This is a genomic window from Timaviella obliquedivisa GSE-PSE-MK23-08B, assembly GCA_019358855.1.
GTDB lineage: Bacteria > Cyanobacteriota > Cyanobacteriia > Elainellales > Elainellaceae > Timaviella > Timaviella obliquedivisa.
Genome location: JAHHII010000003.1, coordinates 1 through 57,326, shown reverse-complemented (window position 1 = coordinate 57,326; position 57,326 = coordinate 1). Strand labels below are relative to the sequence as shown.

57 protein-coding genes and 1 CRISPR repeat array (1 of these 58 running past the window's edge) are annotated in these 57,326 nt (G+C 47.4%); of the genes, 28 read left to right on the top strand and 29 right to left on the bottom strand.

Annotated features, from left to right (window positions below; translation table 11 throughout):
* The 6 genes from KME11_06180 to KME11_06155 form a co-directional block, all read left to right on the top strand.
* Positions 1-285: the 3' portion of a PIN domain-containing protein gene (locus KME11_06180; GenBank protein ID MBW4514797.1), read on the top strand. The gene continues 21 nt to the left of window position 1, outside the view; the window shows 285 of its 306 coding nt (coding positions 22-306); its start codon lies beyond the left edge, outside the window; its stop codon occupies positions 283-285.
* On the top strand, positions 206-1,060 hold the full coding sequence (locus tag KME11_06175) for a type III-B CRISPR module RAMP protein Cmr4 (protein MBW4514796.1): 855 nt from the start codon (positions 206-208) through the stop codon (positions 1,058-1,060). Before KME11_06180 ends, KME11_06175 begins: the two co-directional genes overlap by 80 nt.
* Positions 1,057-1,503 (top strand): hypothetical protein, encoded by a 447-nt coding sequence (locus KME11_06170; GenBank protein ID MBW4514795.1) that lies wholly within the window; start codon positions 1,057-1,059, stop codon positions 1,501-1,503. Before KME11_06175 ends, KME11_06170 begins: the two co-directional genes overlap by 4 nt.
* Complete coding sequence (locus KME11_06165) at positions 1,500-3,161, top strand: hypothetical protein (GenBank protein MBW4514794.1); 1,662 nt, start codon at positions 1,500-1,502, stop codon at positions 3,159-3,161. The genes KME11_06170 and KME11_06165 overlap by 4 nt, the downstream gene beginning before the upstream one ends.
* Positions 3,162-3,468: 307 nt before the next feature.
* Positions 3,469-4,373: direct repeats of the CRISPR family, unit length 36 nt; unit sequence GTTGCACCGATCGTTTGCGATCGGATTAGTTGGAAA.
* A 141-nt stretch (positions 4,374-4,514) separates the two neighbouring features.
* On the top strand, positions 4,515-4,784 hold the full coding sequence (locus KME11_06160; protein MBW4514793.1) for a hypothetical protein: 270 nt from the start codon (positions 4,515-4,517) through the stop codon (positions 4,782-4,784).
* A gap of 143 nt (positions 4,785-4,927) precedes the next feature.
* Positions 4,928-5,206, top strand: coding sequence for a hypothetical protein (locus tag KME11_06155; GenBank protein ID MBW4514792.1), 279 nt, complete (start codon positions 4,928-4,930; stop codon positions 5,204-5,206).
* A 258-nt stretch (positions 5,207-5,464) separates the two neighbouring features.
* Here KME11_06155 and KME11_06150 read toward each other — a convergent pair whose 3' ends face one another.
* Positions 5,465-5,686 carry a hypothetical protein gene (locus KME11_06150; protein MBW4514791.1) on the bottom strand — a complete coding sequence of 74 codons (222 nt, stop codon included), beginning with the start codon at positions 5,684-5,686 and terminating at the stop codon, positions 5,465-5,467.
* 312 nt (positions 5,687-5,998) lie between these two features.
* Here KME11_06150 and KME11_06145 point away from each other — a divergent pair, with 312 nt between their 5' ends.
* The gene (locus KME11_06145; GenBank protein ID MBW4514790.1) at positions 5,999-6,535 is read left to right on the top strand and encodes a DNA starvation/stationary phase protection protein; all 537 of its coding nucleotides are present in this window, start codon (positions 5,999-6,001) and stop codon (positions 6,533-6,535) included.
* Positions 6,536-6,591: 56 nt separating this feature from the next.
* On the opposite strand, the gene KME11_06140 is transcribed toward KME11_06145, so the two are convergent.
* The 5 genes from KME11_06140 to KME11_06120 form a co-directional block, all read right to left on the bottom strand.
* Positions 6,592-6,906: a hypothetical protein gene (locus tag KME11_06140; protein ID MBW4514789.1), complete on the bottom strand. Its 315-nt coding sequence runs from the start codon at positions 6,904-6,906 to the stop codon at positions 6,592-6,594.
* Between the two features lie 17 nt (positions 6,907-6,923).
* A complete protein-coding gene (locus KME11_06135; GenBank protein ID MBW4514788.1) occupies positions 6,924-7,691 on the bottom strand; it encodes an alpha/beta hydrolase in 768 nt (255 codons plus the stop codon).
* A gap of 51 nt (positions 7,692-7,742) precedes the next feature.
* A complete protein-coding gene (locus tag KME11_06130) occupies positions 7,743-8,315 on the bottom strand; it encodes a transcriptional repressor (GenBank protein ID MBW4514787.1) in 573 nt (190 codons plus the stop codon).
* A 99-nt stretch (positions 8,316-8,414) separates the two neighbouring features.
* Positions 8,415-9,443 carry a chlorophyll a/b binding light-harvesting protein gene (locus KME11_06125; GenBank protein ID MBW4514786.1) on the bottom strand — a complete coding sequence of 343 codons (1,029 nt, stop codon included), beginning with the start codon at positions 9,441-9,443 and terminating at the stop codon, positions 8,415-8,417.
* 515 nt (positions 9,444-9,958) lie between these two features.
* Positions 9,959-10,372, bottom strand: a complete 414-nt coding sequence (locus KME11_06120; GenBank protein ID MBW4514785.1) for a VOC family protein — start codon at positions 10,370-10,372, stop codon at positions 9,959-9,961.
* Positions 10,373-10,461: 89 nt separating this feature from the next.
* Between KME11_06120 and KME11_06115 the strand changes: the two genes are divergently transcribed.
* Complete coding sequence (locus tag KME11_06115; GenBank protein MBW4514784.1) at positions 10,462-10,791, top strand: metalloregulator ArsR/SmtB family transcription factor; 330 nt, start codon at positions 10,462-10,464, stop codon at positions 10,789-10,791.
* On the opposite strand, the gene KME11_06110 is transcribed toward KME11_06115, so the two are convergent.
* Both KME11_06110 and KME11_06105 read right to left on the bottom strand, forming a co-directional pair.
* Complete coding sequence (locus KME11_06110; GenBank protein MBW4514783.1) at positions 10,788-11,462, bottom strand: response regulator transcription factor; 675 nt, start codon at positions 11,460-11,462, stop codon at positions 10,788-10,790. The genes KME11_06115 and KME11_06110 overlap by 4 nt on opposite strands.
* A 31-nt stretch (positions 11,463-11,493) precedes the next feature.
* Positions 11,494-12,900 carry a HAMP domain-containing histidine kinase gene (locus tag KME11_06105; GenBank protein ID MBW4514782.1) on the bottom strand — a complete coding sequence of 469 codons (1,407 nt, stop codon included), beginning with the start codon at positions 12,898-12,900 and terminating at the stop codon, positions 11,494-11,496.
* 199 nt (positions 12,901-13,099) lie between these two features.
* Between KME11_06105 and KME11_06100 the strand changes: the two genes are divergently transcribed.
* The 4 genes from KME11_06100 (at position 13,100) to KME11_06085 (ending at position 17,019) form a co-directional block, all read left to right on the top strand.
* Entirely contained in the window at positions 13,100-13,738 is a 639-nt protein-coding gene (locus KME11_06100) for a hypothetical protein (GenBank protein MBW4514781.1), read from the top strand.
* Positions 13,739-13,758: 20 nt separating this feature from the next.
* On the top strand, positions 13,759-14,709 hold the full coding sequence (locus KME11_06095) for a pentapeptide repeat-containing protein (GenBank protein MBW4514780.1): 951 nt from the start codon (positions 13,759-13,761) through the stop codon (positions 14,707-14,709).
* A gap of 76 nt (positions 14,710-14,785) precedes the next feature.
* Positions 14,786-15,265, top strand: coding sequence for a DUF732 domain-containing protein (locus KME11_06090; GenBank protein ID MBW4514779.1), 480 nt, complete (start codon positions 14,786-14,788; stop codon positions 15,263-15,265).
* Positions 15,266-15,444: 179 nt separating this feature from the next.
* Positions 15,445-17,019, top strand: a complete 1,575-nt coding sequence (locus KME11_06085) for an alpha-amylase family protein (protein ID MBW4514778.1) — start codon at positions 15,445-15,447, stop codon at positions 17,017-17,019.
* 30 nt (positions 17,020-17,049) lie between these two features.
* On the opposite strand, the gene KME11_06080 is transcribed toward KME11_06085, so the two are convergent.
* On the bottom strand, positions 17,050-18,099 hold the full coding sequence (locus tag KME11_06080) for a fructose-bisphosphate aldolase class I (GenBank protein ID MBW4514777.1): 1,050 nt from the start codon (positions 18,097-18,099) through the stop codon (positions 17,050-17,052).
* A 322-nt stretch (positions 18,100-18,421) separates the two neighbouring features.
* Between KME11_06080 and topA the strand changes: the two genes are divergently transcribed.
* Both topA and KME11_06070 read left to right on the top strand, forming a co-directional pair.
* Entirely contained in the window at positions 18,422-20,611 is a 2,190-nt protein-coding gene (topA, locus tag KME11_06075) for a type I DNA topoisomerase (GenBank protein MBW4514776.1), read from the top strand.
* Between the two features lie 152 nt (positions 20,612-20,763).
* Complete coding sequence (locus KME11_06070; protein MBW4514775.1) at positions 20,764-21,027, top strand: hypothetical protein; 264 nt, start codon at positions 20,764-20,766, stop codon at positions 21,025-21,027.
* Positions 21,028-21,050: 23 nt separating this feature from the next.
* Here the strand turns inward: KME11_06070 and KME11_06065 are convergent, their stop codons facing one another.
* A complete protein-coding gene (locus tag KME11_06065) occupies positions 21,051-21,842 on the bottom strand; it encodes a transglutaminase family protein (protein MBW4514774.1) in 792 nt (263 codons plus the stop codon).
* Between the two features lie 391 nt (positions 21,843-22,233).
* On the opposite strand from KME11_06065, the gene KME11_06060 reads away from it, so the two are divergent.
* Positions 22,234-22,971 (top strand): sterol desaturase family protein, encoded by a 738-nt coding sequence (locus KME11_06060; GenBank protein ID MBW4514773.1) that lies wholly within the window; start codon positions 22,234-22,236, stop codon positions 22,969-22,971.
* A gap of 262 nt (positions 22,972-23,233) precedes the next feature.
* A complete protein-coding gene (locus tag KME11_06055; protein ID MBW4514772.1) occupies positions 23,234-25,588 on the top strand; it encodes a PhoD-like phosphatase in 2,355 nt (784 codons plus the stop codon).
* On the opposite strand, the gene KME11_06050 is transcribed toward KME11_06055, so the two are convergent.
* The 6 genes from KME11_06050 to hemW all read right to left on the bottom strand — a co-directional run bounded on the left by KME11_06050 (position 25,500) and on the right by hemW (position 31,698).
* A complete protein-coding gene (locus KME11_06050) occupies positions 25,500-26,300 on the bottom strand; it encodes an ABC-2 family transporter protein (protein ID MBW4514771.1) in 801 nt (266 codons plus the stop codon). The two genes, KME11_06055 and KME11_06050, sit on opposite strands and share 89 nt — an antisense overlap.
* Entirely contained in the window at positions 26,297-27,286 is a 990-nt protein-coding gene (locus KME11_06045; protein MBW4514770.1) for an ATP-binding cassette domain-containing protein, read from the bottom strand. The genes KME11_06050 and KME11_06045 overlap by 4 nt, the downstream gene beginning before the upstream one ends.
* A gap of 41 nt (positions 27,287-27,327) precedes the next feature.
* Positions 27,328-28,395 carry an LOG family protein gene (locus tag KME11_06040; protein MBW4514769.1) on the bottom strand — a complete coding sequence of 356 codons (1,068 nt, stop codon included), beginning with the start codon at positions 28,393-28,395 and terminating at the stop codon, positions 27,328-27,330.
* A gap of 154 nt (positions 28,396-28,549) precedes the next feature.
* Positions 28,550-28,873, bottom strand: a complete 324-nt coding sequence (gene trxA, locus KME11_06035) for a thioredoxin (protein MBW4514768.1) — start codon at positions 28,871-28,873, stop codon at positions 28,550-28,552.
* A 389-nt stretch (positions 28,874-29,262) separates the two neighbouring features.
* Positions 29,263-30,426 (bottom strand): GuaB3 family IMP dehydrogenase-related protein, encoded by a 1,164-nt coding sequence (locus tag KME11_06030; protein MBW4514767.1) that lies wholly within the window; start codon positions 30,424-30,426, stop codon positions 29,263-29,265.
* A gap of 72 nt (positions 30,427-30,498) precedes the next feature.
* Positions 30,499-31,698, bottom strand: coding sequence for a radical SAM family heme chaperone HemW (gene hemW, locus KME11_06025; protein MBW4514766.1), 1,200 nt, complete (start codon positions 31,696-31,698; stop codon positions 30,499-30,501).
* Positions 31,699-31,835: 137 nt separating this feature from the next.
* Here hemW and KME11_06020 point away from each other — a divergent pair, with 137 nt between their 5' ends.
* The 3 genes from KME11_06020 to KME11_06010 all read left to right on the top strand — a co-directional run bounded on the left by KME11_06020 (position 31,836) and on the right by KME11_06010 (position 33,378).
* Positions 31,836-32,915, top strand: a complete 1,080-nt coding sequence (locus KME11_06020) for a PIN/TRAM domain-containing protein (protein ID MBW4514765.1) — start codon at positions 31,836-31,838, stop codon at positions 32,913-32,915.
* 65 nt (positions 32,916-32,980) lie between these two features.
* The gene (locus KME11_06015) at positions 32,981-33,163 is read left to right on the top strand and encodes a hypothetical protein (protein ID MBW4514764.1); all 183 of its coding nucleotides are present in this window, start codon (positions 32,981-32,983) and stop codon (positions 33,161-33,163) included.
* A 77-nt stretch (positions 33,164-33,240) separates the two neighbouring features.
* A complete protein-coding gene (locus KME11_06010; GenBank protein ID MBW4514763.1) occupies positions 33,241-33,378 on the top strand; it encodes a photosystem II reaction center protein K in 138 nt (45 codons plus the stop codon).
* A gap of 71 nt (positions 33,379-33,449) precedes the next feature.
* Here the strand turns inward: KME11_06010 and KME11_06005 are convergent, their stop codons facing one another.
* The 4 genes from KME11_06005 to KME11_05990 all read right to left on the bottom strand — a co-directional run bounded on the left by KME11_06005 (position 33,450) and on the right by KME11_05990 (position 37,052).
* Positions 33,450-34,436 carry a hypothetical protein gene (locus tag KME11_06005; protein MBW4514762.1) on the bottom strand — a complete coding sequence of 329 codons (987 nt, stop codon included), beginning with the start codon at positions 34,434-34,436 and terminating at the stop codon, positions 33,450-33,452.
* Positions 34,437-34,545: 109 nt separating this feature from the next.
* The gene (locus KME11_06000; GenBank protein MBW4514761.1) at positions 34,546-35,247 is read right to left on the bottom strand and encodes a hypothetical protein; all 702 of its coding nucleotides are present in this window, start codon (positions 35,245-35,247) and stop codon (positions 34,546-34,548) included.
* Between the two features lie 35 nt (positions 35,248-35,282).
* A complete protein-coding gene (locus KME11_05995) occupies positions 35,283-35,738 on the bottom strand; it encodes a hypothetical protein (GenBank protein ID MBW4514760.1) in 456 nt (151 codons plus the stop codon).
* A 15-nt stretch (positions 35,739-35,753) separates the two neighbouring features.
* Positions 35,754-37,052: a hypothetical protein gene (locus tag KME11_05990; protein ID MBW4514759.1), complete on the bottom strand. Its 1,299-nt coding sequence runs from the start codon at positions 37,050-37,052 to the stop codon at positions 35,754-35,756.
* Between the two features lie 306 nt (positions 37,053-37,358).
* On the opposite strand from KME11_05990, the gene KME11_05985 reads away from it, so the two are divergent.
* The 5 genes from KME11_05985 (at position 37,359) to KME11_05965 (ending at position 42,966) form a co-directional block, all read left to right on the top strand.
* Positions 37,359-38,381 (top strand): lysozyme, encoded by a 1,023-nt coding sequence (locus tag KME11_05985; GenBank protein ID MBW4514758.1) that lies wholly within the window; start codon positions 37,359-37,361, stop codon positions 38,379-38,381.
* 145 nt (positions 38,382-38,526) lie between these two features.
* Positions 38,527-39,765, top strand: coding sequence for a response regulator (locus tag KME11_05980; protein MBW4514757.1), 1,239 nt, complete (start codon positions 38,527-38,529; stop codon positions 39,763-39,765).
* A gap of 60 nt (positions 39,766-39,825) precedes the next feature.
* Positions 39,826-41,154, top strand: a complete 1,329-nt coding sequence (locus KME11_05975; GenBank protein MBW4514756.1) for an Hpt domain-containing protein — start codon at positions 39,826-39,828, stop codon at positions 41,152-41,154.
* Positions 41,155-41,380: 226 nt separating this feature from the next.
* Complete coding sequence (locus KME11_05970; GenBank protein ID MBW4514755.1) at positions 41,381-41,821, top strand: peroxiredoxin; 441 nt, start codon at positions 41,381-41,383, stop codon at positions 41,819-41,821.
* 161 nt (positions 41,822-41,982) lie between these two features.
* Complete coding sequence (locus KME11_05965; protein ID MBW4514754.1) at positions 41,983-42,966, top strand: NAD-dependent epimerase; 984 nt, start codon at positions 41,983-41,985, stop codon at positions 42,964-42,966.
* Positions 42,967-43,016: 50 nt separating this feature from the next.
* Here KME11_05965 and KME11_05960 read toward each other — a convergent pair whose 3' ends face one another.
* The 4 genes from KME11_05960 to KME11_05945 all read right to left on the bottom strand — a co-directional run bounded on the left by KME11_05960 (position 43,017) and on the right by KME11_05945 (position 49,211).
* The gene (locus KME11_05960) at positions 43,017-43,511 is read right to left on the bottom strand and encodes a GNAT family N-acetyltransferase (GenBank protein ID MBW4514753.1); all 495 of its coding nucleotides are present in this window, start codon (positions 43,509-43,511) and stop codon (positions 43,017-43,019) included.
* A gap of 42 nt (positions 43,512-43,553) precedes the next feature.
* Entirely contained in the window at positions 43,554-45,728 is a 2,175-nt protein-coding gene (locus tag KME11_05955) for a chromosome segregation ATPase (GenBank protein MBW4514752.1), read from the bottom strand.
* Between the two features lie 208 nt (positions 45,729-45,936).
* Positions 45,937-46,752, bottom strand: coding sequence for a hypothetical protein (locus KME11_05950; GenBank protein ID MBW4514751.1), 816 nt, complete (start codon positions 46,750-46,752; stop codon positions 45,937-45,939).
* Entirely contained in the window at positions 46,752-49,211 is a 2,460-nt protein-coding gene (locus KME11_05945; protein MBW4514750.1) for an HAD-IC family P-type ATPase, read from the bottom strand. Before KME11_05945 ends, KME11_05950 begins: the two co-directional genes overlap by 1 nt.
* Positions 49,212-49,366: 155 nt before the next feature.
* Between KME11_05945 and pyrR the strand changes: the two genes are divergently transcribed.
* A complete protein-coding gene (gene pyrR, locus KME11_05940; protein MBW4514749.1) occupies positions 49,367-49,906 on the top strand; it encodes a bifunctional pyr operon transcriptional regulator/uracil phosphoribosyltransferase PyrR in 540 nt (179 codons plus the stop codon).
* Here pyrR and KME11_05935 read toward each other — a convergent pair.
* Positions 49,903-50,277: a hypothetical protein gene (locus tag KME11_05935; protein ID MBW4514748.1), complete on the bottom strand. Its 375-nt coding sequence runs from the start codon at positions 50,275-50,277 to the stop codon at positions 49,903-49,905. The genes pyrR and KME11_05935 overlap by 4 nt on opposite strands.
* Positions 50,278-50,491: 214 nt before the next feature.
* Between KME11_05935 and fni the strand changes: the two genes are divergently transcribed.
* Both fni and sppA read left to right on the top strand, forming a co-directional pair.
* Positions 50,492-51,529: a type 2 isopentenyl-diphosphate Delta-isomerase gene (fni, locus tag KME11_05930; GenBank protein MBW4514747.1), complete on the top strand. Its 1,038-nt coding sequence runs from the start codon at positions 50,492-50,494 to the stop codon at positions 51,527-51,529.
* Positions 51,530-51,674: 145 nt separating this feature from the next.
* Positions 51,675-53,480: a signal peptide peptidase SppA gene (sppA, locus tag KME11_05925; GenBank protein MBW4514746.1), complete on the top strand. Its 1,806-nt coding sequence runs from the start codon at positions 51,675-51,677 to the stop codon at positions 53,478-53,480.
* A 198-nt stretch (positions 53,481-53,678) separates the two neighbouring features.
* Here the strand turns inward: sppA and KME11_05920 are convergent, their stop codons facing one another.
* Entirely contained in the window at positions 53,679-54,167 is a 489-nt protein-coding gene (locus KME11_05920; protein MBW4514745.1) for a hypothetical protein, read from the bottom strand.
* A 372-nt stretch (positions 54,168-54,539) separates the two neighbouring features.
* Between KME11_05920 and KME11_05915 the strand changes: the two genes are divergently transcribed.
* The gene (locus tag KME11_05915; GenBank protein MBW4514744.1) at positions 54,540-55,862 is read left to right on the top strand and encodes a homoserine dehydrogenase; all 1,323 of its coding nucleotides are present in this window, start codon (positions 54,540-54,542) and stop codon (positions 55,860-55,862) included.
* 45 nt (positions 55,863-55,907) lie between these two features.
* Here KME11_05915 and KME11_05910 read toward each other — a convergent pair whose 3' ends face one another.
* From KME11_05910 to KME11_05900, 3 genes are all read right to left on the bottom strand, one after another.
* Positions 55,908-56,546, bottom strand: a complete 639-nt coding sequence (locus tag KME11_05910; protein MBW4514743.1) for a Uma2 family endonuclease — start codon at positions 56,544-56,546, stop codon at positions 55,908-55,910.
* A gap of 237 nt (positions 56,547-56,783) precedes the next feature.
* Positions 56,784-57,170 carry a hypothetical protein gene (locus KME11_05905; GenBank protein MBW4514742.1) on the bottom strand — a complete coding sequence of 129 codons (387 nt, stop codon included), beginning with the start codon at positions 57,168-57,170 and terminating at the stop codon, positions 56,784-56,786.
* Between the two features lie 66 nt (positions 57,171-57,236).
* A partial coding sequence (locus KME11_05900; GenBank protein ID MBW4514741.1) for a transposase occupies positions 57,237-57,326 on the bottom strand: 90 nt, incomplete at its 5' end.

Sequence of the window (57,326 nt, the reverse complement as noted above, 5' to 3'; positions counted from 1 at the left end):
GACACTAATCTCTGGGTTTACTTGTATAGTCAAAACCCAGCCATCAAGACTCAACGCGTTGAAGAGATTATCAGAAGCGATCGCCCCAGAATCCAGATCAGCACTCAAACGTTAGGCGAACTCTTTCATGTCCTGGTTCGCAAAAAACTTCTTTCCCAAACCGCCTACAACCTAGAATTCAAAGCCCTCCAGAATCCAAGCCACCATGTACAAAAAAGCTTATGGCATCATCGAAACGCTTGCTCCGCTCCATGTGGGGGCAAGTGCAGGCGAGGAAACAGGTAATCTCAACCTGATTTTTAGGGATCAGTTTACGCAAACAGGAATCATTCCGGGTAGCTCAATTCGCGGACGGTTTCGGGCAGATATGCGGCAAGCGCACGCAGACTTTGGCTACTGGTATGGCAAAGATGCCGTTTCGGGCGAACCGAACAGTACTAGCGAGGGTATCGTCAAGTTTGAATATGCGTCTCTGCTCTGGATTCCGGTGTACTGCCCTAACCAGCCTGTGGTGCGAGTCTCTTGCCCCACCTGGCTGAAGCGCTATCAACGAATGTTAGATAAACCTAAGCATATATTTAAACCTCGGAGTTACTTCGGCAAAAAATCTAGCCGCACTCTATTTTTCAATCTTGGCTTTTTTCACCTGGGCGACGAAGATAAGGGCTTAAAAGATTACATGCCGACAGAGATCAATGATGCAAATGAGCATTTGCTGATGGTAGTCGATGATACCGAAATCGCCATGATTCACGATATGGCACTTTATCGCCAGAGCCGTGTTTCTTTGGATGAGGATCAAAAGATTGCTAAGGGCAAGGCGTTTTTTAATATGGAGGCATTGCCAGAAGGCTCGGTGATGATTTTCCCGATCGCACTTCGCAAGGAGTATAACAAGCAGCCTGTTGAATGGCAGCAGTTTATCGAAGCGGCGCAGTTGCAAGAGAGCAAGGAACTCTATTTCGGTGGGTTAGAATCGGTGGGTTTTGGGCGAACCCAAGTCACATTGAACGCGTTACCAGAAGTCGCTAAAACAGCATCAGGAGAACAAGAAAGATGACTCAAGTAACACCGAATCAGCAATCAACTGGATGGAAGCCTTATAAGCTGGATCACAATGCCCAAAAACTGGTGATTGAACGCCGTGATTTAGAAAATGTTCTCAACGAGTCTCACAAAATGAGAATGTCTGTTGCCTACGGATTAGAACGATTTTGGGGAGAGCATTTGCGCTTAATGCGAGACAGTAAGGATCGGCAAAAGGGTGAATATTGGAAGGCGGTTTGGCAAGCGCTGCATGATGTTTTGCATGAAGCTGGATTTAGTTTACCTAATGATCCGGTTAAGCATAATGAAACTGCCAAGATTGAAGCAATGGCAGAAAAAATTTGGAAAATGCCGATGGAAGATCAGCGGGCTGCATTGATGGTGCTGACTCAGCTTTGTGATGCGTTGGTGTGGTGGACGCAACGCTATAAGAAAAAGAATGGAGAGGGAGAATGAATGCTTTTGCCGCCGCGTTCAAAAAAGCTGGGGTAATTCAAGAACCACCGCCGTCTGTTCAGTCTGTGGATAATATCCTGAAGAGGATTCCGATGATGTATCGCGCTCAGGTTTCGGGGCGCTGTAGTCTGCAATTTGCTGGAAATAATCAGGATTTAGACGATTGGACTGAGGAGTGGACTTATAAAAATAAGCAGGGCGAAGCCTGTTACCAACATAAAACTCGTCCGATCGGGTTAGATAAAGCTGTCTATCGGGTGCAGGTTGAGTTTCCGTTTCGGTTGTTTAGCAACTGTGGACAGGATAGTATTGCTCGTCCTGTAATTGGGAAGAATGGTATTCCGTTATTGCCGGGAAGCAGCGTGAAAGGTTTGTTTAAGCGGGCTTGCAATGATCGGCAAAAGCTGAAATATTGCGGTAATGCTGACCAGCCGGGAGAATTACGGTTTTTAGGGGCTTATCCAGTAGGAAACTGGGCGAAGCGAATTGTGGATGTCGTGCATCCTCAGCAAGCTAGGCAGCTAGGTTCATCGGAGAGGCAAACTTCGGCAAATGCGATTATCAGCTTTTATCGTCCGTTGATGATGTTTGAGTTTAGCTGTGCTAAGCCGGATGTGGACTGGAATGAGGTGCGTCGGATTTTGACTGCGGCATTGCAGCGAGGCGTGGGCGGCAAAACGAGCAATGGCTATGGGATGGGTGGTAATCTTGCAGGGCAGCCGACGATTACGCCTGCTTTTCCGGTTAGTCTTTTGCTGTCGGGTGTTGGGGTCAGTTCTCAGTTGCGTAATAATGTGCCAGAGTTTCGTCCTAATTTGTTTAAGGCGAGTTTGAGAGGGCATGTGAGCCGATTGCTGGCGGGGGTTTGTGCTGAAGAACATCGGGTTACTAGCGGTGTGAATGCTTTGTTTGGGGATCAAAAAGCTGAAAGTGCAGTGCGGTTGATTTGGCAGTCGAGGTCGGAAGAGTTTGATACGCATGGGCAAAACCCGACTTATAAAACGGAGGGTATTTTATATTTGGATGCACCAGAGGACGATCGCCTTTTCATAAAACAAGTTCTTAAGTTTGCTTTCGTGATGGGCGGGTTTGGGAAGTCGTGGCGACGGGTTTGGCATGGAGAGTTTTTGCCAGACTATCATTCGCGAAAGTTTGCGATTGGTTGTCATTGGACTTCTAAAGAGATGGATGACATCTTGACAGTGGAGCAGTTGAAGACGTTCTTAAATCAGTTGCACAAAAGCTGTTGCGATCGCCTTAATGTTCGTGTTCCTCAGTCGCTTAAGTGGCGAGAGTCGTGGCATCCTGAGCGTGTTGCAGTTTATGCCAAGTTGACGCAGCAGTCTGAGGTGATTCGGTTATTTCATGATGAATCATTTAAGACAACGCCTGCGATTGGGGGTAAAAATCCTGGTGATACTCGACCTCGATTTGTGAGTTCGGTGTGGCATCGGATGTTGCCTGTGGAGAATCAGTTTTTAGAAATTGTGACGGTGTTTCATGGCGATCGCACGCCCTGGAGTCATCAGCAAGAGGGCTGTCAACTTCTGAAATTTGTTCAAGAGTTGGAAGGTAAGGACTTTAATCTAGCTTGGGGAAACGCGCCTAAAAACGTGCCGAGAGTTGTTAAGGTTGCAGATCCAAAAAGGAAACGATAATGATTGAAAAGGAGGAGAGTCACGAAATGTCTACTAAAAGAAAATCGCCTATTCAGCCCTTAAATGCAGGCGATTAGCTCCGTGGGTGCTTCTGCCCTAAGGGAGAGATTCGGGAGTTTGCGCGGATCTCTAGCGATCGCCCAAACCCCTATCCTTTTGTAATCATCCGCGTATCTTGTGGAATCAGGGTTTCAGGGATTTAGGCGTTTTTTATTGATAATGAGGAGGGCTTATTGACCCATGAAAATGAGGTTCGCGCAAATTGGGGCTAGAATATGGATGACGAGCGGTTTCTAGGAAGCCGCAGTTTGCACCGATCGTTTGCGATCGGATTAGTTGGAAACTTGATAAGTTAACTCTCGATTTATTAATTGTAATCGTTGCACCGATCGTTTGCGATCGGATTAGTTGGAAACTGGAAAGAGCTTGAGGGATCTCCAAACTCCGAAGTTGCACCGATCGTTTGCGATCGGATTAGTTGGAAACTTAGTATCGCTCCGACTACATTTTTTGTCAACACGTTGCACCGATCGTTTGCGATCGGATTAGTTGGAAACAAAAACTGCCCTAAACTCTGAACGCAAAGCACGGGTTGCACCGATCGTTTGCGATCGGATTAGTTGGAAACCTTGACGATAAGCCTCAACAAATCTTTTGACTACTGGTTGCACCGATCGTTTGCGATCGGATTAGTTGGAAACTTAGACCAGGGGCTTAAGCAAGATGCTCAGCAGGTTGCACCGATCGTTTGCGATCGGATTAGTTGGAAACTTGTCCCATAGTTCTAAATCATTCCTTTAATCATCTGTTGCACCGATCGTTTGCGATCGGATTAGTTGGAAACTGCAACTGCTAACAGCGTTTGAGGCGCTGATGAGCAGTTGCACCGATCGTTTGCGATCGGATTAGTTGGAAACCGTGGAAGCCAGATCGTTACCGAAAACAACAGCCTGGTTGCACCGATCGTTTGCGATCGGATTAGTTGGAAATTCATGCCAAGAGGCGATCGGCAACTATCGCCAACTCGTTGCACCGATCGTTTGCGATCGGATTAGTTGGAAAAGTATCATCGTCAATACTTCGCTCAACCGCCTCCAGTTGTACCGATCGTTTGCGATCGGATTAGTTGGAAACTCGGCACGATTAGTCCTGCCCTCTCCAAGTATTGCAATCGAGTTGCACCGATCGTTTGCGATCGGTGTAACCGGAAATGAGTGAAATGAGCCGATCGCCTGGGCTGAAGTTGTGGTTGCCCCGATCGGTTATGATCGGATTAGTTAAAAACGGCATCCATAGACTAACTAACCAGGACTACAGCACTAGATAAAACTTCAGTCAGGGTGAGGAAATATCATGTTTACGATAGAGCTAGACCCAGAAACAGTGGGATATCTCAGTGAGATCTTGAAACAGGAGAATACTACGCCTGAAGCACTGATTAAAAACTTACTGCATCAGCGTTTAATGAACCTGCAATCGGGTAAGACACTTGTTGAGCGACGAGGAGGACATCCTGAAAAACTCCTTGAAGGTGCCCCTGTTAATTTATCTGAGCGCAAAAATCGTAAAGGTGCGATCGCTGAATATTTATCAGTGCGCCGTCCGCAACAGTTCTCTCAATGAATTATCCTGCCGTCATCCTGATTGACAGCGGCATCCTGATTGCCTACTACAGTGCCAGGGACAGATATCACTAGCAGGCGTATACATTTTTTGAGCAATGCACCAGCCAACTAGTCACAACTTCAGGCTGTGTCACTGAGGTAATGTGGCTACTCAACGCTGACTGGCGCACTCAAAACGAGTTTTTATCTGATCTTGCTAAAGATTTGTACACTGTTGAATCTCTGGTATTGAGCGATTACACTCGCATCGCTGAACTAAATGCACAGTATGCTGACCTTCCTGCTGATTTTGCAGATCTGTCCTTAGTCGCTATCTCCGAACGTCTTGATATCTCTGCAATTGTCACACTGGATAATGATTTTAATATCTACCGTCGTTATCGAAGTCAGCCTTTTGAGCAAGTTACTCTACCCAAGTGAAATAATAGCGATCGCCCCAACCTTTATCCTTTCGTAATCATCCGCGTAGCTTGTGGAATCAGGGTTTCAAGGATTTAGTCGTTTTTTGTTGATAATGAGGAGGGCTTGTTGACCCATGAAAATGAGGTTCGCGCAAATTGGGGCTAGAATACGGATGACAAGCGGTTTCTAGGAAGCCTCCGTTGCCGCGATCGATTGCGATCGGATTAGTTAGAAACCTGCCTTCTTTTTTGTAGGTTCTTCCAACGTAAGGAGGCTTTAACGCTTTCGCCCTTTACACTTCCAACAGTCTTCCATCCAGTCGATTAACTCTTGACGAGATGCAGTGAATTGCCGAGTCACACTCCAAATTTGAGAAGCTGCGATCGCCCCATTAATCTCAACCTTCAGGGGCTTGTAAGATGAGCAAAAGCAATGAATATCGAGTTCTTGTAATCGACGGTAGACCTGCCAGCGTTCTGAACTTTGGATTTCAAACATATTTAAGAGGGAACGAAGAAAGAGTTGTTAGTGTTTGTTAACTTTTGTAAAGAGAATCATTGGCGATTAAATATTTTCTGGTTGCGTATCTCTAGCCCGGTTAGTGATGTGTTTAATTAAATACAGGCTAATGGCAGGCTAATCAGGTTTTATGAACAATGAAAAACATGCGAAAGACTTCTAATTACTACTCAAATTAGGCGATCAAAAAGTTTAGCTGCCATTACTTTGAGCCGAAAGTTGCTGTACCTTGGTATGCAAGCATCTATACGGTAGGTCGCTTGTCCTGAGATAAACTAAGAGAAAAACGATATGCCTAACTTGCAAACAGTCGTGCATCCATTCGGTCACGTTAACGATAATGTACTGATGCTTGAACGCTCTACTACAGAGCCAATTTGCGAAGGCTTTAATATTGCTCTCGCTAGTTTTCAAGCATTGTATCTGCAATACCAAAAGCATCACTTTGTTGTGGAAGGAGCAGAGTTTTATTCGCTGCATCAGTTTTTTCAAGAGAGTTACGAAGAAGTTCAGGATCATGTTCACGAAATTGGTGAGCGGTTGAACGGTTTGGGAGGTGTCCCGGCTGCAAGTTTTACCAAGCTGGCAGAATTGTGCTGCTTCACACCCGAAGCAGATGGGGCTTATCAATGCCGTCAAATGGTGGCTCATGATTTGCAAGCAGAACAGACGATCATTGGTGTACTGCGTCGGCAAGCTTCGGCAGCAGAGAGTTTGGGCGATCGCGCCACTCGTTACCTTTACGAGAAGATTTTGCTGAAAACCGAAGAACGCGCTTATCATTTAGCTCATTTCCTTGCCAACGATACTTTGGTCATTTTGAATTAACGGGTTGTTAGTTAGCTGAGATAAAAAAGCCCTAATGTTTAACGTTTGGGGCTTTTTTAAGGCTTGTCTTTCCTTTGACAGGGTTGAGAACAAGGTGAAATGCGACGGCAAGTTGGTTCATAATCTAAGCAGCCAATCGACTCTTCAGTAAACGCTTTGCTAGGATGAACAGTACACTTCAATAGATAGCTGTTGGTATGAAAAGCGCAGCGATCGCAAGGAACCTGATGCAGTTTTTTGAGATAATTAACACCTTGTTGAACAGTTTTAACCATTGACCAAGCTAAACTAATAAGACCACCTCCCAGCAAGATTGTAAAAAATGGTGGCAACACGGCTTGACTGACTGGAATGAAATTTAAATAGAACATAAAATCCTTCTAGCAAATCAGTACTCAGATGGAATCGTTAACGCATTATTAGAATGAATTTTTGGGCACTGATAGTTTTCTGAGGACAAAGCCGCCCAGAAATTAAGAATCTGTCGAGTCACCATTTGAGGATGAAAATAGTGAAAGAAATGTCGCCCCTGAGGACATTTCCAAATGCGATCGCCCTTTCCTAACCAATCTCGCCATCCCTGCAATTCGTGAGGCGTAATAATGATGTCATCTTCGCTCCCACAAACCAGCGTTGGCACTGGAGTTGTATCTGGGGAAATAGAGGTGGATTGAAATATAGTGTGGGGAGACAGAGAATTACACAAATCTTGCTCCAAAATCTTGACCAAATCCTGGGCGATCGGTCTAGATTGATAGCCAAATAAGTTGTAAACCATTTGCATCAAAATTGTTTCACGGCTACAAGGTAACAGCTTTAAATGAACGTGATAATGCGCCTGCCAGTCTACCGCCGGATGCATTCCAACCGATAGTAAGGTCAGCGATTTAACCCGTTCAGGATGACGACGCGCATAGAGCAGCCCCACTAATCCGCTAATGCCATGACCAATTAAATGAACGGGATGATCACTCGTCTTTAAATAGTCATGCAGCAATACCAATGCCACCTCTAAAGAGCTTGCTTCGTCCTCACTCTGGCAATATTCCCATTGAGCGATCGCCACGTGCCAAGATAAATGGCGCATCAGCGACTGATTAAACCCTTTCAAACTAGGACTCGCACTCAACATCAGCACATCCGGCAACTTAGACATTAAACTTCCTTTGACCTTAAATAATGAATAAACAACATCACTACAAAATATCTATCCTGGTGACTCTGGCGATTCACTCAGTTGCATTGTCCTTTCACATCTCCACCCACGCTGCAAGGTTCGCCAATCTTGATTAAAAGCCTCCGGACAAACCACATGGAGGGTTAGCTGGCAATCCAGCAAATGATAGCCATGAGCCTCAGTTTGCTTAGAACCCATTTTCAGAATCAAATCATTTTTGAATTCCAACGTACGATTACACTGAACACAAACCAAATGATGATGCTGGTCAGGAGACGGTAAATTGAGTTCATAGTGCTTATGTCCTTCTGCAAATTCCAACTCTCGTAATAACCCCATTTGCGTCATTAAATGCAGCGTTCGATAAACCGTTGACAAACTAATGCGCTCGCCTTGCTGCTGCAGAATAACATGCAGTTCTTCAGCACTTAAATGATTGCCCTGCGTCAGGGTTTGAAAGATATTGAGAATGGTTTGCCGCTGAGCCGTTAAACGAAAGCCTCGCTGGTGGAGAGATGCTTTTAACGCATTAATTGAATAGAGAGATCCGACATTTTGATTCGGTACATCAGGCTGTAAATCGTTCGGTGGGTTTTCGGGCATGGGGGACGAAAATCAAGATTATCAAAAGAAAGGGGCGTGGAGCGCTTGATTAAGGTATTTCTGCGCTCCAACACACCCTGGGCACTTAGATATTAACGACTAACTTTCCACGGCATTTAGCGCGCGCTCGACTCGTCTGAAATCAAACCCGATCGCTCTCAGCGCGTGCCAGAGATGTCCTTGTAAAAAGAAGAACGCTAAAAAGAAATGAGCATTGGCTAACCAACACCGAGACGTATGTGCACCAAACGGCAGAACGACGGTATCAGCAAAATAAGGAGTCACTCCTAACTTTACCTCTAGTACAGGCCCATAAAACTCTACCGGATATGCCAAAGTGTTGACGGCGCAGAAGTAAGCTGCAACAAATCCTGCCAGTGCAACACCGCCCAAAGAATAAGAAAGAATTGCCTCACCCGAAAAAATCAACACTTTTTTCGCCCAACTCAGCGGCGGCACCAAAATATGCCAAATGCCGCCCGCAATTAACAAAACACCAACATACACATGTCCTCCAACCAAATCTTCCAGGTTATCAACACTGGCAAAATGGGTTTGATAGCCATAAATGATTGCAGGGTTGAGGGTGGGTGTCGTGACGACGCGCACCGTTTGAGTCGCCGCATCATACAGCCCGCCCCAATACATGGCTTTTGCCACCAGCAACAAAGCGCCTGCACCTAAGAAAAGCAAATGATGTCCTAGAATCAGACCCAACTGCTTGGAGTCACTCCACTCAAAGTGAAATCTTCTAGCATTACCTTTAGCTTGCTTTAAATCTTCGGAACCCTTGAAGGTGTGAAATAAAGCGCCTGCACCTAAAACTGCTGATGAAATGAGATGGACAGCGCCAATGACAAAATAGGGATAGGTATCAACCACTTGTCCGCCTTGCCCAATTCCTAAACCCAATGTTGCTAAGTGAGGCAGTAAGATCAGCCCTTGTTCACCCATGGGGATACTAGAGTTGTAGGAGGAGAGTTCAAACAGCGTAAAGGCTCCTGCCCAAAAAGTAATCAATGCGGCTTGCGCAACATGGGCAGAGATAAATAGCCCAGAAGTGTTGGCAAATCGGGCGTTGCCTGCCCACCAATCGTATTTGACATCAGCTTTATCGTAAGTCTGCATTGCAGATTCTCCAATTTGTTTTAACTTTTAGTGCGGTAAATATCGCCCCGCTTTTTCATGGAAGAATTCCAGCTAACAGTCTGCAAAGACTAAACACGTTCTATGCTGTCTGCCTTGCAGTTATGGATTGCTAGTTGAGAACTCTAGTCAATAATGATGGAACCACATTCCCTTTCTTTTTGCAAGTATTTCTCAATAAGAGAAGGATTAAGTTTTGTGTGCGATCGCTTCCGTTCCAAAGAATTAGCCTATTTCTAACCAGGTGAGACAACTTTTATACCCGGAGAAATTCTGGATGCTCAGATGTTGGGAATACATAATCAGAAAATATATCAATTTGTAGCGATGCGATCGCCTTAAAAGTTGAGTGCGGTTATTTAGTGTTGGTGTGTGGCGATCGTTGAGCGCCAAGCTACAACTGAAGTAGAACGGGCGATCGAAACTAAGAAATGGGGCGATCGCTTGAATGTCAAAGCATAGCAAATCGCCCCGAAGATTATGGTAGTACGGGCAAGCTATGAACAAGCAGAGGTCGCGGTTTCAGCACCTCCACGAGCAAACGTTGCAGAGTCCTTCAAAACTGTGTAGACTTCCCAATCATCACCGTCTGGATCTGACACCCAAACTTTGTCTTGTAAGGCGTAGCAGCAAGTGGTTTGGGGTTCCGCTTTAACATTTAGGTTGGCTTGCTTGAGGCGATCGCCCGCCTCTATCACTTTTTCAGATGATTCCACTTCAATTCCCAAGTGGTTCAACTTGCCAGTTGCGCCAGGATTTTCAAACAACACTAGCTTCAGCGGTGGCTCAGCAATGGCAAAATTGGCGTACCCTGGACGGCGCTTTGACGGTTCGGTGCTAAAGAGTTTGCTGTAAAAATCAACAGCCGTATCAATGTTACTCACATTCAGTGCCAGTTGAAGACGAGACATAACTCAATTTCTCCTTATATTTACAAGCGTCAATATTTAACTCTATCGATATGCTAGTCAACTATATTGATGCATGTCAATATAAAAATATGAAGATATCTAAACCCAAAACCGCCTGTTGCACTCCTCTACTCACGGGTCATCTCACCCCAGATGAGACGATCGCTTTAGCGGCGATCTTTCGGGCGCTAGGTGAACCTGCGAGATTGCAAATGCTGAGTTTGATCGCACGGCAGCCCAGTCAAGAGATTTGTGCTTGTGAGTTAGTAGAGCCGTTAGGACTTTCGCAACCCACGGTGAGCCATCATCTTAAGGTGCTGTATGAAGCTGGATTGCTAGACCGAGAGAGACGCGGGACATGGATTTATTACCGGATTCTTCCGGCAAAGTTAGCACTGTTGCGAGAATCGCTCTCCTAATCTCTCAAAACATAACCCACACCCCGAATCGTTTGAATCAGGCGTTTTTCTTGATGTTCTTCTAGTTTCAACCGTAGGTAGCGAACGTAAACTTCGATAATATTAGAATCGCCCATGAAGTCGTAGCCCCACACTTTTTCAAGAATTTGGTCGCGGGTGATGACCTGGCGGGGATGAGTCATCAAGTAGTCGAGTAAATCAAACTCTTTGGCAGTCAGTTCGATCGCCCTTCCCTCTCGAAACACTTCCCGCGATCGACGATTGAGGCTGAGGTCGGCAAATTGCAACAGGTCAGGGTTATCTTCGTGGGTGCGGCGTAAGTGGGCGCGAACGCGGGCTAAAAGCTCCTCAATTTTGAAAGGTTTGATGACGTAATCATCGGCTCCTGCATCCAGTCCGGCAACGCGATCGCTGACATCTTCTTTGGCAGTTAGCAAAATTACAGGGGCTTTGTTGCCTGTTGCCCGCAGCCGCCGACAAATTTCAATGCCCGTCATTCCAGGCATCATCCAATCAAGAATTAGGAGATCGGGTGGGGTTTCGCGGGCTTTGGTCAATCCCGTTAGCCCATCATTGGCAACGGTGACGGTATAGCCCTCCAGGCTCAGTTCTAGTTCCACTAAACGGGCTAGGTTAATTTCGTCTTCCACAATTAAGATATGGGCGCTCATAGACTTCCTTCCTCTTGCTCACTACTTGGCATCATGGCTTTGCAACCTCAATGGGTAGCCTCACCTCAAATACACTGCCCTCGCCCCAGGTTGACTGCACGGTCACGCGTCCGCCCATGCTTTCAGTCAGAGACTTGACAATGGCTAACCCCAGCCCAACGCCGCCCGTAGAACGGCAACGGGAAGCTTCGAGGCGGTAAAAAGGCTCAAAAATTCGGGTTTGTTCGGCGGTAGGAATGCCGGAGCCGCGATCGCGCACTTGAATCACTGCTTCTTGCCGATCGCGGCTGAGGATGAGGGCGATCGGGCGATCGGCTTCAGAATATTGGGCAGCATTATCAATGAGTTGCTGGATCACTTGCTGCAACTTTTCAGGGTCAGCTTGAATGATCAGAGGCTCAGGAGCAACTTCTATAGAGAGGCGGGAGGATTCTGGAGATTCGAGAACCCAGCAGATTGTGGGTAGCCAGTCGTTGAGGTTGAGCGGAATGAGGTGTAAGGAAATTCCGCCCTGGTTAGATTTGGCCAGGTCTAAAAGGGAGCCGAGAAGCCGGATCGTGCGTTCGGTTTCACCCACAGCGACTTCTAGGGCATTTTTTTGAGGATCGGTGAGATTATCGCCTCGGCGGAGGGTGCTTTGCAGGTAGCCGTAGATCAAGCTGAGAGAAGTACGCAGTTCGTGGGACATGCTGTTGGTGAACTGTCGTTGCTGTTCGCCAGTTTCGGAAAGACGGGCAGAGAGTTGACCGAAGGCTTGAACCAGATCTTTGACTTCGGTCGGCACTTGATCAAGCTCCATGCCTGCGGCGACGAGTCGGTTCATGCGGCGAAGCGGACGAAGCGATCGCCAAATTAGGAGGGTAGCCAATCCGGCAATCATGGCGATCACCACCAGCGTTGCAACTCTCAAGGTATTGATTAGCGTGCTTAAAACCGTATAGTCATGGGTAATATCTTGCGCCAGGTAAAGCTGTCCCACCTTCATTCCGTTGGCTTGTAAGGTGCGGCTGCACAAAACCCAATAACGGTTATCTAGGGCATAAACTTCTGGAAGGGCGGGCATCTTTTGGCGGGAAAACAAAGGTTCCATGGGGGCGATCGGCGGCGACTGAGCGACTACTTCATCCTCTACCTTGACCCAGATCCATAGGCTGGGAGAAGCCCATTGATCAACTTTGTGTTGCAAGGTCTGGGTCATGGCTGATTTTGAAGCAGGTCGCTCTAGACCTTCTGGAAAGCGATCGGCAATCAATTCTAATGACTGCTTGTGCTTCACTAGCAGCATTTGCCGCATATCCCAAATCGTCCAGGTGCCAATGCTGCCCAAGCCCAATAGCGAAACGACGGTAATGCCCAAGGTCAAACGTAATTGCAGCGAGCCAATGCCCTCGCGCTTCAATCGACCGAACTGCTTAAAACGATGTTGGATGAACGTCATGGACTCAGAACAGCAACTTGAATCGTTGCCTACTGACAGTGTAAACAAGCTGCCTGTCACAAAAATGATTTTTTGCTGAGTGTAGCGATAAGTTTCCCTGAGCAGTGAAATAATTTAGAGATGGAATTAATGGGGATAACTCAGGGATAATTGATTTATCTAAATCACCCTGAATCATTAACACTGGATAATTTTTACATTGGGAATCGATCTTCGGAGTTACGTCTATCTTGACAGCTTGCAACCCCAGCACGCTGCCTACATGGGAACACAGGCATTGGGCTTCTTGCCGCTGCCCGGAGATTCTTCTCTTTGGGTTGAAATTTCTCCTGGCATTGAGATTAACCGCATTCTAGATATTGCGCTTAAATCTGCCTCAGTGCGTCCAGGGGTGCTGGTGATTGAGCGGCTTTATGGGCTACTAGAAGTTCATTCTAAAAATCAAAGCGATACCCAGGCGGCGGGTCGGGCAATTTTAGAAGCGATCGGGGCGACCTACCGCGATTGCCTCAAACCTCGCATTGTTTCCAGTCAAATTATTCGCAACGTCGATGCCCATCACACCCAACTAATTAACCGCACTCGTCGTGGCAATATGCTGTTGGCTGGGCAAACCCTCTATGTTCTAGAGGTTGAGCCTGCGGCATACGCAGCTTTAGCAGCCAATGAAGCGGAGAAGGCGGCATTGATCAATATCCTTCAAGTTTCAGCGGTGGGTAGCTTTGGGCGGCTGTACTTGGGTGGGGCAGAGCAAGATATTTTAGCGGGTTCACGGGCGGCTGTAGAGGCGATCGAAAATATTGCCGGACGAGAAAGAACCGTAGGGCGGAATGAGTGAGGGGCAGAAAGAGTCAGGAGATGGAGACTGTAGAGCATTTGGCGGCACGGATGGCAGCACAGATAGCGGCACTAAGGCAAGGGACGATGGGATGGCAAGAGTGGCGATCGCACCTTCCCCAAGTTGAACCTAACCTCAGCGAGGTAGACCTGCGCCGCACCCACCTCAGCGGCATCAACCTGAGTACCGCCAATTTAACGAAGGCATATCTTACAGAAGCCACTCTAATCGCTGCCATTCTGAGCCGCGCAACGCTAACCAAGGCCAACCTTTACGAAGTCAACCTCACCGACGCAGATCTCAGTGAAGCTGATCTGACCGACGCTAACCTAATTGGCGCAAATCTTACCCGAGTTGACTTACAAGGAGCAACGCTTAGGGGTGCAGATTTGAGAGAAGCCTACTTAGAACAAGCTGCCCTCAGTCGCGCCGATTTAATTGGGACAGATCTGCGCCGAGCCATCCTGAAAAAAGCTGACTTGAGCGATGCCAATCTAACTCGCGCTGACTGTAGCTGTGCCAGCTTTAATGCCGCTAACTTGGTGAGTGCTACCCTCAGCCGTGCCAAGCTTTACAAAGCCGATCTGATTGAAGCCAACCTGACCAAAGCCACCCTGTACAAAACCTTATTAGTTGAAGCACAAATGGTCGGAGCCTATCTAGTGGGTGCAACTTTAATTGAAGCAGTTTTGACTCAATCGAACCTCAGTTGGGCAAATCTTAGCCGTGCCAACTTATCAGGCGCAACGTTAGACCAAACGAATCTGCATCAAGCAAATTTTTCCAGAGCCAATCTTGAGGGAGCTAATCTTAAAGGTGCTGATTTGCGAAGTGCCGATTTGTACAAAGCTGACTTAACGGGAGCCAATTTGTTTGAAGCGAATCTCTTCAACGCTAACCTCCATCAAGTCAACCTTCATCAAGCTAACTTGCAGCGAGCCAAAATGCCCGATGGCACAGTGCATCCTTAGAGTCTAGCTGCCTCTTTAGAAGCGATCGCCTCTGCTCTTCTGCGGGAACAATGCATGAAAATTGCACTAGTCCGCTATGTTTACAATCTTCCTAAAAATTCCTCGTTCTGTTGCTTTCCTAAGCATTGCCCTAGTCTCTACTGTCGTCTTTCCGCCCCTATTGGCTGCACAAGAATTTGCTCAAGATCGGCTGGGCGTTTGTCCTCTGTATAACCTTTCTGGCTACAGCACGATTGATATTGATGGTAATCTGGTCAACCTAACAGCTTATTGCCAGGGTTTGGGCAATGCCTCAGAGGTACGCCGCGATCGCTTTTGGGAGAGCTTTATTGAAGCTGCCGATGATGAGGCGATCGCCTATGCCAACACCTACGGACGCACAAAAGTTACTGCCTACGGTAATACCATCTGCCTTTTCCTCAGGCACGGTGGCACCTTGGAAGAACTCCGTCAGGTTCAGGCTGATCAACTCTTCCCGCCTACCTTCGATGTTGCTGTCACTACGGCAGCTATTCAAACCTACTGTCCTACCGATGCAGCCAAAATTGGTGAATAGGCAGAGAAGTAAGAAAGGTGCTTGATTATTTAGATTTGAGGGAATAATAAATCTCATCTTCACTAAATTCGAGGGTTGGTGGTCTGCTGAATAGTATGTTGTCAGAAGTATTGGCAAGCAGTATGGGCAAACGCATCTATGAATGCTGGTGGGACATATTTTAATCGTTAGAGACAGTCATGATAAATAAACCATTTTTCCGCATCGTTATTCCAGCCTTCTTAACGCTGCTAGTGATCATCACTGTCCATTTCTTAACCCCAACTCTAAAAGCCCAAACATCTCCACCGATCGCTTCACCGATTGCGCTACCGATTGCGCCCTCCATTGCTTCAGCGATCGCCCCGCCGATCGCCCTGCCGATTGCGCCGTTCGTTCATTTATTTGAGTGGAAATGGAACGATGTTGCTCAAGAATGCGAAACCTTTCTTGCCCCCAATGGCTACGGTGCAGTGCAAGTTTCGCCGCCTAATGAACATGCAGTCATTGCTGAAGCAAACTATCCTTGGTGGCAGCGATATCAACCCATTAGCTACAGAATTAAGAGTCGGAGTGGCGATCGTGCCGAGTTCGCCGCTATGGTGGCGCGTTGCCATGCGGTCGGGGTAAACGTTTACGCCGATGCTGTGATTAACCATATGGCGGCTATCAGCAGCGGCGTAGGCAGTGCGGGTACGTCTTTCACTCGCTACAACTATCCTGGATCTTATGAACCTAAAGATTTTCACACGTGTCGGCGTGGCATTAGTAACTATGGTGATCATGATGAAGTAACCAACTGTGAGTTGGTTGGGTTACCAGATTTAGACACTGGTGCAAATCGCGTTCGTGAAAAAATTTCTGATTACCTGACAGATTTGGTTAACCTCGGTGTTGATGGTTTTCGGATTGACGCTGCCAAGCATATTAAAACTAAGGACTTAGCAGCCATTCTTCGCCGCGTTTATTCAAATCTTCGCGGCGTTCATTCAAAGCCTTTTATTTATCAAGAAGTCATTGATCCTGGAACCGAAGCCGTTCGCAAGAGTGAATACTATGACAATGGTCAAGTGACTGAGTTCGAGTATGGAAAAATGGTGGGGGAAGCGTTCTTGGGGGTGGAGGGGCAAAACTTAGCTCAGTTAGAAAAGCTAGCTGAAAGCTCTCGGTTGATGCCAAGTGAAAAAGCGATCGCCTTCATTGATAATCATGATAAACAACGGGGTCATGGCGGTGGCGGTAACTATCTCACTTACAAGCAAGGACAGATCTATAACCTTGCTAATATTTTTATGCTGGCATATCCTTACGGCATTCCTCAAGTAATGTCGAGCTACAACTTTACCCATTCCGACCAAGGGCCTCCATCTGATTCAGAAGGCAATACTAACAGCGTTTATATAAATGGGGAAGCCAATTGCTTTAAAGAGTGGACTTGTGAACATCGGTGGGGAGCGATCGCCCGCATGGTTAGTTTTCATAACCTTTCTGCCAACCAATCTCTTACTCACTGGTGGAGCAATGGCGGTAACCAAATTGCCTTTGGGCGCGGAAATATCGGCTTTGTTGTTATTAACCGGGAAGCTCAACCCCTGACTCAAACCTTTCAAACAGGATTATCGTCAGGTTTCTATTGCAATGTGGTTGTGGCTAATGCGATCGGATGTTCGCCTACAGAAGAAGTCAAGGTGAATCGGCGAGGACAGATCACCTTGACCGTAGAAGGAATGAACGCGATCGCAATTCATAAAGGATCAAAAATTCCTCGAAGATAAGAAGATTAAAGATAAGAGGATTTTTCTTATCTAAGAACGGGCTGCTACAGGCTCTTTTTCCATCTCTGCCTGATATAAACCCCGACTCGCTGCTCCATTGCACATTGCCCGATGATAAAGCAGCTTTTGTGCAGTCTCTACATTGGCACTGTTGCCTTTCCAATGTTCTAAGGCGGGCTGCTGAATGGCGCGCGCATAGGAAAAAGTGACTGGCCAAGGACACTGCCCCTCAAACATGACATGCATCGCATTCAGATGAGCCGAGGCTTGAACAATAGTCTGCCCACCCGACAGAAAAGCAACGCCTGCGACAGCAGCCGGAACAGTGTTGAGTAAACAGTGAATCGTTGCGGTTGCCACTTCGTCCACGCTTGCCTGCATCGGACAGCTTGCGCCAGAAATAACCATGCTGGGCTTTAGAATCATTTGATCAAATGCCACTTTTTGAGAATAAAGTTGGCGAAAGACTTCATGGATTGTTGCTTCAGTAACTTCATAGCATCGTTCTAAAGTATGGTCACCATCGATCAACACCTCTGGTTCAACAATAGGAACCAAGCCGCCCTCCTGACAAAGCGCTGCATAACGAGCCAGGGCATGGGCATTAGCTTCAAGGCAGCCTCGGCTGGGGATATCTTTGCCAATGGTAATAACTGCTCGCCACTTGGCAAAGCGTGCGCCCATAGAATAGTAGTCGGCAATGCGATCGCGCAGTTCATCTAGTCCTTCTGTAACGCGTTCTTCAGTGTGTCCGGCTAATGGTTTAGCACCTTTGTCTAGTTTGATTCCTGGGATCATTCCCACGTCTTTCATAACTTGAATAAAAGGAAAACCAGAGGATGTGGCTTGATGAATGGTTTCATCGTACAAAATTGCGCCACTAATGAAGTTACTTAAGCTAGGGGTGGTGAGAATTAGCTCTCGGTATGCCCGCCGATTTTCTTCTGTCGTAGGAATGCCTACTTTCTCGAAACGTTGGTTGCAAGTCCCTGTGCTTTCATCCATTGCTAACAGCCCTTTGCCTTCAGTAACCATTGCTTGAGCGGTTGCTTGCAGTTCTTGAGTATAGTTATGGCTCATCTCAGATACTCCTGTAACTCATTGTTTTTGAAAAAATACCAACAGTAGAGGCGAAAGACGTGCTGAAAACTTAGACTAGGAATCACCTTCAATCATCAGGATCATAACGTCTGCATTCTGTTTCCTGCTAGATCGTTTGCTGACCTCTATCAAAAGGAAGAGACCCGGTTTTTTGGACAGCGATCGCCCTCAAAAGTTAGCCTTGAGAGGATTACCTTCTGCCCTTCTATCCTGAATCTTGGTCTGACGCTGGCAAGGCATGTAGTATAATTGATCTACTTATTCAACCCTATGGTACTTTTGTCTCCTAAGGATCGGTCTCATGCCTACCAAACTCCTAATTGTCGAAAGCCCTGGCAAGATCAAAAAACTAAGCCAAATTCTGGGTACTGATTGGCTAGTTAAAGCCAGCGTGGGGCATATTCGAGAATTGGCAAGCGATGGGGGAGACTCGCTGGGTTTTGATCTAGATGGCAGTTCGGTTCGCTGTCGGTTTATTCCACGAGGTACACGCGGAGCAGACACCATTCAAGCTCTTAAAGCTGCGGTCAGACAGGTTAAAACTGTATTTTTAGCCACTGACCCAGACCGCGAAGGCGAAACGATCGCTTGGCATTTGCAACAAGCGCTTAACCTCAAAAATCCCGATCGCGTGGTTTATACCGAAATTACTCCGGCGGCAGTTCGCCAAGCGATCGCCCACCCCCGCCCCCTAGACCTTAATCTTGTTCATTCAGGGCTATGCCGCACTGTTTTAGATAAATTGGTAGGCTACAAAGGTTCGCCGCTGCTCTGGCAATTGCACAATGGAGCTAAAAGCATGGGGCGAGTGCAGAGTGCAACGCTACATATTTTGTGCGATCGCGAACGCCAGATTCAAGCCTTTGTACCCCAAGATTATTGGAGCGTATTTGTAGAGTATGGCGAAGGTTTTCGAGCCTTTTATAAAGGCAGTGCTGCGAACCCTACAGTAGATGATGCACAACTCAATTCTGTCCAGCCAGATGATGCCGCACTGCCTGACAAGCCGCTTCAAGAATCGGAGCGGGTTACCACTGAAGCTGAAGCCGATCGGTTGGTGGCGATCGCTCAAAATCATCCCCACAAAGTTCTCAGTATTGCAGGCAAACAGACCAGCCGAACGCCGCCGCCGCCCTTCGTCACTTCTACCCTGCAACAAGCAGCAGGTTCTCGGCTGCGCCTTAGCCCTGAAAAAACAATGCAAGTGGCGCAGTCGCTCTATGAAGCAGGTTTGATCACCTACATGAGAACCGACAGTATTGCCCTCAGTCCGGAGTTTTGTGCCCAAGCTCGACAGTGGTTAGAGGCAAACGATCCGTCAAATGTTCCTAAAAAAACAGCATCTCATCGCCAGGTCAAAGGCTCCCAGGAAGCGCACGAAGCAATTCGTCCCACTGACCTCTCTCGTCCGTCTAAAGAGTTACGCTTAGAATTGGCTGATGATGCGTTTGCACTGTATGTCTTAATTTGGAAACGCGCGATCGCTTCCCAATGTCAATCGGCACGGTTAAGGCAAACCCAAATTATGACTCAATCCGGATCAGTCCGGTGGTTGGCAAAAGGACAGGTGATTGAGTTTTTGGGCTATAGCAAGTATTGGAATAATTTAAGTGCAGATACTGATCTACCTGCCTTGCAACAAGGTCAAGCCTTAACGCTTCAGCAAACTGCCCACGAAGCCAAGCAAACCCAACCGCTGCCGCGTTTCAGCGAGCCGAAGCTAGTTCAAGTCATGGAACGCCGAGGCATTGGTCGCCCCAGCACCTACGCGCCAACCCTGCAAACCCTCAAGCAGCGAACGTATGTAGACATTGAAAAAGGAACGTTACAGCCTACAGTGTTGGGATTAGAAGTAGATGCTTTTTTACAGGATGCGTTACCTGATTTGTTAGAAGCAGAATTCACTGCACAGATGGAACAATCGCTAGACCAAATTGCCGCAGGGAAGCAGGAGTGGCAGTGTTATCTTAACACTTGGAACCAGACGTACTTTATTCCCGCATTGGCGCAAGCTCGGCAGGCAATTCCCAGCCATCTCACAACTCGTCCTGTCCATGGCAAAGCAACCGGACAACAGGCACCGACAGCGTTTTCCAAAACGCCTTGTCCTCAATGTCACAAGCCCATGGCGAAAATTACGAGCAGCAAGGTTAAGAAAAAATATTTCTTGAAGTGTGTTGCTGACTGCGAAGAAGTTGTACTATTCTGGTCAGAGTTTAGTCGTCAATGGGAGCCGCCCCGCCCGAAGACCTTAGAAAAGTTGCGAAATCAAGCCGATGCTATTTTGACTCATCATCCTTGTCCGGTTTGCAAGAAACTGATGGAAGAATACAGCTATGAAAAAGAAGGGCAGCCTAAAAAGCTTTTGCGATGCTCTGATGCCAAGGCTAGGGGCGATCGCAAACATCAAGATGCCGTTTATTTTCAAACTTCTAAAGGTTGGTGGAATCCGAAAAGGGGAGAATTAAAAACAAAAGAACTGACGCACTGAGTCTTAATCGTCTTAATCCAGTCAGCGTTTGTGCAGTATTCTTATGTGCAGTATTGTTATAGAGGAGACATTTCGCCGCTCTGTCAGTTTAGTTTTCATACAGTATTGTTGGATAAGACACATTTCGCAGATCAATGCAGGAGTTGAAACGCATGACTTCAGAAGTCTTCAACGAGTTAGATTTTGATGATGCAGCAGAGGCTTTGCAACGAAGGAATGAACGCCTTTTGGAACTGCAAGCCCAAGGCATGGTTTGCACTTACGAAGATCTGTATCGGGTGGATGGACGACGGGTTTATCTGCTGACTGCCAACCCGCCTAGTTCAAGCGATCAAGGCTTTGACGAAAGCATTCCTCGGCTCAAACCCAAGAGCAGCCGCCCAGTTCGTCCTAGTCCAAAGTTTGAAACGCGCTGAGGTTAGCTCAGTTAAAGATTAGTTCAATGATTTGAAACCAATTCGTTAACCCATACTCTCATCTGAGTAAGGGTTAACGAACCGAAGTGCGTTACTAATGCCACGTCAGCCGCATCTCGACCATAGGCGATCGCAATTCGGTTCCCAGTTAGTTCCTTTTGGGTCGCATCAAACGAATACCACTGGTCACCCAAAAATGCCTCGAACCACGCGTGCAAGTCCATCGGCTTAAGCTGGTAAAGATATCCTGCTACCATTCGTGCTGGAATATTTAGACTGCGGCAAAGCGCAATGCCAAGGTGGGTAAAATCTCGACAAACCCCAACTCGGCTCTTAGACGTGTCTAGTGCAGATGTTGATGAGTCGCTACTGCCATATTGATACTTAATATTGGCGTAAATCCAATTCTGAATTGCCTGTACCTGAGGGTAGCCCATTGGACAATCTGTCACTATTTGAGCGGCTAAGTCACCCAACAGATCAGCCTGACAGTAACGGCTAGGCAACAGAAATTGCAGGATAGAATCTGGCAAATTTTCAATAGGAACAAAATTAGCATTAATGTTAATGTCAACGTCATCGCTAGTTTCAGCCTGCACCTGAGTCGTTAGCTGAAAACTTCCGGGAGGAACAATCAGGCGCTTACACCAGTTGCCATATCCGTCCTTATACTCATGCACCGTGACATTAGGCTGTAGTGAACAGTCTTCAGTCAAAATTTGCTGTTCTGAATTGCTGCAAGGGCGCAACATAAAAATTGCAGGAACAGCAGCATTGGTTTCAAATGAAAGTTGACATCCTGCATCTAGCCGCATGAAAATTTCCTTGTCTTCGTCGCTGAGTTGCAAAATAACTGACGCTTATAAATTCCTTTTTTAAGGAGCCATACCGCTATATTATTCATCAGTATATCTAGACTAATAACATGTTATTCCAATTTTTTCTGTCTTCAGAGAGATTGACATACTGGAAAGCGCACTTGTTTTCAAGATCTTCACCTTTTACCTGGAAAGTCGCGTCTACAAGGTGATATTTCCAGTCTTATTAATATCCTTCTAGAGGAAGAAGTTAATTAACGAGCTAAAAAGTTACCCCAAATATTGCACTAATAGGGCGATAATTTTGATTGGGTTAAGATTACGGTTACAGCGTTGAACAACGATCGCCCTGCCCCAACCTTAATATCTTTAGAAAGGAAACATTGAATTGAGCGACTACTCATTCTGGTTATATTGGTTTATCCTCTCTGGAGCTATTCTGGGTCGGTATTTTTTGATCGCTGGGGGAGCACATTTAGTGTTTTATGCGTGGCTGGGTAAGTCTGCTGTCATGCGGGGAAAACCTTCAGAACGGCGCTTGCTGTGGCGATCGATTCATCGAGACGTTAAGCTTTCTATTATTTCGACGGTAATCTTTGCCCTCTGTGCCGCATTAATTTTGTCAGCCTATGACTTCGGTCTAACACGTCTGTATACTAACCCACAAGACTATGGGCTGTGGTATTTGGGGCTAAGCTTTGTGGCGGTTCTAATGCTCCAGGACACTTACTTTTACTTTACTCATCGGCTGTTTCACCATCCGGCTATTTTTAAGCGCATACACCAAGGACATCACCGCTCTACCCATCCAACCCCCTGGACTTCCTTTGCCTTTGACCCTCCTGAGGCGTTAAGTCAGGCGTTTTTTTTGGTTGTGATTGTCTTCCTCATGCCTCTACATTTTGCAACTTTAGCCGCGGTTCTGACTACTATGACGCTTTGGTCAGTTCTAAACCATCTAGGTTTTGAGCGCAGTTCTCCATCGGCGATCGGGGCTTGGCTAGGGCGCGGCTTAATTGGGCCCAAGCACCACCTCATTCATCATCGCCAGTATAAAGTGCATTATGGATTGTACTTTACGTTTTGGGATAAGCTGCTGGGAACGCAAGATCCAAATTGTCAATGAATTGTTAGTGAACTGAGGCAAGGGGATGGGGCGGTATAAACTGAAGGTTAGGGAGTTGCGTGAAAATAAAACACCAGTGAAATGCATTGACTTTTCAGCCCCCTAAATTCCCCATTCTGGGGGATTTAGAAAGGTTTGGAAGTCCCCCAGAATGGGGGGTTTAGGGGGCGGTTCGGGGCGTTATTTAATTGCAACTCCCTTAGGAAGATTTAGGCTCATCGGCATAAGCTTTCTGTCGTTATTGTGATGAAGATGTTGAAGCATGGACGAGTCAGTCAAAAGCAATGATTTTCTACAGCACTTGCCGCTCATTTTGGCGGGACCGATTCTTCAGCACACAGAACCCGCTTCGGTGACCGTTTGGATTGCGTTGAGGCAATCCTGTCAGGTTGAACTTAAGGTTTATGAAACGCAAGAAGACGAAATTTTAGAAAAAATTTTGTTAGAGGGGCAACGAGAAACAGTCGCGCTGGGAAAATTTCTTCATGTTGTTGCGGTGACGGCTCGTTCTGAAGAGGGGCTTTGTTTAACGGGCGATCGCATTTACGCCTACGATCTTCAGTTCAATTTGCCCTCCGATTCAACCTCACAAACCCTTGATCAAGCCTTATGTTCCAAAGCATTTCCCACCGTTAACATTAGCTACTTCGACCATGGTAAGCCGACATTTGCCTTACCGCCCGATCGCCTTGAAGATTTGCGATTGGTGCATGGGTCTTGCCGCAAGCCGCACGGTCGCGGGTTTGATGGATTGCCCATTCTAGATAGTTTGATTGCAGAATTTGCTAGGCAGCCTCGGCAACGTCCGCACCAGCTTTTTTTGACAGGCGACCAAATTTACGGAGATGACGTAGCCGACCCGCTATTATGGGCAGCCAGTCATTTGGGCGATGCATTGCTGGGCTGGGAAGAGAAATTGCCAGTTGGTCAAAAAGAGTCACTTCAGTATTTAACGCCTCGTAGTTTGCCGCCTGGCGATCGGGCAACGATAACGACTCAACAGGCAGGTTTCACGGCAGGCTTAAGCAACAAGCGTAATAAAGTGACGAGTCATTTATTGGGATTAGGGGAGTACTATGCCTCTTATCTTTTAGCCTGGTCGCCTGTCTGCTGGACTCACACCTTGCCTTCAGAGTCAGAAGCAAAGCCCGAAACTCGGCGACGGTGGAAGCAAGAAGTTCGACAAATGCGGCAATTTATCCACACCCTCTGGAAGGTGCGGCGATCGCTGGCAAATGTTCCCATGTACACCATTTTTGATGATCATGATGTCAGCGATGATTGGAACTTGAATCAAGCCTGGTGCTTGCGCGTGTTGGGGCGATCGCTAGGACGAAATACTGTTCAGAATGCGCTGTTAGCCTATGCCGTTTTTCAAGCTTGGGGTAATACGCCAGACCAATTTGAGCCGGGTCAATCGGGCGAAAAACTGTTGGTTGCTGCTGCCGCCTGGTCGGCATCAGGGGGCACGGATGGAAACGCAAAAGCGGCGATCGCCCAATATCTGGGTCTACCCCCTAGCGATCTTCAGACTGGGATGCCGCGCTTTATTCAAGACGGTACTGTGCTAGTTCTCGATCGGCACCCAGAGGCAATCACCTGGAACTTTACCATTCATAGCCATTGTCACGAAGTCATTGTATTGGATACTCGCACTTGGCGCGGCTACCCAGCCAATGCAAAAGCAACAACTCCACCCATGCTGCTTTGCCCCCAAGCTTTTCAAAAACAGCTTGCTTTACCGCTACAAGAAATAGCCGATTCGTCTCACAAAGCCACGTTTATCATTGCACCGACGAACTTATTTGGACTGAAAGTGATCGATTGGATTCACCACTGGCATTTACGGCGCAACAAAGTATTTGCAACGGATGTAGGAGACTCTTGGAACATTAACACCGAGGCATTAGCGCAACTGCTGCTGACATTATTTCAACACCGAGAACGAGTCGTAGTTTTATCGGGAGATATTCACTATGGTTCGGCAATTCGATTAGTGCACTCCTCTGTCGAAACTCAGGCAGAGTCAGTCTTAGTGCAATTAACGTCAAGTGCAATCAAAAATGAAGAGATGGTTACAGAAGTTCTGCATACTCGGTTAAAGCACTGGTTATTACCCGAGAAAATGCGTCATTGGATCGGTTGGAATGATCCAATGGATATGCTGGAATGCCAGGGAAAGCCTGAGGATCGGCGATCGCTCACCCCCCTTCCTGAGTGGTCCTGCACTTTAGAATGGATCGAGCGAGAGGCAGCCCAACTCGTTAAGTTCAAGGATGATACATCCTGGCTAATGCCGCCCTGGAAACGGGCAAGGCTAGCAAAATGGTGGAGATCTTTAATGCTCTGGAAGAGCCTCTGGTTTCAGGATGGGCGAGAAGTGGTGGGTTTAAACAACTTGGCATTTGTTCATTTTGAGGGAGAAGAAGCCAGTCAAGTCGTACAAGATTTGTATTGGTTCTCAACTACTTCTCCCATCCGGCTGGTTCAAAGTCGATTTACAGCTGAGTTAAAGCCTGACTCATCCGTCAAGCCCCCATTCCCGAATAGCGCTTTAACCCCCGCCGCCATAGCCACCGATTCAACCCAAAAAACAAGACAATCCAACCGATCATAATGCATAGTCCCTGCACCAGGTTGACAGGTAGCCCCACCAAAATGCTAGCCGGGAAATCGATTAGGTAAGGAAAGGGAGTCCACATGACAATGGCTTGCAATGCGGGTGGAAAAATCCGCACAGGGGCGATAAGTCCTGACAAGAATAAATAAAACAAAAACCAGAATGATTCGATAGAATTAGCCCGCTCTACCCAAAAGGCAAACATCGCAAATGTGTACTGACTCGTAAATCGTAAAACGAACGCCAGCATTACCACCAAGGTACACAATAGAAAATTAGATAAGCTGGGTATCCAGACCGCCTCAGGATACAGAAAAAAGAACAGGATTATTAAGGCGATCGCAAACGGCAATCTTGCAAATCGTTCGGCAACATGGGAAGCAAAATGATGCCATCCTGGATCAATCGGTTGCAGCAGACGAAAAGATAGTTTACCTTCTACAATTTCTCGTTCAAATTCCCAAATTACCCAAACAACCGTGAATTGCCTTGCCAGAAAAGCCGCTAAAAAATAGCGGATAAACTCCAACGAAGATAAACCAAATTGACCGCCCTGAGCCGCTTGCCCCCAAACGCCCATCAAGATAAAGGGCAAGGAACCCGAAAGCACCCACAGCAATAGCTCTGCCCGATACTCCAACATGTAGGCATAGTAAACGGTCAGCAATGTGCCAGCTTTTCGCAAAGCGTTTTGAATCGTGCGCCTCATGATACTCCAACAGCCCCAGAGCGAAAGATTTGCCCAATGATTTCCTCAATTGGCGGTTCGGCAACGGTTAGATCAACCACGTCAAGTTCTGCCAGAATACGAGACAAGGTGTGAGTCAGTTTCTCTTGAGGAACAATGAAATGGGCAACGCGCCCAGAGACTTCACTCAATTCGCCGTAGGCTCGCAGTTCGGTTAGGGGTTTCACTTCTCCAAGCTCTACTGTAATGGCGCGGCAAGGAGCAAACTTTTCTAGCAATCCATCTAAGCTACCGTCATAAATCATTTGTCCTTCATAGATTACCAGCACTCGTTGACACAAGGCAGTGATATCCGCCATGTAGTGACTGGTCAGCAGAACCGTAGCTCCGTAGCGTTGATTATAGTCTTTCAAAAACTCCCGAACGCTAACTTGGGCATTGACATCTAATCCTAACGTTGGCTCATCCAGAAATAATACCTGAGGTTGATGCAACAGAGCGGCAAGCAGTTCTGCTTTCATCCGTTCGCCTAAAGAAAGTTTGCGAACAGGTTGAGTTAACTTATCAGAGAGAGTCAGCATTTCACTCAGTTCACTGACACGCTGGCGAAACGTTTGATCAGAAATGCCGTAGACTGCTGCATTAATTCGCAAAGAATCGAGGGCAGGTAAATCCCAAATCAACTGCTGCTTCTGCCCCATGACTAAGGTGATTTTTCGCAAGAATCCAGTTTCTCGCTGAAATGGATTGTATCCTGCCACGTCTAATCGTCCTTCAGAAGGATGAATCAGTCCAGTGAGCATTTTAAGCGTGGTGGTTTTGCCTGCGCCGTTGGCTCCTAAGAAGCCGACTACTTCACCCGATTCAATAGCAAAAGAAACTGATTTGACGGCAGCGATCGCCGTATAGGTGCGCTTAAAAAAGTGGGTCAATGTTCCTTTCAACCCAGGTTCCTTAACCGCAACGGGATAGACCTTGCTAAGATTTTCGACGTTGATAATCGGCATTCTGAATCCTCGTCGGCTGGACTAATCTCTCTACCCTACCGCTATTTTTGTTCAGGATGAACCACCTCTGGGGCAGGTTCTACCAAGCGGTTAAGATCTCGAATCAATTGATAGAGCAATCCTAAATCGCGTTGGTTAAAGTGCAGAATCAGACGAGCGAGGTGCTCAGTTTCGCTGCCAATTTCTTGAGCCAGAACAGTACCCCTAAGAATTTTTCCTTTCACCAGTAATTTACTGTATTTTTGATTGAGGTATTCGATCGTTTCTTCTGAAGGTTCGCACTTGAGTAGGAGGATGAGATTCTCGCCTACGTAACGGCTAGAGTGAAAAACTTTATAAAAACTGGCGATCGCCTCACACGCTTCATCGACGCGATCGGTCAAGGTGTATAAGTGCAAATCATCCTCATTAATCCACCCAGCCTTCAGCAAATGATCGCGCTGATACACCTCCCAGTTCTTCCAGTAATCACCCCCCGGCGGATCAACTAACACCAGTGGCAACGGGTCAGCCTTGCCAGTCTGCATGAGCGTTAAACACTCAAACGCCTCATCCTGCGTGCCAAAGCCGCCTGGAAAAAGCGCCAATGCATCACTTTCTCTCAAGAAAAACAACTTGCGGGTAAAGAAATACTTAAAATTGATCAGCTTCGGGTCACCCTCAATAAAGGGGTTAGAACCCTGCTCAAACGGCAATTGAATATTTAGCCCAAAAGACTTCTCTAACCCCGCCCCTTCGTTACCCGCCTGCATGATGCCAGGGCCCCCACCTGTCATCACCATAAAGCCCAGTTGCGTCACGCATCGAGCAAAGTCTGCCGCCATCTGATACTCTGGCGCATCAGGCTTCGTGCGAGCAGAGCCAAAGATGGAAATTTTACGAATGTGGCGATAGGGATAAAACACTCGGAACGCCTGCTCCATATCCTGTAGAGAAGAATTGAGAATTTTCCAATCCAGGCGATCGGCTTCTACCTCAGCCATTCGGACAAGCGTTGTTAGGGCGCGTTGAATAAGCTCCCCATGCTTCATGCTCGGTAGATGGGTCAAGAGTTCACTAATCTCGACCTGAAGAGACTGAGGATCAGAAGATGATAGAGATGTTGTCATGAATTGCTTAAAACTTGCAGCATCCTATTCTAAGAGATTCGTTCTCGGTCTGGACGTTGCGCTTAAGTTCGGTTTGAGAGTGGTTCATTAAAATGCCTTGACTGACTCAGCCAAGGCATCGTAGAAATGTTGTATCAAGCTGTATGAATAAAGGCTAGAGATATTTTTCCAAAGTAGTTGCCAAAGTTGTCTTAGGCACTGCTCCCACCACCATATCTACTCTTTGTCCGCCCTTAAAAATCATTAAGGTAGGAATACTGCGGATACCATACTGACTTGCCACTCCAGGGTTCTCATCGGTATTGAGTTTGACCACCTTGACCTGCCCGATGTACTGCTCAGCGATCTCATCGACTACGGGAGCAACCATCCGGCAGGGACCACACCACGGTGCCCAGAAGTCCACCAGTACCGGAACATCACTCTCAAGAACCTCTAGCTTAAAGGTTGAATCTGTAACTTGCGCGGCTGCTGACATGCCTGAAAATCCTTGCCTATGTTTGTTTGACAGAATATTACCATAGCTAAAACCGTCTCCTCTGCACCAAGCTCTATACAATCAGACACAATTACCTGCAAAAGCAAGTCATAGAGCGTGTAAATTACGATAGAAAATCAACGATGGATTGTAAACAAAGTTGAACTAAGTGGACAATATTAGATTCACAAAGTACCATCGACGCACACAGAAAAGAGGAACCGCCTGAACCTCGGCTCAGGCGGAATGTGGTGTGAGGAGTGAACGGAAACTTTACGTCTCCGCTCTCTATATTGTAGGTGACGGCTCAAAGTTTGCGCGAGGCGAATTTGTCAAGCCTCGCTAGACTTTGTAAAGAAAATTGACAAAACTCGAATACTTCCCCATCCCTACTTCCCCATCCCTAATTGTTGCGCCTTTTGATAGACCTTTCCCTCAGTTAGCAGTGCAGGTGCAATAATTACTTCTACCTGTTGCATTTCTCGAATGTTTTTTGCGCCTAAAGTCCCCATACTGGTTTGGAGCGCCCCCAATAGATTGTGGGTACCGTCATCAAGCTGCGCTGGGCCCCGCAAAATTTGTTCAAGCGTTCCAGTCTTACCTACCCGTATGCGAGTGCCTCGCGGTAAAACAGGGCTAGGAGTTGCCATGCCCCAGTGATATCCTCGTCCAGGCGCTTCTTCGGCTCTGGCGAAAGGCGATCCAATCATGACACCATCGGCACCACAGGCAATGCATTTGCAAATATCGCCGCCTGTTATTAATCCACCGTCCGCAATTACAGGAATGTAGTTACCGGTTTCTTGAAAATAATCGTTCCGAGCAGCGGCACAATCTGCCACAGCAGTGGCTTGAGGAATGCCGACTCCTAAAACGCCCCGAGAAGTACAGGCAGCACCCGGACCAATACCCACTAAAACTGCTGCTGCACCCGCTTTCATCAAATTTAGGGTAACTTCGTAGCTAACACAGTTGCCTAAGATAACGGGCATCGGCATCTCTTGACAAAACTGAGTCAAATCGAGAGGGGTAATAGATTCTGGAGATAGGTGGGCAGTAGAAACAACCGTTGCCTGAATAAAGAACAGATCGGCTCCGGCTTTAGCCACTGTTGCTCCAAACTTTGCGGCTCCGGCTGGGGTGGCGCTGACGGCGGCGATGCCTCCCTGCTGCTTAATTTCTTGAATTCGACGGACGATCAGTTCTGGCTTGATGGGTTCGGCATACAGCTTTTGCATCAACGGCACAAATTCTGTTTTGTCTACTGCGGTAATTTGATCCAGGATGGGTTCTGGATCTTCGTAACGAGTTTGAATCCCTTCGAGGTTGAGTACGCCTAATGCGCCTAACTGAGATAGCTTCACTGCCATTTTCACGTCTACTACGCCGTCCATGGCGCTCGCGATGATGGGAATTTCGCGTTCAATCCCGCCAATTTGCCAGCGAGTATCTGCCAATGATGGATCTAGGGTTCGTTGTCCAGGGACAAGCGCAATCTCATCAATACCATACGCTCTGCGGGCTGTTTTGCCTCTGCCGATTTGAATATCCACGCTTTCCACCCTTGTCATGAGACTGAATAGAGTTAGAGTATCAAATCTTGAGGGGTAGCGTGTTGGTGGTGTTTAGCCAAGTTTTTCAAATAGGGTAGCCAGGACAACGTTGGAAAATAAAAAACCTTCTGGATCTATCAATCTAATTCTTTGTTCTGGAACATTTACAATCTTGACCCATTCAACTTTTGAGTAAGGCTGGAGAGCTTCTAAAACTTTCGCTGATAAAACAGATCCAAAGCACGATCGCATTCTCTCAACACTCAGTCCATCTGCTAACCGTAACCCCAACATTAGAGTATCCAGCAGCATTTCTTCTGGAGAAACCACCGCACAGTCGATTGCCCCGCCATTTTTCTCTAACTCTTCCACCCACTCAAAATATTCTCGGCGTTTACGCGGACGCACAAACCGCTGACCCTTGACATAGCTGGCTGCTGCCATGCCAAAGCCATAGTAGGAGCGGTTTTCCCAGTACACCCGATTGTGATGACACTGGTAGCCCGATCGCCCATAGTTAGAGATTTCATAATGCTCGTACCCTGCTGCTGTTAAAGTTTGTTGGGCAAGCCGATACATTTGCGCTGTCATTTCATCGGTAGGCAAGGGTCTAACGCCCGGTTTGTACCAGCGATCGAAAGAAGTGCCGGGTTCGATAGTCAGGTCATAGATTGATAAGTGAGCGGGGGAGAGGGCGATCGCTTTTTCCAAAGATTCTTGCCAGCGCTCCAAGGTTAAATGGGGCAGTCCAGAAATCAGATCTAGGCTGAAGTTGGGTAAGTTTACCTGATGAATCATTTCAACGGCAGCGTAAATTTCGGCAGGAGTATGGGTTCTACCGCAGGCTTGCAGGATTTCGGAATGAAAGGATTGAGCGCCTAAACTGACTCGATTGACCCCAGCAGCGCGATAGCCCTGGAGATGGACAAGCTCGAAGGTGCCCGGATCAATCTCCATAGAAATTTCGGCGCTGGTAGCAATGCTGAAGTGGCGATCGAGCGTGTTGAGAATTTGCGTTAGTTGCTCGACGGTGAGTAGAGAGGGCGTACCGCCGCCAAAAAAAACTGAGGTGAGGGGAAAATTTTGGGTAGGAGATGGGATCGCAATCTCTCGACATAAAATCTCGACATATTCTGCAATAGAGCCAAAACTGGAGTTTAGGGGAGGGCGATCGCCCACCACCGAAATCGGAAAGTCGCAATAGAAGCAGCGTCGCCGACAAAACGGAATATGAATGTACGCTGCTGTAGGCGGGTCAAACACAGGGGACATGGGCAGCGGATTACTCGAAAAGCTCAAAAGCGTTTAGATGCAAAGGTTGAGATATATAATAAGGCTGTGCAATCTTGTCCTCGATCGGCAGTGGTCTAATCGCCACCATTGCACGGTAATCCAGTTGGATTGAAGTCATGCTCGACGCAATTATTATTATTTCATTCATCATAGCAGGCGGAGGAATTGGCTTTTTTAGCGTCGATTTCTTGCCCACCAGTGCCTTAGAGCAAGTCAGCAACCTAGAGGGCTTAAGCACAGTCACTGGAGGATTTGGAGCTTTAATGGGACTGGCGATCGGGCTGGTTGCCCAGACTAGCTATCGCCGCATTGAGCGACAAGTCCGAGAAATGCCCGTTGATATGCTGCTAAGCCGTGCCGTTGGACTCGTGCTAGGGTTGCTGGTTGCTAACCTCATGCTGGCTCCAATTTTTCTGTTGCCCATTCCGCGAGAATTTGCCTTCATCAAACCTTTGGCAGCAGTATTAAGCAGCGTTATATTTGCCTTCTCAGGAATAAACTTAGCTGATGTGCATGGGCGAACATTATTGCGGCTGATTAATCCCAACAGCGTTGAGTCAATGTTGATGGCGGAAGGCACATTAAAGCCAACAACTACAAAAATTTTAGATACAAGCTGCATTATTGATGGACGAATTCAGGATTTATTGGCGACCGGTTTTTTAGAAGGTCAACTTTTAATTCCACGCTTTGTGCTGCAAGAATTACAGCAGGTTGCCGATTCTTCTAACGATCAGAAGCGAGTCCGGGGACGCAGAGGCTTAGACATTTTGAATCAAATTCAAGAAGCTTTCCCAACTCGCATTACCATTCATCCGGCTGATTACGAGGATGTAGCAACAGTAGATGCTAAGCTGGTTCGCTTAGCGCAAGACATTAACGGAATGTTGCTAACGAATGATTACAACCTCAACAAAGTTGCAAGTTTACAAAAGGTAACAGTCTTAAATATTAATGAGTTAGCTCAGGCAATGCGCCCGGCATATCTGCCTGGAGATTCGCTTGACCTAAAAATTCTTAAGCAAGGAAAAGAGCCCGCTCAAGGTGTTGGCTACTTGAACGATGGCACGATGGTTGTGGTAGAAGAAGGCGGTGCCTTGATTGGCGATGCTGTGACAGTTGTGGTGACTGGAGCGCTACAGACCTCCGCAGGACGAATGATTTTTGCCCGTCCTGAAGCCTCGGTGATGGCGTAGGCGGTTGCTAAGCTAATAAGGTGGCTGTTGAATCTAAGGGCAAGAAATACCAACAAGAAATACCAATGCGAGTAGAGCGGGTGAAAAAGTGCGATCGCTGTCTCTGTCCCGCCCCTGTTCTCTATAGGGTTCAGTATGATGCGTCTCAACAATGGCTCTTTGTGTGCGATCGCTGCTTCCCTAGCATGAGCCAAGACAATCTGAACTATCGTTATGGCGGCACCTGGAAAGCCAGGAAAAAGCCTTGATTAATAAGCTTCTGTAACCCCAGTCATGTTAGGATCTTTGACAATTCTCAAGCTGTGTTGAAGAGGTAGATTTATACATGGAAGCGGCAATGCTATTAGCAAAATTACCTGAAGCCTACGCAATCTTTGATCCTCTGGTAGACGTTCTACCTGTGATCCCTGTGTTTTTCTTACTGCTGGCTTTTGTTTGGCAAGCGTCAGTTGGTTTTAGATAAGTTAAGAAAAAACTTTTTCAAAGAGCAGGTTCTCCTCAAGGAAGCCTGCTTTTTTGTAGTTTACTGCTAGTCTAAACATTGCTCCGAATGCTCTGAATAATAGCTTGAGCAACCTGCTTACTTTTCCAGTAACTGCTATGGGCACTACCGCCATTGATTAAAGCTAAGAACGTTTTGTAGAAGGGGCTTGCTAACCATTCCAACCAGCCACTGCCCCGTGTAGAAACATCTCGAATATCGAGATATTTTCCATCTGATGCAGAGGGGTTAATGAGCTTAGGAATAATGGTTGCCAGAGGATAGGCGATCGGGTCACCGACATGGGCAAAGTTTCGCCATAGGAGCGGCTGTTGATGAGTATTGTAGAGTTCTGTGAGCAGCTGCTCTAAGCCGAAGGTAATGTCGTGGGTAAAAACGGTCTGAATTTTTCTCTCAGTTAAATCTTCACCTGTGTCAATTTCAATTCGCTTCAAATTAATGAGATTGGCGAGGGCGATCGGTGAACCTAGAGTATGGATGCTGGCAATTCTGATCCCTTGTCTTTTTTCATTGTCTGCTCCTAGCCCAAAAATGGCACGGCGAATGGTTTGAGCATCGTTATGTCCTGGAATATCAGGGTTGTCCCACCGTCCAGCAAATAAAATATCGAACAGAATGACTGTTCCCCAACTGTGCGCCACTAAATGCAAGCGATCGCTTGCTGGGTCGCAGGCTCTCAGAATTTCCTCAGCTTGCTTTCTCAACATCGTCACCACTTCTGAGCCAATGTAGCGGCTGATATAGAGGGCTGCATCTCCAGTAAAAGGAATAATTTGCCGTTGTCGAAAATCTTGAAACCAGGAGCGCCGCCAGTGGTCGGATTCATCGAGCCAGTCGAGCAAAAGGGCTTCAGCCTCTTCCATGACTTTAAACCAATCTAGCTCTTTCATAACCAGTGGCGGTGCGGCAGAGGCATCAAACTGGGTCAAAAGCTGCATTAAGCCCTGAGCATAGCTAGGCTTTTCAGGGCTAAGGCGCGTATTGACCCCGTGAATAAATAGAACAAAGTCAGTTGCCATTATTTTGATCTTGCAATACTCTTGCCCCTATTATGGATGGCAAAACGCGATCGCACTATTCCCCTGATGGGTAAACAGGCATTACTAGATCTGAATGGCTGAAGATCGATTAGCTCTGAGGCGCTTCACAGGAACCCTGAGGATTTGCCGCCACTAGGTTAGTAGAGTCAGCACTGCTGACCTGGTCATAAACGCAAGCCAAATTGCCGCCTGCTCGTACCAAAAAGTCATCAAAATCTCGATCTTCTTCAGGAGTCGATACTAATAGCGAACCCGTATCGTCCCAGTTCAGCAGGATACCGCCATTGCCCAGGCGATCGATCGCACTATCAAACTTAACGCGCTGCGTATTATTAGGATTACGGCTATCGACCGAATAAAAAATCTCCTCTGATTTACCGTTGAGAAAAGATTCTAGGTAAAAGGCGTAAAGCGTATTTGCTCTGAAGTTAAATTCTGCCAACGGTTGAGTCACCGTATTGCCCACCGAACCTAAAAAATCTGAAGCCCTGCCAACATCGTCTTGGTAATTAGAGGGAACTTCGGTGTTCTGGGGAGTATCGGAAGGTTTAATTTCTTGAATGAGAGGCGTTTTTTCGCCTGTTTGTAAATTAATGATGCCAAAGGTCGATTGGTACGCGCCGTGAGATTCTAAAAACTCAAACTCAACAACCGTATCTACATCAAACTGAATGCCGTTACTATCAAATTGTTCTTGGGCATGGGCTGGAGCAGTGAACAATCCGCTTAGTAAGGTGGCGAGTACAAAGGCTTTTTGAAGCAGAGGGGAATAGTTTTTGGAGGTCAACATGGGAATTGTGGGGGGATGAAAAGACAAAGGGAGACTTACCAAAGTTGCAGGGCTTGGACTTGGCGAAGGCGATCGCGTTGTGCTTCGTCCAGGCTTTGTAAAAATTCTTTAGCTTGTTGAGTAACTACCCGTAATGTTTGACATTCCTGACTGACGCAGACCGTTTGGGTGGCAGGGCCTCGGGCAAAGCGACGCGGTAAATTAACTGCTGCTACCCTAGAATCGGCACAGGCAATCCGAGCATTGCCTAACTGTGTCGAAAAGCGCTCGGCAGCATCTAGAACATCTTGGTCTACAAAGTTTCCATCGCCGTCTCGGGTTTGAATTGCAGGTTCTGTAACGGTCGTGCCAGAGTTATCGGAGGCGTTGCCGCCAGGGAGATCTTGGGCGATCGCCCCTGGCAATAATACTAAAGGCACTAGGCTAAGGCACCCGCCAATGATCAGCCCGCCCAACTTTCTACCACTCATTTTTTGCATCGCTTGTATCATCACTTTTTCCTCCTCCTAAAACTGAAATGAAACGCCCGTACCAATTACAAAGCGCGCCCCGTCTCCGGCACCCGCAATGTCTCGCAATGCCGGAGTAATGACCAAAGGAAAGTTGCGAATGGGCGTAATCGAAAGCCCTGCCGCCAAGTCTTGTCCCGTCCATTCCACAATTACGCTCAAAGGACGAGCAATCCGGACAGCAGCACTCCCAAACACACTGAAAGAATCAACCCCTTCATTAAAATCATCTTCTGAACGGAAGCGCCCGTTGCCCACTCCAGCGGTTAAGGCAATGCGACTGAGAGGCTTATTAATATTTGGTGTTGTCCGAATAAGCTGGGTGACGCTTCCATAAACGGTGTCTTCAAAATCTACATCGTCGCCAAGGGTGACAAAGCCCTCCCAGCCCAAGGCAGCGCTCAAGCCATTAGGAAACTGGCGATGAAGTTTGGCGTTAAAACCACCTGTGCCAAGGTCTCGACCCAAGGTACCAAAGCTTGCCAGAGTGTAGGAAAGCTGGAGCCCCACGGCTCGCCGCGCATCGCCTAAGCCAATGCCTACCCCCAATGTGGCATCGGCGCTATCTGTAAAGCGCGTGTCCGACTGAAAACTTGTATTGAGGAAAGCCGTGAAGCGATCGGCACCTCGTCCACTAGGATTAGAGATAGTGATGGCTGGAGAACTGCCAAACTCATCGCCAAATTCATCTTGAAGGGTGGGCACTGCGTTTAACTGGCGTTGCAACTCTTCAATCTCCGAATCGGTAGGATCAACATCCGAGTTGACAGGAGTTAGCTCGGTAGGTGTTGGAGTTACAGGACTAGGTGCATTTGGAGTCGTTTGAGCAGTGAGTTCGGTAACTGACTCGGGCACAGCAGGAAGTGCTGCTTCGAGAGGCATTCTAGACTCAATGCGCCTTTCGGGAATTGAAGTCGATTCAGGTGTGGTATTGACTGTAATGAGTTCTGCTACTGGTATAAAAGTCGATTCAGCAATAAACGGTTCAGCAACAGACGGTTCAGCATTTGGGGCGATCGCTACTCCACTCTGGTCTGCTAACGCTGGCTCAGAAGCCACTCTAAAAACAGCATTGACGAGATCGGGAACTTTAGCGCTAGTAAAGGGTTCTACCACGATAGACTCGGTAGGCGCAGTAGAAGTAATAATGACATCAGTGGACAAAGCTTCAGGCAATGCCGCTAAATCTTCAGTCGTAGATGAGACAGGTGGAGCAGGAGTCGCGATCGCTTTTTGAGTTAAATCCCCAGTAGCGATTGCGGTTAGAGTACAGAGAGTAACAGTTGAAACACGCATAGTGATAATGACCTGGCAATAACCTGAAAGGTGCGGTCTGAGTATTCTTAACTAGAGTTACGCAGGCTGAATCATTCGATCAGGACAAAATAATTCAACCCGTATAATTACTCGTACAACGGAGAAGTAAAGCTAGGTATCCTCAAAGATGCGCCTATGATGCAAAGTTTCTGAGAAACCTGTTGCGCTGCGATCGATGCGACTGGGAATGCAGATCGAGATTGTTTCCTAAAGGTATCCTCCAGCAAAGCCTGAAACTCAGCACATTCGGCAAATAGCGTTGGATAAAATTAAGGGGCAGACACCGTGGCTTATTCTCTCAAAATTATGTTGGATACCTGGCTAAAGCTCAGCACGGACCAGGGTTCAAAATTACCAGATGAGCAAAAGCAATATATTAGTGCCGGTGCGGTGCTACCGATCGCCAATTTCGAGGCAGTTGGAGCAGACCATATCCGCATAGCATTTGGGCAAGATCCGCAAGGTCGGCAAGTTTTTTTTAAAGGACGTAATACTTGGTATGTCTATCGTCCAACCGTGCAAGTTTTGCGAGATGGGCAAGTCATTGCGATCGCTAAATTTGTTTCCAGTTCAACCTACGCACTGAAGGTTTTAATAGATACGTGGTTTAAGCTCAGTACCGTTCAAAGCTCTCTGTTGCCCAATGAGCAAAAACAGTTCGTTGATGCGGGTAGCCTGATTGCCCTATCGAGTTACGAACTGGTTAAAGATGATCATATTAAAGTCACACTGGGACTAGATCGGCAAGGTAAACAACTGGCGTTCAAAGGGCGTAACACCTGGTATGTTTATCAACCTATGGTACAGATCTTGCGCAACGGACAAGTGATTTCTTCAGCCAGTTCCCTAACTACCAGTACTGGAAAAATTAATGCAAATGGACTGCGCCTCCTGAAGTCGATGGAAGGATTGCGGTTAGAGGCGTATTTAGATGCAGTTGGGATTTGGACAATTGGCTATGGCACTACCTCAGGAGTAGTGCCAGGGATGCGGATTTCGCAAGCAGAAGCAGAAGCGTTTTTGAAAAGAGATTTGGCGACCTTTGAAGCAGCGATCGCCAACGCTATTAAAGTTCCTGTCACCGCCGATCAATTCTCAGCCCTAGTTTCTTTTATCTATAACATTGGAGAAACAGATTTTGTCAAGTCAACCTTGCTAAAACTCCTTAATCAAAAAGACTACCTAGGAGCCGCAGATCAACTGCTACGCTGGAACAAAGGCGGCGGTCAAGAACTGCCTGGTTTGACGCGCCGACGACAGGCTGAGCGAGCACTATTCTTGGGGCAAGATTTCACAGTATTCCTTTAGAAAAATTTGCCCTCGTCGTTTTCTCTATCCCTGATAAGTTCTTAATCCATAGTGAAGTCATCACCTAGGATGGGAATCCTAGCCCTATGGAAAGTCTGTCAGGATCAGCATTCCTGACATTATATTCGCCAATCGAGCACAGACTATGGAACGTTTGACGGTTGACCAGTTGGTTCATCAATTTCAAGTCAATCATCGCTCTCACTATACGGGTAGAGTCGATTTGCAGTTGGCGAAAGGAGAATGCTGGAGCTTATATTTTCAACTGGGTCGTTTGGTGTGGGCAACAGGCGGAGTGCACCGTTTCCGACGATGGTATCGAAGTTTGTCACAGTTTTGTCCGGAGATTTGCCCAACAGGAGTTCGGTTGCGTGAAGCAGAGACTTCGCGCATTTGGGAATACTTAGTGCTCACGGTACTCATCAAACGGCAGCGCATTCGCTTAGAACAAGCGGTGATGCTCATTCAGCACAGCGTTAACGAAGTCTTGTTTGACATTCTTCAAGGAATTGACGAGGTCAGTCATCTGACCTACGTTTCTGAGAATTCAGAAACCATTGGTGATCCATTGACCTTGATTAACGCTGAGCAAATTCTGTTGCGGGCACAGCTAACCTGGGAAACTTGGCGCAACGCCAACTTGGCACCTTATTCACCTAATTTTGCGCCTGTGCTGCGACGGACAAACGAGTTACAAGAGCAAACCTCTCCCAGCACTTATAAAACCCTAAAGTCGTTAGTCAATGGTTCTTCGACTCTACGAGATATTGCTACCTTAATTAAGCAAAATCCGCTTACAGTCGCGCGATCGCTTCTCCCATACATTCATCGCGGACTGATTGGCTTTCAAGGTATTCCCGACATTACGCTACCTGAGCTTCAAGAAGAAATGGCAGTCGCTGCTCCTCCAACTCCAAGGCGCGTTTCCACCCATCAGCCATTAATTGTCTGCATTGATGACAGTTTTCAAGTCTGTCAGGCAGTCCATCAAATCTTGACTCCGGCAGGCTATCGATTTACAAGCATTCAAGATTCAATGCAAGCGTTACCGGCGTTAATTGAACTAAAGCCAAACTTAATTTTTTTAGACCTAATGATGCCTGTTGCAAATGGGTATGAAATTTGTGTTCAAGTTCGGCGAGTTTCGGTACTTAAGGACATTCCTATCGTCATTTTGACGGGAAAAGACGGCATTGTCGATCGCGTGCGGGCAAAAATGGTTGGGGCTTCAGATTATTTGGCAAAGCCTGTCGAAGCGGATAAGTTGCTGGCAGTGGTACAAAAATACCTGACGCTAAAAGACCCGAAGCCTAAATCGTCAGGAGACTATGAGATGGGCGAAACTACAGCGCTCTTGTTAAAAGAAAGTTTATTGAATAGTTAGTTGTAATTATTGAATAGTTAGTTGTAAATAGTTATTTGTAAGAAGAGGCTAATTAAAACCATGGCTTCTGTTCAAGGGTTTAGTGATGCAAAGTCAATACGCTTGGCTCAGCAAGATGATTTGGCTCAAACAGCCTTTTTACCTCAAAAAGACTGCTTAGTTCAGAACGGCTGTTTAACTCAGAACGAGAGCTTAGCCACGATCGCGGCTCTCATCAACCCCTTGCTTGCACACAATATAAGGGCAAAGGTGGCATGTAAGGGCGATCGCTTGGGTATTTTGCTTGAGGCGATCGGTGTGCCAGACCGGGCACAGGCAACCTTAATTCAACCTGGAATTCGCCAAGGATTTCAAAAACTTCAACTTCAAAAACTTCAACTTCAAAACATTCAGACCCTCAAAGTCTATGGACGACAGATCGGGCAGGTGAGTCCGGCTTGGTGCCTTGTTTTTCCGATTGCTCTTTCTAACCAACAAAAGCTGTATGGTTATTTTGTCATAGAGGCACAAGGGCTGTTAGAAAATCTTGAACAGGACTTGCTGACTCTCCGGGAAGATCATAGCTTGGCAAAAATTCATAATATGCTGCTAGCCGTTCACACTATCAAAGGTGGCTCTGCCAGTGTGGGGCTACAAACCATTGCTAAAATTGCCCATGGACTGGAGGATGTTTTTGCCGCCCTCCGCCATTCACAGGAGGAACTGGATTTAGAGCTAGAGTTGCTGTTGCTACAGGGGTATGATTGCTTGAGAATACCGCTAATGGCGCAATTTGCCGGAGTCCAAATTGATGAACCGGAGGCGCTAAACCGGGTAGCTTCGGTGATTGCGCAGATTCAGGCAAAGCTAAGGGGTTGCTTCGACCCAGACCTGCCCCTTCTTACTTCGGTGGATTTGGGGTTTGATGTGGTGCAAAATTTGTTTCAGGTTGGCGTTGCTCAGCGGCTAGGCGACTTGGAGCGATCGCTGCTCTCTCCTCACGCTACTCAACTTGCCGTCTTGCTGCACGAAAAAGCAGAGTTCTTTTTAGGCGTGGCAGAGTCGATGAATTTGCCAGGGTTCGGGGCGATCGCTCAGACAGTTCTAACGGCGCTTCAGGTGAATCCTCATCGAGTATTAGAGATTGCGACTGTAGCATTGGCAGATTTTTCCCAAGGTCGGGCAGCAGTATTAGGAGGCGATCGGCAGGCAGGCGGCTTTCCTTCAGTAGATCTAAAAAAATTGGCGACTTTGGATAATGTTTCATCCTCTCCAAAAAATTTGGCATTTCAAACAGTTGCCTATCAAGAGGAGTGGCGTGATCATACTTTGCCACTGTTGGATGTTGATTTACCAACGCTAGAGGCAGAACTGAGTTTGGATGAGGTTTTTGGACATTATGAAGAATAACTAAGGTTTGAGATTGCTTGAGGAGGGCGATCGAAATTTACAAGCCAATCATTCTGGACATTGCTAAATACATTGCTAAATTGCACTACAAACATTTGGTTCCTCAATGCCGATATTAAACAAACCTAAATGGCTTGCACTCGTGTACTGGTAGGCAACAAAACTGCTATATGCCACCTATTAAGGTTAGAATCTGTAACCGAAACCCCATTAAAAATAAACCCCTATGTCGCTACCCGTTGGCACTCCTGCCCCCAGCTTTACTGTTAAAGATACCCATGGCAACACCGTTTCGCTGTCTGATTATGCAGGCAAAACTGTGGTGCTGTACTTTTATCCCAAAGACGATACACCAGGCTGCACCAAAGAAGCTTGTAGCTTCCGCGATAACTATTCTGCTTACCAAGGCAAAGATATTGCGGTCTTTGGTGTCAGCATGGATGATGAAACCTCTCACCAAGCATTCACTCAAAAATTTAGTCTGCCTTTTCCTTTGTTGGCAGATAGTGAGGGTGTCTTAACTCGCGCCTACGATGTAGATGGTGGTGGCTACGCCAAGCGAGTGACCTATGTGATCGATGGCACAGGGCAAATTGTCAAAACTTACGATGGTACGGTCAAGACAGAGACTCATGCTACCGATATTTTGGCAGAGTTGGGTTTATAGATTTAATCTTGCTCAGTTAACAAACTGTCTAGTAATATCTTGAAACCTGTGGGGGATGGAAGTAGGCTTACTTCCATCCCTTTGCTGTATGGTTAGCGATTGTGTTGTCAGCAGTGTTTTAGGGAACTCTACATTCGCAATTCATCCTGAGAGTATCCACCATGCAAGTATTGGTCACTGGAGTCGCTGGTTTTGTGGGTTATCATTTGGCGCAGCGTCTCTTGAGCCAGGGGATACAGGTTTATGGCATTGATAACTTGAATAACTATTATGATGTCCAACTCAAAAAAGATCGGTTGGCGCAGCTTAATCCTCAAACCGGGTTTCAATTTCAGTTTTTAGATTTGAGCGATCGCCCTGCCCTAACCCAGATTTTTCAAGACCATACTTTTGATTGTGTGGTTAACCTTGCTGCCCAAGCTGGAGTTCGCTACTCCATCCAAAATCCTCATGCCTACGTAGACAGTAACCTGACGGGTTTTGTGAATTTGCTAGAAGGCTGTCGGCATAGCCAAGTTCGCCACCTTGTCTTTGCTTCTTCAAGTTCGGTCTATGGCGCTAATCCTAAGATTCCTTTTTCCACCAGCGACAACGTTGACCACCCGATTTCGCTCTATGCCGCCACTAAAAAAGCCAATGAGCTTATGGCGTATACCTACAGCCATCTCTATCGGTTGCCAATGACGGGGCTGCGGTTCTTTACGGTTTATGGTCCGTGGGGTAGACCGGATATGGCTTACTTTAAGTTTGTGAAGGCGATCGAAGCGGGAGAGGCGATCGACGTTTACAACCACGGCGATATGCAACGAGACTTTACCTACATTGATGACATTGTGGAAGGAGTGGTGCGAGTAATGCTTAAGCCGCCTAGTGCTGAAGGATCTGAGCTAGTGCATCAAGCGCCCTATAAGCTCTACAACATTGGCAATAATCAGCCCGTGGCGTTAGGAACCTTTATCGAAGTCATTGAAACAGCGCTGGGTAAGAAAGCTCAGAAGAACTATCTACCGATGCAACCGGGCGATGTGCCCATTACCTACGCCGATGTAGATGACCTCATGCAGGATGTTGGTTTCAAGCCAAGCACGTCGATCGAAGTCGGAATCGATCGCTTTGTAGAATGGTATCGGCAGTACTACGCATAATGATGAAGTTGTGTACTTGTGAGATTGTGTACTTGTAAAATTGTGTAGCACTAGGTAGGTCTTAAAATTTTGCCTATCAAGGGAATATACTCTACCCTGCTTAACTGTAAATGATGAGTCGTGTGCTCCCAGCTAGGATGAGTCTTAAACCCCAATTCTTGATAAAACTGATTAGCGGCTGGTGTGTCGGTGCGCAATGTCAAAAGATGGAAGTGCTGACTAGCTTCTTCAACCAACTGATTGACTAGCAAACGTCCTATACCACACCTGCGCCAAGCCGCTCCAACGTATAAATGTCGCAATCGTCCAACTTTAGGATCATTAAAATATGGATCTTGATTTAATCCACCTATTCCAATGACCATGCCTTCTAATGATGCTTTAAGTAATACTTCTCCAGACTTATCAAAGCAATTCAAACCGCTACAATAATCTCGAATGAGTCTTTCAACAAATCGAAATCCCTGGAATGAGCTTTCTTTGACAAGATGATCGATGGATATTTCATCTATCTCTAAAATTCGAGCGATATCGACACATTGCACGATTCTTAAGCAAGGTTGTGACAGGTTGTTTTCCTGATAGAGCTACCGTGGCGCTATTGGCAGTTGTAGCCGCCAGACTTGAATTCGCCCTTGAGCAGCATCGTAGGCAGGAGTATTCGGTGGAATGGACTCGGCGATCGCAATGGCTCTTAATGGGTTTTGATCTGACCGATTTTCGGCGAGTTGTAATAAATCGTAGCTCCACTCACTAATCATTTGCTCAGCCTCAGCCCGTGCGGGGCTATCGGTAGAAATTTGGTCAGCAATTTGGATGGCTGAGAGCAGTGAACTTTGAGAGCCTACGTCTGCCAAAGCATAGGCTTGCTGCATTCGCTGTAACCCTGCCGATTGATTTTGCCAGGATTGGATATCGTTTTGCGCTTCGTTGTAAAGATTACGGTTGGCAGGGATTTGTCGGGCAGTGGCGATCGCTCTGGCTAAGTCGCCCTGTTCTGCCAAAGCCCTGGCTTGCTCTAGTCTAGGCTGATCTTCGTTAATCTCTAGGCGATCGTTCCAGTCCCGGATATCGGCTTGGGCATCGCTGTAAAGTGTCCGGTTAGAGCCAATTTGGTTAGCAATGGCGATCGCGCCTGCTAAGTCGCCCAGGTCTGCCAGTTGTCTAGCGCGATCGAGCTTGGGCTGGTCTTGAATCCGGTGAATGCGATCTGACCAGTCGGCAATCCGCTGATCAGCATCAGCAGAGAGCGATCGCCCTTTCCCAATGCGACTAACTTCATCAATGGCAGATTGGAGAGCATTGACATTTCCTCCCTCTGCCAACTGGTCAGCGCGATCTAGAATAGGGCGGTCTTCTACGGTTTGGATAGTGTCTTGCCAACGGGCAATTTCTTGTCGAGCTTCATCGTAGCGGGGGTTGCCCGATGGAATTTTGCTGGCTTCGTTCACAGCAGCAGCTAAGTCATTGATGCCGCCGCCGCTTGCTAGGTCTTTAGCTTGGTCGAGGTAGGCAACATCTTGAATTTCGAGTTTCCAAATAGCGATTAGCTCTTGGGCGCGGCTGTAAAGAGGGCGATCGCGCTTCAGCTTTTGTGCGGCGAGGATGGCAGCTTGCAGATCAGAAACGCTGCCGCCCCAAGCCTGTGATTCGGCATCTGCCAGGGTGCTAAAGTCTTCCACCTCTGCTTCTAACCCTGCTGCTGTGGGGATTTGACGAGCAATAGCGGCAGCTTCGTCAAAATCGCGCCGAGACATGGCATCTTTGGCTAAATCAAGCATATCCTTGCCGACCTTAGCCACAAACAATTGAACTTGCTTGTAAATCCGGCTTTTATCGTTAATCTCTTCAGCCAGCCGAATCGCAGCAATAAAATTGTCTAGCCCTCCTTGCTCAGCGAACCCTTGGGCTTTTGTCAGCTTCTCCACGTCTTTACGGGTGGCATTAATAACGCCCGTTAGCTCACGATATTTGGTGGTTTGCCAGTACTGATTCGGAACAGACAGCAGACGGGTCGCGATTAAAAAAGCTTCTTTCAGGTCTTGTTTTTCCAGCGCTTTCTCAGACTCTTTGTAAATGCGGTAAGCGCTTGCCCAAGTTTCGTTCCAGTCTTTAATCTGCTGCTTGACAAGCTTAGCGGCGGCAGTGGTTGTCGGAATTTTTTGAGCTGCATCGATCGCCTTTTTTAATTCCCCTCGTTGAAACGCTGCATCTGCCAGGGTCAAAATATCGCTTGCCCATTGCTCTAAGTTACGGTCAACTTCGGGGCGAAGCGGATGATCTGAAGGGAGATCTTTGACGAGGGCGATCGCCTCTAGCAAGTTAGGAAGGGTGCGCTTTTCGCTTGCCAGTTGGGCGCAATACAGGCGTAAAGAGGCTGAGGCAGTGGGCCAAAACACAGCCGGACAGTTGGGCAAGGCAGGCAGCTTTAGCAATACAGCAACTGACAGAGCGCCGACGCTGCCTAGTGCCACTATGGTCGCAATGCCCCAGAACTGCCAGCTTTTGGGCAGTTGCAATTGTAGGGGCAGGATGCGGCGTTGAGACGGCTGGGGCGGCGATTGATCTGAGACTTGATTGGCGATCGCGGGCTGAAACTCTGGAGAAAACTTAGCCGATGGCTGAGCAGTGCTGGGAATGTGCAGAGGAGGAATTTTTCGCTCGGCACTGGCGGGAGGAACTGGATCGGAGCGATCGTGGGGCGACCCTTGCGGTATCTGCGAAGCAGCACGGGGGTTTGATGCGTCATATTTTCCGGTCATAACCCATCCCTATGCGACGAGACAATTTCAGCGCTAATCGAAACAGTTGAGTTGCTCAATCTTTTGACATTCAAATCTCTGCTACTTAAAACACAGCAGTAGATTAATTGCAACGGGTTCGCTGTCATCCTACCTTCCAATTACTCAAAAAACTAGCCTTCATCAGGATTGACGACCCGAATTGCTCAGCGTCAACCCCATTTCCGCTCTATCTCAGCCCTCTACGAATTTCTATGACCAATGCTTCTAAAAAGCCGCGATCGCTCCAATAATTGCCGTGGGAAAGCGGGTTCCAACTCGTCAGCCAACCTTGAACGCTCCGTCCTGCGTTAACGGGAATATCTTCTACCAGTTGTTCATATGCCGCACTTAACGGCTGGAGCGGCCAGCCTAAAACATCATCAGCATCATAGAAGTTAAACCAGCGGAAATCAGGAGTGGGTGGGGCGATCGGCTGAATGTTGCCATGTCCAGCCACAAAAATGGGAATGTTGCAGCCTGTCGTAAACAAGCGATAGAGACTTTTTAGCTCCAAAAATGACTGCTCGTGAGTATCCACATTCACATAACCAGCAATGTTTCTCCACACTCCCGATCGCCCTGGATGTTGGGCATCCCAAATATAGTTTGACAATACTTGCCCCCCCAATGACTGCGCGATGATCACAACTTTGGCAGGCTGACCCTCTAGCTCGGCATAGACTTGCCGCAGGGCACTAATCACTTGCATCTGCGCTTGGGCATACGCGCCTTTAGCCTCACCTCGGCTACTTTCCAGACTGGCAGCATCTGAGAAGCCGTAGAGTAAAAACTCTCGCAGCAGCTTGCCAGAAATGTGACGTTTCATATTTTCAAAAACGCGGCTTTGGTTGCCTTGCAGCAAGGTTTGATAGTAAACCGATTGGAAGGAAATTTGGTTCCATTCAGGTGCTAATGCAGCTTGCAAATTATTTCTAAGTTCATCGGCATAGGTTTCAGGCGTATTGCCCATGCCATGAATTGTGACCACAGCGACTTTTGACATTAGCTTAAGTCAACCCCTAAGAAGCGATCGAGAAACCGACTCCGCCACATAAATCTCAGCACTAAGCACCACTCCAGGGCAATTAGCCCAATAAATAAATAGTTGGCGATGCCCAAGGGATAAAGCTCGAAAAATTGGCGTACAGGCGAAACGGCTAGTACTAAAAGATACAGCCCAAAGAGCGCGATCGCAACGATTGAGTAGCGCTTATCTCCGCTGAGGGGTTCGCCACCTACCCAGGCAGTCGTGGGAGGCTTTAAAAATGGCATGAGCAACAACTGTCCCATGATTAAGATAGTGACCAGAGCGCTGCGAGGCACAGCATGATTCACTTCTGCCAAACCCGAGCCGGGTGGTAGGTCGAGAACTGCCACCACGAGGTAGAACAGGTAAACAAAGAGAGAGACAAAGGTCAGGGTGAGAGTTGCCGGGATAACGAAGTGAAGGATCGATCGCACCATACTGCGCCGGGGCAACAACCCTGGTTTTGCCCAAATGGGAATGAACAGGGTGGGGAAGCCAACGCCAATGAGGGCGACAACTGCACTTTGCTTGTTTTGTAAAGGAAAACTATCGGTGACAATGGCTGTGGCAAAAATCAGCAGGGTTACACAAAATGTCCGGATCATAAAGAGTTTTAGCACGTCTTGAATGCCGTTGCGAATGCGTTGCCCTTCTAGAAAAGCGCGGGGCAGCGCCCCAAAGGAATCCTTCAGCAAAACAATATCGGCAACGCCTCGGGTGGCTTTGCTGCCGCTCTCCATGGCGATCGCCAAGTTCGCCTGTTTCAGTGACAAAAGATCATTGACTCCATCGCCAATCATTGCCACATATCGCCCTGCCAGCCGCATCTTTCGCACCAGCTTAGCTTTTTGGTCGGGGCTAATGCGCCCAAACACGTTGCAGGTTTCTGCCGCCTGAGCAAATTGGTTCTCATCCATTTCAGCCAACTCTTGCCCCGAAATAACCTGCACTTCTGTCCCCAGTCCTGCCTGCTTTGCCAAGGCAGCTACGGTTTGAGGATTATCTCCTGAAATAATTTTGACCTCAATCCCTGCGGCAAAGAAGCCCTGAAGGGTGGCGTAAGCTTCGGGGCGGAGTTGGTCGTCGAAGCTTAAAAGCGCTAGAGGACGTAGATCGTGTGGAAGCTTAGGATGCTCAGGATCTTGGACTGCTGTGAGGTCGAGGCTGTGGGCAAAGAGGATGACCCGTAACCCTTGTTGTGCTTGGCTTTGAATCAGGTCTTTGAGTTTGGCAGACAAAGGCATGACGCTGGCAAGAATTTCGGGTGCGCCGAGAATATAGACCCCTTGCCGATCGAGATCATCAAAGGCGATCGCGCTCCACTTACGAGCCGAAGAAAAGGGAACTTCGGCTTTGGGGTAGCAGGGGGATAGAAGGCTGCCTTCGGAAAACTTCGCTAGCGCCTCGGTGGTTTTATTTCCTGCTGTTGTACTTGCTGCGTAGTCGGCTAGGAGCGCTGCTATTTCAGCTTGGGGGCGATCGAAGGCAAAAATTTCTCGGAGGCGAAGCTGGTTTGTCGTCAGGGTGCCTGTTTTATCCAAGCACAGGGTGTCTACATTACTTAATGATTCGACAGCATTAGACTGTTGAATTAACACATCTTGCCCCACCATCCGGACTGCGCCTAGCCCATAGGCTAAGGTAATTGCCAGTAGCAAGCCTGCTGGCACTAAACCCGCCACGACTGCCGCCCGTTGAACAATCTCAGGCAATGAATAGGAACTGCTAAAAAAGCTGATGCCAACTAGCGTCCAGAGGAAGCAGGAAATCAGCATGAACACCCGAATCACCACATTGATTTCAACTTGTAGCGGCGTTGCCGATCGCCGAAACGCACGCGCGCCTATCATCAGCTTAAAAGCCAAAGTATCGGTTCCAACCTTGTGAGTTTCATAGCAAGCCGTCCCACTGACGCAAAAACTCCCAGAGTAAACGGGCATATTTATCTGCTTCAAAATTAGGTCAGACTCCCCCGTCAACAGCGACTCATCTACCTCAATTCGCCCCTCGCCCACAATCTGACCATCTACCAAGATTTGGTCGCCCGGTTGCACTAACAGTAAATCTCCCAGCACAATCTCGCTTGGGTCAATGTCTTGTTCTCTGTCCTCCCGAATGACCGTGGCTTTAGGACGACTGAGCAAGGCAATTTTATCAAGCTGCTGCTTTGCCCAAATCTCTTGGCAAATGTTGACCAACACGCCGCCAAAAATAACGATTACGACTAAAACTCCATCCCCAACCCGATGCAGCAAAAACATCACCACGCTAATGGCAAAAAACATTGCGTTAATGAATGTAAAGAGATTTTCTTGAAAAATCTGCCTGTAGGAACGGCTGGTTTGAAGCTTGACGTTGTTTCCAAATCCGGCTGCACGTCGAGCCAAAACTTCTGATTCACTCAGCCCAGATGGGCGGGAGATTAGGCTATCCATGAATTGCTGCCTCAATGCTTAGGCAAGCATAACTTAATAGAATTCTTGCTGGCAGATATGCGAGTCGATACTTAGGAGAGAGGCGACTGGCACTTTCGATCGCTTAAGGGATGATAATAGCAAGACAGAATGTTGCTCTATCTCTATTCTTTCCTATGCCGCCCGAAGTTATTGAAATTCTTTCGGCAGACGAAGTGCGCCGAACCGTCAACCGCCTAGCCTCTGAGATTGTTGAACAGACTGATGATCTGTCTAAGTTGGTGCTGCTCGGAATCTACACGCGAGGCGTGCCCCTAGCAGAGATCTTAGTCAGACAAATAGAGACACTGGAAAAAGTCCAAGTGCCTCTAGGTTTTCTAGACATTACCTTTTACCGCGATGACCTGGATCGAATCAACCTACGAACGCCTGAAAAGACTGATATTCCGTTTGATCTATCAGGTAAAACGGTTATTTTGATAGACGATGTGATTTATAAGGGGCGAACTATTCGGGCAGCGCTCAACGCCGTTAACGACTATGGCAGACCCGAAAAAATTCGGTTAGCGGTATTGGTCGATCGCGGGCATCGAGATCTGCCCATCCATCCAGACTTTACGGGCAAAGCGCTACCGACTTCTAAAGAAGAAAAAGTTAAGGTTTACCTTCAAGCGATCGATGGACAAGACAGAGTTGAACTAGTTCGGGGCAGCTAAGCAAGAGGTTTGAGGGCGAATTGGTATTTCACGTTTTGAGTAGGTTTGTCGAACTTTATGAAAAAGGTAAACGGCATATTGGTTGCAGGAAAATTAGAATTACTAACGTTTTTCCCGGCGTTGATAATTGCCGGAGCAGCAATGGCTGTGGGCTTATTTGTCAGCGGGTTAAGGAGAAATAATGAAAACCTCATCGATCCACCTTGTGACTTGAAGGAACCGCTGGCTCTGAATCCAAACGTAGGAGTAAGTGTAAATTTATACACATCTGCTTTATCGGAAGGACCGATCATATCCTTGGCCCGGAGCGCTTGGGTGCTGTTGAAAGAGCCTAGGTCACGGGCTTTTCTAAACGTATTGTCTGATTTCATCTTTGGTGACCTTAAGGGTATGAAATGTTCGACGGAGTAACATAACAGGAGTTCTGACGGTCTTGAAGTCGTTCAATTTATATCAATTTATACCAATTTCCGATCAACTTGCCTAGTCTTCAAAGCTTGATTCATTACGCTTCAAGAACAGGGCGGGTGAAAGGGAGATGAAAGGGAGAAAATATGAGATGAACCCGCTCTGTTGTTGGTGCCCATGATTGTTGACTCATTGACTACTCAAAATAGAAAAGCTGATCATTTGCGCGTTTGTCTTGAAGATGATGTGCAGTTTCATCAAACGACAACTGGCTTAGAGCGTTATCGATTCACACATTGTTGTTTGCCTGAACTCGATCGCCATGAAATTAATCTTTCTACCTCTTTTCTAGGCAAGCAACTGGGTGCGCCTCTGTTAATTTCTTCCATGACGGGTGGCACTGACTTGGCAAAAACAATCAACTATCGCCTTGCCGAAGCAGCACAGCATTATGGCATTGCGATGGGTGTGGGTTCGCAACGAGTGGCGATCGAAAATCCACAGGTCACTTCTACCTTTGCGGTTCGCTCTGTAGCCCCTGACATTTTGCTATTTGCTAATTTAGGAGCCGTCCAGCTTAATTATCGTTATGGCTTAGACGAGTGTCTGCGAGTGGTCGATGCTCTGGAAGCTGACGCACTGATTTTGCACCTTAATCCTCTCCAAGAGAGTGTTCAAACTAAGGGGGATACTAACTTTGCAGGATTGCTAACCCAAATTGCCCTGCTTTGTAAAAAACTGCCTGTTCCAGTCATTGCTAAGGAAGTGGGTAATGGGATTTCGGCAGTGATGGCGCAAAAGCTAATCGAGGCTGGCGTTAGGGCGATCGATGTGGCAGGAGCCGGAGGGACTTCGTGGGCAAGGGTAGAGAGTGAGCGGGCGCAGGATAACCAGCAGCGACGACTAGGAGCGACGTTTGCAGATTGGGGATTGCCGACAGCAGATTGTGTAAAGGCGGTGCGATCGCTCTCTGCTACGTTACCTTTAATTGCTTCAGGAGGGCTGCGGAATGGCTTGGACGTGGCAAAGGCGATCGCGTTGGGCGCTGACGTGGCAGGGCTTGCCTTGCCATTTTTGCAGGCGGCGGCTGAGTCGGAGGGCGCATTGCACGAGTTGGTTGAGGTGTTGATTGCTGAAATTACAACGGTCTTGTTTTGTACCGGGACGGGAAGTTTGCCAGGATTGCGGGAGCCAGGAATTTTGGTAGAGCGGTAGGAGTGAAAGTTGCGACGAGGATAGGGCGAGAAGGATAGAGTAGTGATTAGCAACTGTTTTTTGCTCTTCAAACCTGCGCCTGGTTTTGGGTTTCTGCCTGAATGCAGGGCAGGCTGGGGGGCGATTCTCCTATTGGTTCTGGCAAATGCGCGATTTTTTTAAGAATGTTCTGGCTACCTTTGTAGGTTTGTTCTTGTTTTTGACGTTAGGAATTGCAGGGCTGGCAGCTTTTTGGGTGGCGATCGCGACTAGCGCCCGTGATTCTGAACCGACCGTAGAAGCTCGCTCAGTCCTGACCCTCGATTTATCTCAATCGATCACTGATGCTAACCCTGAGACGAGTGCGCGCGAGGTGATTGGTTCGGCGTTGGGTGGGGGCGATCGAGAGAATTCTATTGCGCTGCGGCTGGTGTTAGAGTCGTTAGAACAAGCTGCAAAAGACCCGCGAATTGTGGGCTTATACTTGAGCGGAAACGTTCAGGGAACCGGGTTTGCGACGCTGCGCGAAGTCAGGCTGGCATTGCAGAAATTTCGGGACTTGGGCAAGCCAATCTATGCCTACGACAATACGAGTTGGCAGGAAAAAGACTACTACCTCACCTCAGTTGCCAATACAATTTTGTTGCATCCGACGGGGTTACTAGAAATTAATGGACTGGACGTTGAGACACCTTTTTTTGCAGGCGCGTTGCAGAAATATGGCGTAGGCGTTCAGGTATTGCGCGTGGGTAAGTATAAGTCAGCGATCGAGCCTTTCTTGCTCAGCGGCAATAGTTCAGCCAATAAAGAGCAAACCCAAAAATGGCTGACAGATTTGTGGAACGAGTTTTTGGCTGCCTCTGCCAAGAGCCGCAAACTGACACCGCAAAAAATACAGGCGATCGCTGACAAAGAAGGGATAATTCTCTCCGGCTCAGCTAAATCTTTGGGACTGGTAGACAAAATTGCCCATGAAGATGAAGTCATTGCCGAATTGCAAAAGCTGACCGGAGAAGACAAAGATACGCACTCTTTCCGCCAGATTGATTTAGGAGATTACGCCCAAACGTTGCAAGATGGAGAGAAATCATCTCCCAACAAGGTTGCTGTAGTCTACGCCGAGGGCGACATTGTCAGCGGTAAGGGTGGCTCTGAGTCGATTGGTGGCGAAACGTTGGCAGAGCTAATGCGTGACCTACGGAATGATAGCGATGTTAAGGCGATCGTGCTGCGCGTCAACAGTCCGGGCGGTAGTGCCACTGCTTCAGAGCGAGTTGCCCGTGAGGTATTTTTGACGAATCGTGAAAAGCCCGTGATTGCCTCTATGGGAAACCTTGCAGCTTCAGGGGGCTATCAAATTTCTGCTTATGCCACTCAGATTTTTGCATCGCCTAATACAATTACTGGCTCGATTGGAGTATTTGGGGTATTGCCCAACTTTCAAAAAATTGCTCAGAATAACGGTATCACCTGGGACAGCATTAAAACGGGGCGCTTTGCGGACAGCGATACAATTTCTCGCCCAAAAACTGCCGAAGAGTTAGCGATCGGGCAACGAGTGGTTAATCAAATTTACGACGAATTCTTGACCATCGTTTCGACTTCGCGGGCGATCGCTAAACCCAAGGTGAACGAACTTGCTCAAGGACGGGTTTGGTCGGGTTTAGAGGCTCAGAAAATCGGCTTGGTTGATGAGCTAGGCGGCATAGAAGATGCCATTCAGGCTGCTGCTAAGCAAGCCAAACTAGGCGATGATTGGGAACTAGATGAGTATCCTAAATCCAACTCGTTTGAAGTGAAGTTGCTGGGGCAACTGTTCAATAGCTACTTCCCCCCACCCGATCGCACTGCCCCGATTGATCCTCTAACAGCAGAAATTCAGAGATTTCAGCAAGATTTTGCGACTCTCAAGGCAATGAACGATCCGTTAGGTGCCTACAGCCGCTTACCCTTTACGCCAAGAATTGACTAAGCTTTACCCAGTTCTCTGCCTTTGGCAATGCTGCAAAAAATAGCCCTGGCTCATTCTTAGTAGGGATATGTCAAGACTTAAATGCAGCAAAACACGAACTAAACAATACCAAATTGAGTACAGTAAATTAAATATTTACACCTAAGCAACAGGCTCATGATCTAACCCAGCTTTTAAGCTGAAACTGAGTTTGAGCACTTATTTGGGTTGGGTCTTTAGTTTCACATTCAAAACGCCTGGTGTTCGACGCGCTAGCCGCACTGAGAAGGGTAAAACCCCAACCAACTGAGCAAAAGCATCATCAGGGATACGGGCGATCGTCTCTTGATCAAAATAATTTTCAAATTGATTGAGAATCATCTGTGCCCGCTGAATGGGCGTGGATTGATCAGTAAATTGCTGGGTCAAACGAATCCACTGCCGCCTGATTAAATAAGCTTTTTGCCGTTCCTCATGGCTGTCTGGGCGGAGAAGTGACAAGTTGCCCACCGGGATTACGCCATGACAATCTGAATCAAAAAAACCACCCACTGCCGCTCCAGGGCCTGCAAATTCGGCGTGAAAAGCTTTACAAAGAATCAGCCCATTGCGCCGACGACTATTGACCATCCATAGCTGCCCACTGTGAAGACGAGCCAAGATTTTAGAGGCATCTGTACCTTCGATGTTAGACAGATGAGTAGCCATCGTCGATCTCCTAGCCGTAGTCTAAACACCATGCCTCGACCCTAACATTTAAACTCAATACAAATACGCAAACTTAATCAGTAATCTATGAAGTTTCATCTGGGCTCATTACATTGCAACTGAGGCAGCGTAATAACTTAGAAGTTGCAATTAAATAACACCCTGAATCGCCCCCTAAGTCCCCCATTCTGGGGCAGGGACTTCCGAACCTTTCAAAGTTCCCCAGAATGGGGGATTTAGGGGGCTGAAAAGTCAATCCATCTCACTGGGTTTTATTTTCACGCAACTCCTTAAGAGATTTTGGGGCACAGATGAAGAGCTTCCCTATCCCGCCTACAATATAGGACTGGTGTTACTAAACGGGTAAAAACAGTGGCTTTCAAGATTGGGCTATTAGGATTAGGTACGGTTGGGGCTGGCACTGCCGAAATTTTGCTCAATCCGGCACAGCGTCATCCTTTGTTGCAGGAGCTAGAAATTCATCGGGTGGGAGTACGATCGCTCGACAAACCTCGACCTATTTCTTTGCCTCCCCATCTCCTTACCACTGACTTGGAATCGATCGTTAGTGATCCTGAAATCGATATTGTTATAGAGGTCATGGGTGGGCTAGAACCTGCTCGATCGCTCATTCTCAAAGCGATCGCTCATGGTAAGCACGTCGTCACAGCCAATAAGGCAGCGATCGCGCGCTTTGGCGACGAAATCTTCACAGCGGCAAATCAAGCCGGAGTCTACGTTCTTCTCGAAGCCGCCGTTGCTGGTGGAATTCCGGTCGTTGAACCGTTAAAGCAATCTCTTTGTGCTAACCGCATTCACACCCTGATGGGCATCGTTAACGGCACAACTAACTACATTTTGACGCGGATGCAGACTGAAGGCAGCAGCTTTGATGACGTTCTGGCAGATGCTCAGCAACTGGGCTATGCCGAAGCCGACCCGACTGCCGATGTTGAGGGACTGGATGCGGCAGACAAAATTGCGATCTTGGCTTCCCTGGCATTTGGCAAGCGCATCAACTTAGAAGAAGTCTATTGCGAGGGCATTCGCCAAATTACAGCCGCCGATATTACTTATGCTGAACGTCTAGGCTTTGTGATTAAACTTTTAGCAACGGCACAACGCGATGGAGATTCAGAGTTTCCCGATCGCCTTCAAGTGAGAGTTCACCCAACTTTGGTTCCTAAAACTCATCCGCTTACCAACGTCAATGGCGTGTACAACGCGGTACTCATAGAAGGCGATCCGGTGGGACAAGTCATGTTTTATGGCCCTGGTGCTGGTGCCGGCCCTACCGCTAGTGCAGTGGTAGCAGATACTTTAAATATCGCAGCCATTCTAAAGGTCGGGCGTGGTTCAGCCGTTCATGCTGATGGTCGCCCGCTCCTCGACCCGCTGTTGGCTTGCTCTCACCAGGACTATGCCGCGATCGCCCCGATCGATGATCTGACAACCCGCTTCTATGCCCGCGTTCTTACGCAAGATTTCCCTGGCGTAATTGGTCGGCTGGGCACTACGTTTGGCAACCATGAAGTTAGCTTAGAATCGGTCGTGCAAATTGGTTTACGAGATCATCAGGCAGAGATTGTAGTGATTACGCATTGTGTCAAAGAAGGCAATTTCCGAAAAGCACTAGAGGAAATTCGATCGTTTGATGCAGTGTCGAATGTGCCGAGTGTGTTGCGAGTGTTGTAAAGATTTACTGATTTTGCAATCTACTGATTTTATGGGCTACCAACTTTATGGAGAGTTGAGGCGATCGCCAACCCATTCTCGAAATAGCCGAATCAGCGCATTTTCCTTCGTTGTTTTCTTAAGTTTCAAAAACCTTTCAACATCCGCAGCGGTCAACAAAGGAAAAGCAGCACTATGGCTGCAAGATTGATACTGCTGACTTTCCAACCGATACATCAGCAAAGATTGACCATTATAACGCCAAACTTCAGGCACACCCAAGGCAGCATAAATATCGAGTCGATTGATTGAACTGCTGCTAATGTCTACTTCGATCGCCAAATCAGGGGACGGATCGATCGATAAATCAATTTGTTCCTTATCCCACACGACTGGCTCATTTTGAATGTAGTAGCACTGATTCGGTTCTAGCCCCCGTGCCAGGTCTTCGCGATCGCACGTTCTAGAGCCTAAACTTCGCACTTCAATTCCTAGTTCTTCCGTTAATGCTTCCACCAATCGTCCGAGCAGCTTTTTGTAACTTTCATGGGGATCTAACGGCATTTTGATTTCTAATGTCCCTTGGTCATACGTTAAGCACATTGCGGGCTGTTGCTCAAAGTCCTTTACAAGAGACTGATAGGTATGCCAACTAATATTTTTTAGAAGAACGCGATCGGGGCTTTGGATCAAAGTTGCGGTCATGATTCTGCGGGGAGAAATGAGCCTGCTGATATCCTAACTAGCTGAGTGCAACTGCCGAATAAACTCGTGATAAGACGGCTCATGTGACCCTGAAAAGTTTTCCATTCCTGTCTTGGTTAGATACCCACTGCTCTTTTCAGTATGTGGATTTTTCACGTAGCTATAAATCATTTTTAGACGCTCTGGATTTTCATGCCAAGTAATATTAAAAGCTGCATATTTTTGGAAAAATGTCATTTATGCATAGGCATCAATATAATCATGAATCCACCAGGTTAAGGCTGTCCAATCTTGTGTTTGCTCATAATAAGGTATAAAAGAAGTCACGATGATACAAGCAGTTGCTCCCATGTATCCATCCTTATCCCTGACATCCCAGATATGTCCTGCATGATTTACCTCATTGCTACCACAGCTATATTGATTTTTATTTTCTGCACCTTTCGCGTTAACAGCACTAGCCCGAAAAGCAGACCGGATGCTGATTCGACCGAGAGCATCTTGAATAGGTTCAAGCACTTTTTCGCACAGGTTTTTTCCTGCGACGATCGCCAACTCAAAATCATTCGGGATATTAGGAATACCTTCAATTTGTGAGATTTCAGAGTATAGGAACTCACGCATAAAAAAGCTTTTTGAAAGCTGAATCCGTCCTAAGAGGATGTTTGAAAAGTTATGGCAAGTCAGATTTTACGCCAATCGCCTCACCATAATCCGGATCATCGCCAGATAGATCAGAGTCTCTGAGGTCTGCGGAAGGTGTTCATAATCTTTGTTCAA

What these genes read in the sequence shown, in the direction of transcription:
- KME11_05950 (MBW4514751.1), bottom strand. Translation starts at nt 46,752, where the DNA reads ATGTCAAAAGTCGCTGTGGTCACAATTCATGGCATGGGCAATACGCCT.
- KME11_06000 (MBW4514761.1), bottom strand. Translation starts at nt 35,247, where the DNA reads ATGTTGACCTCCAAAAACTATTCCCCTCTGCTTCAAAAAGCCTTTGTA.
- KME11_06115 (MBW4514784.1), top strand. Translation starts at nt 10,462, where the DNA reads ATGAAGATATCTAAACCCAAAACCGCCTGTTGCACTCCTCTACTCACG.
- KME11_05970 (MBW4514755.1), top strand. Translation starts at nt 41,381, where the DNA reads ATGTCGCTACCCGTTGGCACTCCTGCCCCCAGCTTTACTGTTAAAGAT.
- KME11_06090 (MBW4514779.1), top strand. Translation starts at nt 14,786, where the DNA reads ATGTTTACAATCTTCCTAAAAATTCCTCGTTCTGTTGCTTTCCTAAGC.
- KME11_06045 (MBW4514770.1), bottom strand. Translation starts at nt 27,286, where the DNA reads ATGCCGATTATCAACGTCGAAAATCTTAGCAAGGTCTATCCCGTTGCG.
- KME11_06110 (MBW4514783.1), bottom strand. Translation starts at nt 11,462, where the DNA reads ATGAGCGCCCATATCTTAATTGTGGAAGACGAAATTAACCTAGCCCGT.
- KME11_05905 (MBW4514742.1), bottom strand. Translation starts at nt 57,170, where the DNA reads ATGCGTGAGTTCCTATACTCTGAAATCTCACAAATTGAAGGTATTCCT.
- KME11_06125 (MBW4514786.1), bottom strand. Translation starts at nt 9,443, where the DNA reads ATGCAGACTTACGATAAAGCTGATGTCAAATACGATTGGTGGGCAGGC.
- KME11_05965 (MBW4514754.1), top strand. Translation starts at nt 41,983, where the DNA reads ATGCAAGTATTGGTCACTGGAGTCGCTGGTTTTGTGGGTTATCATTTG.
- KME11_06140 (MBW4514789.1), bottom strand. Translation starts at nt 6,906, where the DNA reads ATGTTCTATTTAAATTTCATTCCAGTCAGTCAAGCCGTGTTGCCACCA.
- KME11_05935 (MBW4514748.1), bottom strand. Translation starts at nt 50,277, where the DNA reads ATGAAATCAGACAATACGTTTAGAAAAGCCCGTGACCTAGGCTCTTTC.
- KME11_06150 (MBW4514791.1), bottom strand. Translation starts at nt 5,686, where the DNA reads ATGTTTGAAATCCAAAGTTCAGAACGCTGGCAGGTCTACCGTCGATTA.
- pyrR (MBW4514749.1), top strand. Translation starts at nt 49,367, where the DNA reads ATGCCGCCCGAAGTTATTGAAATTCTTTCGGCAGACGAAGTGCGCCGA.
- KME11_06080 (MBW4514777.1), bottom strand. Translation starts at nt 18,099, where the DNA reads ATGAGCCATAACTATACTCAAGAACTGCAAGCAACCGCTCAAGCAATG.
- KME11_06055 (MBW4514772.1), top strand. Translation starts at nt 23,234, where the DNA reads ATGGACGAGTCAGTCAAAAGCAATGATTTTCTACAGCACTTGCCGCTC.
- KME11_06040 (MBW4514769.1), bottom strand. Translation starts at nt 28,395, where the DNA reads ATGACAACATCTCTATCATCTTCTGATCCTCAGTCTCTTCAGGTCGAG.
- KME11_06160 (MBW4514793.1), top strand. Translation starts at nt 4,515, where the DNA reads ATGTTTACGATAGAGCTAGACCCAGAAACAGTGGGATATCTCAGTGAG.
- KME11_05955 (MBW4514752.1), bottom strand. Translation starts at nt 45,728, where the DNA reads ATGACCGGAAAATATGACGCATCAAACCCCCGTGCTGCTTCGCAGATA.
- KME11_06095 (MBW4514780.1), top strand. Translation starts at nt 13,759, where the DNA reads ATGGAGACTGTAGAGCATTTGGCGGCACGGATGGCAGCACAGATAGCG.
- KME11_06105 (MBW4514782.1), bottom strand. Translation starts at nt 12,900, where the DNA reads ATGACGTTCATCCAACATCGTTTTAAGCAGTTCGGTCGATTGAAGCGC.
- trxA (MBW4514768.1), bottom strand. Translation starts at nt 28,873, where the DNA reads ATGTCAGCAGCCGCGCAAGTTACAGATTCAACCTTTAAGCTAGAGGTT.
- KME11_06015 (MBW4514764.1), top strand. Translation starts at nt 32,981, where the DNA reads ATGCGAGTAGAGCGGGTGAAAAAGTGCGATCGCTGTCTCTGTCCCGCC.
- KME11_05975 (MBW4514756.1), top strand. Translation starts at nt 39,826, where the DNA reads ATGGCTTCTGTTCAAGGGTTTAGTGATGCAAAGTCAATACGCTTGGCT.
- KME11_05995 (MBW4514760.1), bottom strand. Translation starts at nt 35,738, where the DNA reads ATGATACAAGCGATGCAAAAAATGAGTGGTAGAAAGTTGGGCGGGCTG.
- hemW (MBW4514766.1), bottom strand. Translation starts at nt 31,698, where the DNA reads ATGTCCCCTGTGTTTGACCCGCCTACAGCAGCGTACATTCATATTCCG.
- sppA (MBW4514746.1), top strand. Translation starts at nt 51,675, where the DNA reads ATGCGCGATTTTTTTAAGAATGTTCTGGCTACCTTTGTAGGTTTGTTC.
- KME11_05945 (MBW4514750.1), bottom strand. Translation starts at nt 49,211, where the DNA reads ATGGATAGCCTAATCTCCCGCCCATCTGGGCTGAGTGAATCAGAAGTT.
- KME11_06065 (MBW4514774.1), bottom strand. Translation starts at nt 21,842, where the DNA reads ATGCGGCTAGATGCAGGATGTCAACTTTCATTTGAAACCAATGCTGCT.
- KME11_05990 (MBW4514759.1), bottom strand. Translation starts at nt 37,052, where the DNA reads ATGCGTGTTTCAACTGTTACTCTCTGTACTCTAACCGCAATCGCTACT.
- KME11_06085 (MBW4514778.1), top strand. Translation starts at nt 15,445, where the DNA reads ATGATAAATAAACCATTTTTCCGCATCGTTATTCCAGCCTTCTTAACG.
- KME11_06170 (MBW4514795.1), top strand. Translation starts at nt 1,057, where the DNA reads ATGACTCAAGTAACACCGAATCAGCAATCAACTGGATGGAAGCCTTAT.
- topA (MBW4514776.1), top strand. Translation starts at nt 18,422, where the DNA reads ATGCCTACCAAACTCCTAATTGTCGAAAGCCCTGGCAAGATCAAAAAA.
- KME11_05920 (MBW4514745.1), bottom strand. Translation starts at nt 54,167, where the DNA reads ATGGCTACTCATCTGTCTAACATCGAAGGTACAGATGCCTCTAAAATC.
- KME11_06130 (MBW4514787.1), bottom strand. Translation starts at nt 8,315, where the DNA reads ATGCCCGAAAACCCACCGAACGATTTACAGCCTGATGTACCGAATCAA.
- KME11_05980 (MBW4514757.1), top strand. Translation starts at nt 38,527, where the DNA reads ATGGAACGTTTGACGGTTGACCAGTTGGTTCATCAATTTCAAGTCAAT.
- KME11_06175 (MBW4514796.1), top strand. Translation starts at nt 206, where the DNA reads ATGTACAAAAAAGCTTATGGCATCATCGAAACGCTTGCTCCGCTCCAT.
- KME11_06005 (MBW4514762.1), bottom strand. Translation starts at nt 34,436, where the DNA reads ATGGCAACTGACTTTGTTCTATTTATTCACGGGGTCAATACGCGCCTT.
- KME11_06010 (MBW4514763.1), top strand. Translation starts at nt 33,241, where the DNA reads ATGGAAGCGGCAATGCTATTAGCAAAATTACCTGAAGCCTACGCAATC.
- KME11_05910 (MBW4514743.1), bottom strand. Translation starts at nt 56,546, where the DNA reads ATGACCGCAACTTTGATCCAAAGCCCCGATCGCGTTCTTCTAAAAAAT.
- KME11_06120 (MBW4514785.1), bottom strand. Translation starts at nt 10,372, where the DNA reads ATGTCTCGTCTTCAACTGGCACTGAATGTGAGTAACATTGATACGGCT.
- KME11_06145 (MBW4514790.1), top strand. Translation starts at nt 5,999, where the DNA reads ATGCCTAACTTGCAAACAGTCGTGCATCCATTCGGTCACGTTAACGAT.
- fni (MBW4514747.1), top strand. Translation starts at nt 50,492, where the DNA reads ATGATTGTTGACTCATTGACTACTCAAAATAGAAAAGCTGATCATTTG.
- KME11_06135 (MBW4514788.1), bottom strand. Translation starts at nt 7,691, where the DNA reads ATGTCTAAGTTGCCGGATGTGCTGATGTTGAGTGCGAGTCCTAGTTTG.
- KME11_06070 (MBW4514775.1), top strand. Translation starts at nt 20,764, where the DNA reads ATGACTTCAGAAGTCTTCAACGAGTTAGATTTTGATGATGCAGCAGAG.
- KME11_06165 (MBW4514794.1), top strand. Translation starts at nt 1,500, where the DNA reads ATGAATGCTTTTGCCGCCGCGTTCAAAAAAGCTGGGGTAATTCAAGAA.
- KME11_06020 (MBW4514765.1), top strand. Translation starts at nt 31,836, where the DNA reads ATGCTCGACGCAATTATTATTATTTCATTCATCATAGCAGGCGGAGGA.
- KME11_06050 (MBW4514771.1), bottom strand. Translation starts at nt 26,300, where the DNA reads ATGAGGCGCACGATTCAAAACGCTTTGCGAAAAGCTGGCACATTGCTG.
- KME11_06155 (MBW4514792.1), top strand. Translation starts at nt 4,928, where the DNA reads ATGTGGCTACTCAACGCTGACTGGCGCACTCAAAACGAGTTTTTATCT.